The sequence below is a fragment of the uncultured Allobosea sp. genome (genome assembly GCF_945956895.1).
GTDB lineage: Bacteria > Pseudomonadota > Alphaproteobacteria > Rhizobiales > Beijerinckiaceae > Allobosea.
The window spans coordinates 1-53028 of record NZ_CAMFJF010000022.1 but is presented as its reverse complement, the minus strand read 5'-3'; the positions used below and the strand labels follow the sequence as shown (position 1 = coordinate 53028).

The 53028-nt window shown below is 66.0% G+C and carries 58 protein-coding genes and 1 pseudogene (1 of these 59 only partly in view); 24 read left to right on the top strand and 35 right to left on the bottom strand.

The features are described 5' to 3' along the window. Positions 1-415, top strand: partial view of an SOS response-associated peptidase gene (locus tag Q0Q02_RS13920; protein ID WP_293810337.1) — the 3' portion only. The gene continues 305 nt to the left of window position 1, outside the view; the window shows 415 of its 720 coding nt (coding positions 306-720); its start codon lies off the left edge, out of view; the stop codon is at positions 413-415. A 476-nt stretch (positions 416-891) separates the two neighbouring features. Here the strand turns inward: Q0Q02_RS13920 and Q0Q02_RS13915 are convergent, their stop codons facing one another. Next, positions 892-1197 (bottom strand): hypothetical protein, encoded by a 306-nt coding sequence (locus Q0Q02_RS13915; protein ID WP_293810336.1) that lies wholly within the window; start codon positions 1195-1197, stop codon positions 892-894. Between the two features lie 273 nt (positions 1198-1470). Between Q0Q02_RS13915 and Q0Q02_RS13910 the strand changes: the two genes are divergently transcribed. Continuing rightward, positions 1471-1677, top strand: coding sequence for a hypothetical protein (locus Q0Q02_RS13910; protein WP_293810335.1), 207 nt, complete (start codon positions 1471-1473; stop codon positions 1675-1677). A gap of 140 nt (positions 1678-1817) precedes the next feature. Here Q0Q02_RS13910 and Q0Q02_RS13905 read toward each other — a convergent pair whose 3' ends face one another. The 10 genes from Q0Q02_RS13905 to Q0Q02_RS13860 all read right to left on the bottom strand — a co-directional run bounded on the left by Q0Q02_RS13905 (position 1818) and on the right by Q0Q02_RS13860 (position 6598). After that, positions 1818-2654 carry a hypothetical protein gene (locus tag Q0Q02_RS13905; RefSeq protein ID WP_293810334.1) on the bottom strand — a complete coding sequence of 279 codons (837 nt, stop codon included), beginning with the start codon at positions 2652-2654 and terminating at the stop codon, positions 1818-1820. A gap of 8 nt (positions 2655-2662) precedes the next feature. Beyond that, positions 2663-2926, bottom strand: coding sequence for a hypothetical protein (locus Q0Q02_RS13900; protein WP_293810333.1), 264 nt, complete (start codon positions 2924-2926; stop codon positions 2663-2665). A gap of 54 nt (positions 2927-2980) precedes the next feature. Beyond that, on the bottom strand, positions 2981-3553 hold the full coding sequence (locus tag Q0Q02_RS13895) for a hypothetical protein (protein ID WP_293810332.1): 573 nt from the start codon (positions 3551-3553) through the stop codon (positions 2981-2983). Further along, complete coding sequence (locus Q0Q02_RS13890) at positions 3550-3744, bottom strand: hypothetical protein (RefSeq protein ID WP_293810331.1); 195 nt, start codon at positions 3742-3744, stop codon at positions 3550-3552. The genes Q0Q02_RS13895 and Q0Q02_RS13890 overlap by 4 nt, the downstream gene beginning before the upstream one ends. A gap of 4 nt (positions 3745-3748) precedes the next feature. Next, positions 3749-3967: a hypothetical protein gene (locus Q0Q02_RS13885; RefSeq protein ID WP_293810330.1), complete on the bottom strand. Its 219-nt coding sequence runs from the start codon at positions 3965-3967 to the stop codon at positions 3749-3751. A gap of 2 nt (positions 3968-3969) precedes the next feature. Then, positions 3970-4185, bottom strand: a complete 216-nt coding sequence (locus tag Q0Q02_RS13880) for an AlpA family phage regulatory protein (RefSeq protein ID WP_293810328.1) — start codon at positions 4183-4185, stop codon at positions 3970-3972. A gap of 63 nt (positions 4186-4248) precedes the next feature. Beyond that, positions 4249-4653, bottom strand: coding sequence for a hypothetical protein (locus Q0Q02_RS13875; protein WP_293810327.1), 405 nt, complete (start codon positions 4651-4653; stop codon positions 4249-4251). Then, positions 4637-5878, bottom strand: a complete 1242-nt coding sequence (locus Q0Q02_RS13870) for a site-specific integrase (RefSeq protein ID WP_293810326.1) — start codon at positions 5876-5878, stop codon at positions 4637-4639. The genes Q0Q02_RS13875 and Q0Q02_RS13870 overlap by 17 nt, the downstream gene beginning before the upstream one ends. Before the next feature lie 198 nt (positions 5879-6076). Then, positions 6077-6400, bottom strand: coding sequence for a hypothetical protein (locus tag Q0Q02_RS13865; RefSeq protein ID WP_293810324.1), 324 nt, complete (start codon positions 6398-6400; stop codon positions 6077-6079). Positions 6401-6412: 12 nt separating this feature from the next. Continuing rightward, positions 6413-6598 carry a hypothetical protein gene (locus Q0Q02_RS13860; RefSeq protein WP_293810322.1) on the bottom strand — a complete coding sequence of 62 codons (186 nt, stop codon included), beginning with the start codon at positions 6596-6598 and terminating at the stop codon, positions 6413-6415. 750 nt (positions 6599-7348) lie between these two features. On the opposite strand from Q0Q02_RS13860, the gene Q0Q02_RS13855 reads away from it, so the two are divergent. From Q0Q02_RS13855 to Q0Q02_RS13840, 4 genes are all read left to right on the top strand, one after another. Further along, positions 7349-7606 (top strand): hypothetical protein, encoded by a 258-nt coding sequence (locus Q0Q02_RS13855; RefSeq protein ID WP_293810320.1) that lies wholly within the window; start codon positions 7349-7351, stop codon positions 7604-7606. Positions 7607-7824: 218 nt separating this feature from the next. Continuing rightward, complete coding sequence (locus tag Q0Q02_RS13850) at positions 7825-9519, top strand: glycosyltransferase family 39 protein (protein WP_293810318.1); 1695 nt, start codon at positions 7825-7827, stop codon at positions 9517-9519. Positions 9520-9611: 92 nt separating this feature from the next. Further along, entirely contained in the window at positions 9612-10355 is a 744-nt protein-coding gene (locus tag Q0Q02_RS13845) for a glycosyltransferase family 2 protein (RefSeq protein ID WP_293810316.1), read from the top strand. Next, positions 10355-10699, top strand: coding sequence for a lipid-A-disaccharide synthase N-terminal domain-containing protein (locus tag Q0Q02_RS13840; protein WP_293810315.1), 345 nt, complete (start codon positions 10355-10357; stop codon positions 10697-10699). The genes Q0Q02_RS13845 and Q0Q02_RS13840 overlap by 1 nt, the downstream gene beginning before the upstream one ends. 108 nt (positions 10700-10807) lie before the next feature. Here Q0Q02_RS13840 and Q0Q02_RS13835 read toward each other — a convergent pair whose 3' ends face one another. The 5 genes from Q0Q02_RS13835 to fliL form a co-directional block, all read right to left on the bottom strand. Continuing rightward, entirely contained in the window at positions 10808-14248 is a 3441-nt protein-coding gene (locus Q0Q02_RS13835; RefSeq protein ID WP_293810313.1) for a hypothetical protein, read from the bottom strand. Between the two features lie 96 nt (positions 14249-14344). After that, positions 14345-15145 (bottom strand): hypothetical protein, encoded by an 801-nt coding sequence (locus Q0Q02_RS13830; RefSeq protein WP_293810311.1) that lies wholly within the window; start codon positions 15143-15145, stop codon positions 14345-14347. Beyond that, entirely contained in the window at positions 15142-15597 is a 456-nt protein-coding gene (locus tag Q0Q02_RS13825) for a DUF6468 domain-containing protein (protein ID WP_293810309.1), read from the bottom strand. Before Q0Q02_RS13825 ends, Q0Q02_RS13830 begins: the two co-directional genes overlap by 4 nt. 9 nt (positions 15598-15606) lie before the next feature. Further along, positions 15607-16677 carry a flagellar motor switch protein FliM gene (gene fliM, locus Q0Q02_RS13820; RefSeq protein WP_293810352.1) on the bottom strand — a complete coding sequence of 357 codons (1071 nt, stop codon included), beginning with the start codon at positions 16675-16677 and terminating at the stop codon, positions 15607-15609. A gap of 99 nt (positions 16678-16776) precedes the next feature. Next, positions 16777-17283 carry a flagellar basal body-associated protein FliL gene (gene fliL / locus Q0Q02_RS13815; RefSeq protein ID WP_293810307.1) on the bottom strand — a complete coding sequence of 169 codons (507 nt, stop codon included), beginning with the start codon at positions 17281-17283 and terminating at the stop codon, positions 16777-16779. Between the two features lie 285 nt (positions 17284-17568). On the opposite strand from fliL, the gene flgF reads away from it, so the two are divergent. The 6 genes from flgF (at position 17569) to Q0Q02_RS13785 (ending at position 23044) form a co-directional block, all read left to right on the top strand. Further along, positions 17569-18312 carry a flagellar basal-body rod protein FlgF gene (gene flgF, locus Q0Q02_RS13810; protein WP_293810305.1) on the top strand — a complete coding sequence of 248 codons (744 nt, stop codon included), beginning with the start codon at positions 17569-17571 and terminating at the stop codon, positions 18310-18312. A gap of 21 nt (positions 18313-18333) precedes the next feature. Next, entirely contained in the window at positions 18334-19125 is a 792-nt protein-coding gene (gene flgG, locus Q0Q02_RS13805; RefSeq protein WP_293810304.1) for a flagellar basal-body rod protein FlgG, read from the top strand. 15 nt (positions 19126-19140) lie between these two features. Next, positions 19141-20187, top strand: a complete 1047-nt coding sequence (gene flgA / locus Q0Q02_RS13800) for a flagellar basal body P-ring formation chaperone FlgA (protein WP_293810302.1) — start codon at positions 19141-19143, stop codon at positions 20185-20187. An 18-nt stretch (positions 20188-20205) separates the two neighbouring features. Beyond that, entirely contained in the window at positions 20206-20958 is a 753-nt protein-coding gene (gene flgH, locus Q0Q02_RS13795) for a flagellar basal body L-ring protein FlgH (RefSeq protein ID WP_293810300.1), read from the top strand. A gap of 384 nt (positions 20959-21342) precedes the next feature. After that, positions 21343-21819 carry a hypothetical protein gene (locus tag Q0Q02_RS13790; protein ID WP_293810298.1) on the top strand — a complete coding sequence of 159 codons (477 nt, stop codon included), beginning with the start codon at positions 21343-21345 and terminating at the stop codon, positions 21817-21819. Beyond that, complete coding sequence (locus tag Q0Q02_RS13785; protein WP_293810297.1) at positions 21812-23044, top strand: biotin/lipoyl-binding protein; 1233 nt, start codon at positions 21812-21814, stop codon at positions 23042-23044. Before Q0Q02_RS13790 ends, Q0Q02_RS13785 begins: the two co-directional genes overlap by 8 nt. Positions 23045-23088: 44 nt before the next feature. Here Q0Q02_RS13785 and Q0Q02_RS13780 read toward each other — a convergent pair whose 3' ends face one another. The 4 genes from Q0Q02_RS13780 to Q0Q02_RS13765 form a co-directional block, all read right to left on the bottom strand. Next, positions 23089-23481, bottom strand: coding sequence for a GFA family protein (locus tag Q0Q02_RS13780; RefSeq protein WP_293810296.1), 393 nt, complete (start codon positions 23479-23481; stop codon positions 23089-23091). A gap of 311 nt (positions 23482-23792) precedes the next feature. After that, positions 23793-24215, bottom strand: coding sequence for an RNA polymerase-binding protein DksA (gene dksA, locus Q0Q02_RS13775; protein WP_293810295.1), 423 nt, complete (start codon positions 24213-24215; stop codon positions 23793-23795). 181 nt (positions 24216-24396) lie between these two features. Next, the gene (locus Q0Q02_RS13770) at positions 24397-25419 is read right to left on the bottom strand and encodes a hypothetical protein (protein WP_293810293.1); all 1023 of its coding nucleotides are present in this window, start codon (positions 25417-25419) and stop codon (positions 24397-24399) included. Further along, complete coding sequence (locus tag Q0Q02_RS13765; protein ID WP_293810292.1) at positions 25394-26767, bottom strand: MBOAT family O-acyltransferase; 1374 nt, start codon at positions 26765-26767, stop codon at positions 25394-25396. Before Q0Q02_RS13765 ends, Q0Q02_RS13770 begins: the two co-directional genes overlap by 26 nt. 363 nt (positions 26768-27130) lie before the next feature. Here Q0Q02_RS13765 and Q0Q02_RS13760 point away from each other — a divergent pair, with 363 nt between their 5' ends. The 6 genes from Q0Q02_RS13760 (at position 27131) to fabF (ending at position 32668) form a co-directional block, all read left to right on the top strand. Next, the gene (locus tag Q0Q02_RS13760; RefSeq protein WP_293810291.1) at positions 27131-27793 is read left to right on the top strand and encodes a CerR family C-terminal domain-containing protein; all 663 of its coding nucleotides are present in this window, start codon (positions 27131-27133) and stop codon (positions 27791-27793) included. Further along, positions 27790-28749, top strand: coding sequence for an HlyD family efflux transporter periplasmic adaptor subunit (locus tag Q0Q02_RS13755; RefSeq protein ID WP_293810289.1), 960 nt, complete (start codon positions 27790-27792; stop codon positions 28747-28749). The genes Q0Q02_RS13760 and Q0Q02_RS13755 overlap by 4 nt, the downstream gene beginning before the upstream one ends. 2 nt (positions 28750-28751) lie before the next feature. Then, positions 28752-29672, top strand: coding sequence for an ABC transporter ATP-binding protein (locus tag Q0Q02_RS13750; RefSeq protein ID WP_293810351.1), 921 nt, complete (start codon positions 28752-28754; stop codon positions 29670-29672). Next, the gene (locus Q0Q02_RS13745) at positions 29669-30811 is read left to right on the top strand and encodes an ABC transporter permease (RefSeq protein ID WP_293810287.1); all 1143 of its coding nucleotides are present in this window, start codon (positions 29669-29671) and stop codon (positions 30809-30811) included. The genes Q0Q02_RS13750 and Q0Q02_RS13745 overlap by 4 nt, the downstream gene beginning before the upstream one ends. A 66-nt stretch (positions 30812-30877) precedes the next feature. Continuing rightward, positions 30878-31393, top strand: a complete 516-nt coding sequence (locus tag Q0Q02_RS13740) for a helix-turn-helix domain-containing protein (RefSeq protein WP_293810285.1) — start codon at positions 30878-30880, stop codon at positions 31391-31393. Positions 31394-31402: 9 nt separating this feature from the next. Further along, positions 31403-32668 (top strand): beta-ketoacyl-ACP synthase II, encoded by a 1266-nt coding sequence (gene fabF, locus Q0Q02_RS13735; RefSeq protein WP_293810283.1) that lies wholly within the window; start codon positions 31403-31405, stop codon positions 32666-32668. 9 nt (positions 32669-32677) lie between these two features. Here fabF and Q0Q02_RS13730 read toward each other — a convergent pair whose 3' ends face one another. The 6 genes and pseudogenes from Q0Q02_RS13730 to Q0Q02_RS13705 all read right to left on the bottom strand — a co-directional run bounded on the left by Q0Q02_RS13730 (position 32678) and on the right by Q0Q02_RS13705 (position 38413). Further along, positions 32678-34207, bottom strand: a complete 1530-nt coding sequence (locus tag Q0Q02_RS13730; protein ID WP_293810281.1) for an acyl-CoA carboxylase subunit beta — start codon at positions 34205-34207, stop codon at positions 32678-32680. 98 nt (positions 34208-34305) lie between these two features. Continuing rightward, positions 34306-34617 (bottom strand): annotated as a pseudogene (locus Q0Q02_RS13725) (DUF1801 domain-containing protein); the annotation flags it as partial. A gap of 80 nt (positions 34618-34697) precedes the next feature. Further along, a complete protein-coding gene (locus tag Q0Q02_RS13720; protein ID WP_293810279.1) occupies positions 34698-35483 on the bottom strand; it encodes an ATP12 family protein in 786 nt (261 codons plus the stop codon). Positions 35484-35526: 43 nt separating this feature from the next. After that, positions 35527-36987 (bottom strand): methyl-accepting chemotaxis protein, encoded by a 1461-nt coding sequence (locus tag Q0Q02_RS13715; protein ID WP_293810277.1) that lies wholly within the window; start codon positions 36985-36987, stop codon positions 35527-35529. Then, positions 36984-37298, bottom strand: coding sequence for a hypothetical protein (locus tag Q0Q02_RS13710; RefSeq protein ID WP_293810276.1), 315 nt, complete (start codon positions 37296-37298; stop codon positions 36984-36986). The genes Q0Q02_RS13715 and Q0Q02_RS13710 overlap by 4 nt, the downstream gene beginning before the upstream one ends. Positions 37299-37414: 116 nt before the next feature. Further along, positions 37415-38413: a P1 family peptidase gene (locus tag Q0Q02_RS13705; protein WP_293810274.1), complete on the bottom strand. Its 999-nt coding sequence runs from the start codon at positions 38411-38413 to the stop codon at positions 37415-37417. Positions 38414-38588: 175 nt separating this feature from the next. Here Q0Q02_RS13705 and Q0Q02_RS13700 point away from each other — a divergent pair, with 175 nt between their 5' ends. Further along, positions 38589-39218: a Spy/CpxP family protein refolding chaperone gene (locus Q0Q02_RS13700; RefSeq protein WP_293810273.1), complete on the top strand. Its 630-nt coding sequence runs from the start codon at positions 38589-38591 to the stop codon at positions 39216-39218. A gap of 105 nt (positions 39219-39323) precedes the next feature. On the opposite strand, the gene Q0Q02_RS13695 is transcribed toward Q0Q02_RS13700, so the two are convergent. Then, on the bottom strand, positions 39324-39566 hold the full coding sequence (locus Q0Q02_RS13695) for a hypothetical protein (protein ID WP_265060088.1): 243 nt from the start codon (positions 39564-39566) through the stop codon (positions 39324-39326). A gap of 199 nt (positions 39567-39765) precedes the next feature. On the opposite strand from Q0Q02_RS13695, the gene Q0Q02_RS13690 reads away from it, so the two are divergent. Further along, positions 39766-39918: a hypothetical protein gene (locus tag Q0Q02_RS13690; protein ID WP_199085883.1), complete on the top strand. Its 153-nt coding sequence runs from the start codon at positions 39766-39768 to the stop codon at positions 39916-39918. Positions 39919-40000: 82 nt separating this feature from the next. On the opposite strand, the gene Q0Q02_RS13685 is transcribed toward Q0Q02_RS13690, so the two are convergent. The 4 genes from Q0Q02_RS13685 to murI all read right to left on the bottom strand — a co-directional run bounded on the left by Q0Q02_RS13685 (position 40001) and on the right by murI (position 42647). Continuing rightward, positions 40001-40459, bottom strand: coding sequence for a hypothetical protein (locus tag Q0Q02_RS13685; RefSeq protein WP_293810270.1), 459 nt, complete (start codon positions 40457-40459; stop codon positions 40001-40003). A gap of 133 nt (positions 40460-40592) precedes the next feature. Next, positions 40593-41210, bottom strand: coding sequence for a 30S ribosomal protein S4 (gene rpsD, locus Q0Q02_RS13680; RefSeq protein ID WP_293810268.1), 618 nt, complete (start codon positions 41208-41210; stop codon positions 40593-40595). Positions 41211-41481: 271 nt separating this feature from the next. Next, complete coding sequence (locus Q0Q02_RS13675; protein WP_293810266.1) at positions 41482-41718, bottom strand: hypothetical protein; 237 nt, start codon at positions 41716-41718, stop codon at positions 41482-41484. Between the two features lie 62 nt (positions 41719-41780). Further along, positions 41781-42647: a glutamate racemase gene (murI, locus tag Q0Q02_RS13670; RefSeq protein WP_293810264.1), complete on the bottom strand. Its 867-nt coding sequence runs from the start codon at positions 42645-42647 to the stop codon at positions 41781-41783. Between the two features lie 136 nt (positions 42648-42783). Between murI and Q0Q02_RS13665 the strand changes: the two genes are divergently transcribed. Further along, the gene (locus tag Q0Q02_RS13665) at positions 42784-42945 is read left to right on the top strand and encodes a hypothetical protein (protein WP_293810262.1); all 162 of its coding nucleotides are present in this window, start codon (positions 42784-42786) and stop codon (positions 42943-42945) included. 3 nt (positions 42946-42948) lie between these two features. Here Q0Q02_RS13665 and Q0Q02_RS13660 read toward each other — a convergent pair whose 3' ends face one another. Further along, positions 42949-44226: an NAD(P)/FAD-dependent oxidoreductase gene (locus Q0Q02_RS13660; protein WP_293810260.1), complete on the bottom strand. Its 1278-nt coding sequence runs from the start codon at positions 44224-44226 to the stop codon at positions 42949-42951. Positions 44227-44587: 361 nt separating this feature from the next. On the opposite strand from Q0Q02_RS13660, the gene Q0Q02_RS13655 reads away from it, so the two are divergent. Continuing rightward, entirely contained in the window at positions 44588-46882 is a 2295-nt protein-coding gene (locus Q0Q02_RS13655) for a TonB-dependent hemoglobin/transferrin/lactoferrin family receptor (protein WP_293810258.1), read from the top strand. A 292-nt stretch (positions 46883-47174) separates the two neighbouring features. Here Q0Q02_RS13655 and Q0Q02_RS13650 read toward each other — a convergent pair whose 3' ends face one another. From Q0Q02_RS13650 to Q0Q02_RS13640, 3 genes are all read right to left on the bottom strand, one after another. Continuing rightward, complete coding sequence (locus Q0Q02_RS13650) at positions 47175-47993, bottom strand: RNA methyltransferase (RefSeq protein WP_293810256.1); 819 nt, start codon at positions 47991-47993, stop codon at positions 47175-47177. A gap of 180 nt (positions 47994-48173) precedes the next feature. Then, on the bottom strand, positions 48174-49313 hold the full coding sequence (locus Q0Q02_RS13645; protein ID WP_293810255.1) for a dipeptidase: 1140 nt from the start codon (positions 49311-49313) through the stop codon (positions 48174-48176). Positions 49314-49578: 265 nt separating this feature from the next. Beyond that, on the bottom strand, positions 49579-50829 hold the full coding sequence (locus Q0Q02_RS13640; RefSeq protein ID WP_293810253.1) for an FAD-binding oxidoreductase: 1251 nt from the start codon (positions 50827-50829) through the stop codon (positions 49579-49581). Between the two features lie 263 nt (positions 50830-51092). Between Q0Q02_RS13640 and Q0Q02_RS13635 the strand changes: the two genes are divergently transcribed. Both Q0Q02_RS13635 and Q0Q02_RS13630 read left to right on the top strand, forming a co-directional pair. Next, the gene (locus Q0Q02_RS13635; RefSeq protein WP_293810251.1) at positions 51093-52064 is read left to right on the top strand and encodes a hypothetical protein; all 972 of its coding nucleotides are present in this window, start codon (positions 51093-51095) and stop codon (positions 52062-52064) included. A 44-nt stretch (positions 52065-52108) separates the two neighbouring features. Beyond that, positions 52109-52801: a glutathione S-transferase family protein gene (locus Q0Q02_RS13630; RefSeq protein WP_293810249.1), complete on the top strand. Its 693-nt coding sequence runs from the start codon at positions 52109-52111 to the stop codon at positions 52799-52801. Positions 52802-53028 lie beyond the last annotated feature (227 nt).

The window sequence follows — 53028 nt, the reverse complement described above, 5'->3', positions numbered from 1 at the left end:
CCCCGCGAGCGGCTTCTACGAATGGACCGGCGACGACAAGAACAAGACGCCGCATTTCATCAGTGCGAAGGACGGCGCGATCCTCGCTTTCGCGGGCATCTGGGAGCGCTGGCGCGACGAGAACGGCGAGGAGATCATCAGCGCCAGCATCATCACTCGCGATGCCGATCCGTGGATGTCCAAGATCCACCACCGCATGCCGGCGATGCTGCATCCCGCCGATTTCGAAGCCTGGCTGGACGGCTCAGCCGGCAAGGAGGTGCTGATGCGCCCGCCGCCGGAGCTGCAGGAATGGGTCGTCGATCGCCGCATGAACAAGACCGGCGTGGGGGACGACGATCCGGCAACGGCCGAGCCAGTCGAAGCGGAAATGCGGCCAGAACCGCCTGTCGCTCCTCAGGGCAGCCTGTTCTAACTTTGCTGGTCGCAGCTCCAGGATGTGCTGACAAGAGGGCGCGCAGGGTATGACGAGCACGCATATAGAAGTCAGCCAGATCGAAATCGGAGTTCAATGCCTCACTGAATTCCCTGGCGGAAGCGATGCATTGGCAGAGGTCATAGCGGCAGGAATCGATGTCGAACTTGGACTAGCTATCGTCTTGGCGACTTTGGGCGGCTCAGATCCCCATGTATCGGCTATCGTCTTGGGCCACCTGAGATCGATCTCTGAGCAAGAGAAAGCAGTTCTGGCAGCGGCAAAAATTAAGCTGAGCGCCTCCGCCTATGAAAACCTCGTTATAGCCACCAAGGCGGTTGCAGCTCACAGGAAGCGGCGGAATGCCTTCGCTCACCACATGTGGGCGCGCTTCGGCCCGAGGATCAGCGCGCCGAGCTCCTTATCGTCCGGATAGAGGCAGCTCGGTTCCAACCGGCTGAAGATCCGTCGTTCGCTCATCGGTCGCGGCGCCATCGCTTCTTCCAGTGCTGGTCATAGTTCGGGTTCTCCGGCGCGTCGGCGGCGCCCGACGGCGGCTCAGCCATACCGTAGCGGCTATCCAGGAATCGCTCGACCGCTGGCCAGTATCGCCCGCCCGTCAGCGGATCGATCCGAGGCAAGCCAGCCTTCTCCCAAACGCCAGCGACGCCAGGCCAAGCTGACGCCCGATCGCCGAGCACCAGCCGCCCGATCTCCTTCTCATCTGGGAACAACGACGACGGCATGACACCACGCGGCCGACGAACTGGGCGATCGCTCATTCCGACCTCCGAATGTCCCAGCCCCCAAAAAAATCTGCACCCGGCATCTCTCGCGGGTCAATCGTGTGGGCGTGGGAGGACGTTACTCACGGCGCGCCAATTTTCCTCCCCCGGCCCCGGCAAGCTCGCGCCTGAGAAATCGAGGGGGTGCCTCGGTGCTGGAATCGAGCCGCGGTCGGGTTTCAGCGGCCAGGCGGATAGCCGATCGGCGACCATCGAGTTACCCATCGGCTACCCGGCATCACCATTCTTCGCGCAAGCCATTGATATTACTTGATTGAGCCGCTGATGGCGCATCAGAGGGTCTATCACGAACGCCTCAAAATCGCGATCGAGGCGCCACCGGCCGATCCTCTCGCGCATCACGTCGAGCAACACGCGAAAATGTTTCAGGCTCGCTCGCGCGTCCAGAGCACCTCATTTCACGCCATTCTGCGCCTGTCTCTCGCGCGCGAAAAGGAAACCGTTGGGGCTCAATGAGATGCGTCAGGAGGCCCGTTTTCCTCGCGGGCGCGTGAGAGGCTGGAACGCGTTGTTTCCCCGCGACATAGGCATTCAGGAGCAGGTCCTCGCGCGTGCGCAAGCGCGCGCAGACACGCAGGCCGAATTGCCCAACAATTTCAGCGACGTGGCGATGCCGATTTTCGGGCCTCGACGATTGCCTGATGGGCGCCGACCATACCCTCCTCGTCGACCAGGGAGACGATCCAGTCGAGCCTCGCCGGAGGCAGCCCGTCGGCGATGCGCTGACCCTCCGCGATGTCGCCGCGCCCGAGCGCCGAAATCACGTCGTCGAGCAGCGCTTTTTTTTGCTCGGAGCCTGAAGCCATATCCTGCTCCCCCTCGCCAAGCCTCTCCGAGGATGGCCTATCAGGATCAGCCTCTGAGGATATTTCAGAGGATAGACGGTCAAACCTGTCCGAACCATTCGGACACTCCTGTCCGTTCCGTTCGGACAAATCTGTCTGAATGGTTCCGTCAAACCTGTCCGAACCGTTGGCCTCCCGAGCGATGCGCCTGCGGGCGGCGTCGATCTCAAAATCCTTGATGCGGCCGGTGTATTCGAGGTCGATCGTCTCGCGGCGGGAGCGGCTGTACGACATCTTGTAGATGCTGGTGTTGTTCGCCCGGCGCTGTGACCGCAGCCAGCCGTTCGCGACAGCATCCTGGATCGCGCGCCAGACGGTCTTCGTCGCCCAGCCCAGATCGGCAGCTAGCCGCGCCTGGTCGGTCCAGGCCGTGCCGCCGTTGCGGAAAGACATGTAGCTGCTGAGGGCGAAGCAGACGGCGAAACTGCGGGCATCGCCTTGCCGCATGATGTCACGGAGCCATTCCTGGCGGGCGCGGCGAAAGATGGCATCGCTCGAAAACTGCACGATTTCGATGTCATCGAGGACGCGCGCCGGCTTTCGGTTCTTGACCGGGAAATTCGTCAGGCGTGGAGCTCGGGCGTCCATCGGCAGCGTCAGTCGTCGAGCTCGCCGGCCAGATACTGCCGCCGGGTTTCGACGAGACCGTCCAAGCCGTCCTCATAGACGCGGATCATCGCCTTGATGCGATCGGCCACGACGCGCAGAACCTTCAGCCGCCTGCGCTTGCGGGGCTTGTCGTCGCGAATGATAAGATCGGAGAGGACGGCGGAGGCCTGAAGGTCTGCATGGTATTCCAGCAGCTCGGCCTCGACGCGCTGAATCTCCTCATCGATGTGTTCGAGCGTCACGTCGGCCATGGTCGATATCCAGATGGAGGAAGAAACCCCGGCGCTGGGCCGGGGCTGGGAGGCTCAAGGCCAAACGTGCTGCCGGGCAGCGTCTTCGAGCGACTGCGCTACGGTGCCTGCCCATTCGGAGCGGACCGAGCCGAAACCAGCGGCTACCAGCATGGGCTGAAAAACGTACTGCAGCAGCATCTGATGCTGGACGTGCGGATCTACGCCAGCGGCAACCGCGGGCTCCAACGAGCGTTGGAAGTCGGACAGCGCACTCATGAGCGATCGAGCTATTTCGTCGCATTCGTGGGCGCTGGCGTAGATGAAGCGGCAAGCTTCCTCACGCTGCGTCTTGCGGGCTGCTTCACGCTCAGCATCGCGGAACGGCTCGTCGTCTTCCCAACGGCGCTGAGCGGTTGATGCCGCACGCTGGCAGGCTTCGATCTCCAGGTGAGCCGCACGAGCCTTCTCGTCGAGCCGGATCGCTTCCGCCTTGGCGCCGGCCTTGCCGTTGGCGACATCCTCGTCAAGCTGCTCGATCTTCTCGCGGAGCATGCGCTCGTCCCGCTCCAGATCGACGATGCGCTGGTTCAGCCCGTCGATCTTAGCAAGCAGTTCCTCGCGCTCGATTTTCGTCATTGCCTTCATCGGTCCGATCCTTTCGGCTTGCGGCGCCTCGGCCGCGGTTGCGTTGGTGGTGAGAGGTGGGTTTCAGTATCCGGCGTGGGCCGGCCGTCGATCGCGGCAAGCTGGCGCTTGAGCTCGTAGAGGTAGCCGTGCAGTCGAGCCTCGGTGATCAGCCGCTCGACGATGACGTGGTGGGGTTCGCGCTCGTCCACGGCGTCACCGGCGCAGCGACTTGCGGCGGTATCCGCGATGACGAGGACCGGGAGAGCGAGGCGGCGACCGCAACGGAAAGCCCTGCTCGTTCGGAGCCAGGAACATCTCGACCCAGCCGGGATCGCGCATGGGCGGGCCGGACGGCGCGGGCGCATCATCGGTCGCAGGGCCGTCCTGATACTCGCGCTCGCCCGTATCGGGGTTGTGGCGGAAGCCGGCCATGGTCAGGCGCCCGCCTTGGAGTCGATCCAGTCGGCGAGATCGCCTGCGCGCCAGCCCAGCTTTCGAGCGGAAAGGCGGATGGGCTGCGGTGCAATGCCCCGGCGGACCAGATCCCGGAAATGCTGGACGGAATAGCCTGCGATCGAGGCGGATTGCTTAGTGTCCAGGAGCCTGCGGCTTTCGAGAGCCGGCGGGAGCGCTGTGACGGCAGGATGCATGCTGATACCTCACGGAGACGGCGGATGCGTTCGGTGAGGTGAGGATGAGTTGGGATAAGCGCTTCAGGGAGAACGCAACTTCGTCAACTTGGTCAACTCCGTCAATTTGCTGCTAGCTCGCTTTCTGTAGCCCAGCTCGCGCTCAATCGTAGATGTCGAAACGGGTGGTAGTTCTAGCGTCTTGATGTGCTCTTTGATCAGGTCGATACGAGCCTTTTTCCCCAGCCTTTCTGGTATTTGGTCAGGCCAGATGGCGGAAATAGCCTTTCGTATCCGCCGCTTTTCGTCGGTTTCCTTTTCCTGAATTCGCTCTTCTTGCCGTGCCGATGACAGTTCGTTGGATACGAAAGTTACATACTTGCTGGTCGGACGGGGTTTTACTGTCAGCTTCGCCTCGACGAGTCGCAGAATATCTTCGTCGAGGCCTCGCGCTTGGAGTTGCGCCAAGAGGTCAGCGAGAGGCAGCATCGCTATTCTTCTCTCGCGTAATTGCGCCGATATGCTCTGCCCAGGCGGCGAACGCTTCCTGAACCTCGCGCTGAAAATCGTGACGCTGATAGACCGCCACGATGCCCTTGAATTCCCCAGAGACGTGGTTCAACGCGCGCTCGATAACGGCGATGCTGATGCCGAGGCGAGCCATGCCGGTAGCGGCGGAACGGCGAAGGTCGTGAATGCGCCACGGCGGCATGCTGAGCGGCTCAATGCCGGTCTCCGTGGCGATCTTCTGCCGACGGGATGCGATAGTCTCGTCGAGCCGGGCCTTGCTCTTGCTCCAGCCTGCGAAGCTGCCTTCGCCCTCGCCAAACAGCAGTTCCCGCTTCTCGCGACGATCTACCGATCGCAGGATCGAAACCGCAGTCTGGGGGAGGGGGATGAGGTGCGATCTGCCGTTTTTCACGCGCTCGGCCGGGAGCTGCCAGGTACCTCGAGAGAGGTCGATCTCGGGCCACCGTGCGCCGGCGACCTCCTCGCGACGTGCCGCTGTAAGGATGAGCAACCGCACGATGCGGCCGAAATCGTCTTGCCCGCAGCAGGCCCAGACATCGGCCAATTCCTCGTCCGTCAGCACGCGCTCACGCTTGGGCTCGCGCTTCAGCGCCTTGGCGACGTTGATAACGGGGTTGCTGTCGACTCGGCCTTTTTCGATTCCCCAACCCATCATCGCTGACAGTGACGAACGAGCGCGATTTGCGGTAATCAGGCCGCGCGCCTTCGCGATCTTGTCGAGCTCTAGGGCTATGCGCCGACTGTCGAGTGCACCCACTGCGATGCTATGGATGGGGGCCCAGATGATCTGCAAGTGGCGCTCGACCTCGTCGTAGCTGGAAGCGCGCAGGCGATCTTTCGCAGCCGGAAGGTAGAGCTTAAGGAGGTCAGAAAGCTTGAATTTCTCGACCTCGCGTGCCTTTCGGAGAGCGACCTTCTCGGCTTGGGGGTCGCGATCATCGGCAATATTTCGAATGACGCGTTCGGCCGCGGCGCGCGCTTGATCGACGCTGTTCATGGGGATTTGCGAAAGCGTCAGCTTCCGCTGCTGGCCCTGCGCATTGCGGAACTGGACGATCCACCGACCAGCCCCACCTTGCCTAAGTCGTAGCCCGAACCCCTTTATCTCATCGTCCCAATAGGTGATTTCCGCCTTGCCCGGCGGCACCCTAAGTTGGCTGATGTTCGCGCGCGTGAGCAGCATTCTGTTGCCTGGGTAGCAGATGGGTAGCAATCTTGTCGTTACCCATCCTCACTTGCAAGCACAGTGACAGCGGGTTTAGGGCGATAAATGCTGATGAATTTGAGTTATCCGCAGCCATCCGCACTTAGCGTCAATTGCAAAATCTGACTTCTAAGCTGCTGGTCGCAGGTTCGAATCCTGCCGGGCTCGCCATTGTTTTCATCGCGGAAGCTCCGTCTGTTCCGTGATGCGTTCTGACAAAGATACTGCTGGTCGTTTTGACTTTTGGCCGCCGTCCGTTCGCACGGCTCGGCGTTTCCGGGCGCCGTTGGCGACCTGTTTCATGGTCTTCTTGACGTAGCCGGGCAGCGCCTTCGTGGAGGTCTGCGCCGACTGGGCCAGTATCTCGCGATCGGTCATGTCGGCGTCGCCAGTCTCTGTCAGATCGCCGTTTCGGAACGACGTGAAGGTGATGTTCCCGGACGGGCCGGCCACCTTGGCGCTTCGCTTCACCTCATGGCGCATGTCGGTGAGATCGCCCATATTACCGGTCGGCTAGGGGAGCGGGCGACCCTCCTTGTCATCCTTCCAGTCGCGGACCAGCATCAAGCCGCCGATGCGCTCGCGCTCGATGGCGTCGAGCCGAGCCATGAGCTCGGGGAAGAGCGGGACGTCGGGGTTCTCCGGATCGAAGAGCGGCCGCCAGACCTCCTTGCCGGTCTTCGGGAGGGCGATCCGCACATCGTCGGAGCGGTTCTCCTTGCCGGGCTTGAAGGTTCGGTCGGCTTGTTGCGATCTCTGCAAATCCGCTGAGATCGTGCTGTGACCGTTGCAAGATGGACGAGCCTGGCTACACCCCTGCGAGGATCGTAAGTTCGAAAAGCTCGCTCCATGATGTCAGGGTGATCATTACTGAGGTCAGTAATTTACGCGTTTCATTGAGCAGTTTTCGAAGGCTGCCGATATCATTTGCAGCGGGAGAGGCGGAGGCATTTGTGTGGGGTACGGTTTTGCTGTCAGCGATCGCGACGTACCCGGATGCGTCGCAGCATGGGCAGGCTTCAATGTGCCCAGGGTAGGCAAAGTTCGCGACCGAACGCTGTCCCCGGCAAGTCCGGCATACCCTCCGTGTCTTCATGCTCTCCACCTTCGGATCGCAGCTACCGGACAGCCGATGCTTTCGCAGCGCTCAGCATATCACAAGTCAAGGACCTCGGCAGGTTCGGCTGAAAGCCGTTGAACCGGATGCGGCAGAGGCGGCCCTTGTCGCCATCGGGCGGGTTGACGAACCAGGTTGCGTCGACATGAGGCGCCGCATGACAGGGCGCGTGGTGACGCGCCAGTCGTGTACGGCGTCGAGCTGAGCTGCGATCCGTTCCTGGGCCTTATCGCCCCAGTTGATCAGGTCACGATAAGGCTCGGGCCGAATACCTGATGGAACAGGCTGCTTCGAACCCTGTTGTACCAACGGGGGGCATGCGGAGCACAGCCATGTTGCGGTTCGTTGCCATGACCGCCCTTGCGGCGACCCTTTCTTCACCGACACTCGCCGAGCCCGCTTTCGTCAGGACGGTCAGCCTGCCGACACTCGGCGCCGGCTACGGAGGCGCTCCGAGGTCAGTATGCGAATTGCCCGCCTATGTATCGGTTCGCACCAACCCGGCCGCGCCCGTAGAAAGTCACGCCATGACCCTGTCGCCGCGGATGACCCAGGCGATCAGGATCGGCGAAGAGCCTTCCGACGACTGATCGTTGGAGGGAATGTCCTGGCGCATCCTTCTCGCCCGGCGCTGCGATAGCCCGGCTTCGTCGTTGCCCTCGATCGGCATTGCCGCTCCACTATGCTTGCCGACCCTTCCCCGGCAGCGTAAACCCGCGCGGCCTCGCCTTGATCGTGCCTGAAAGGCCCGTCATCGGGCAGCACTCGACTTTCAGGACATGCGGCCGGGCTGCCGCGGGGATGAATGATGTTTTCGCTCACGCCAGCGATCGACCGGGTCAGGGATGCGGCTTCCGCCAGCCATCTGCGGGCCTGCATCTTCCTGCTGCTGTTGTCGCTCGCGGCCTTCCTGCCCGGTTTCAGCACGCTCCAGCCGCTCGACCGTGACGAGCCGCGCTTCGCGCAGGCGAGCAAGCAGATGCTGGAAACCGGCGATTTCGTCGATATCCGCTTCCAGGACGAGGCGCGCCACAAGAAGCCGGTCGGCATCTACTGGCTGCAGAGCGCAGCGGTGAAGGCCGGCGAGGCGCTCGGCATATCCGAGGCGCGGACGCAGATCTGGCTCTATCGTATTCCCTCGCTGGTCGGTGCGACCGCAACCGTGCTCCTGACCTATTGGGCGTTGCTGGCGTTCCTGTCGCCGCCGCTCGCCCTGCTCGGCGCGGCATTGATGGCCTCCGCCGTGCTGCTCGGCGTCGAGGCGCGTATCGCCAAGACCGACGCGTTGCTGGCGGCTTGTGCGGTTGCGACCATGGGCGCGCTGGCGCGCACCTGGCTCGACTGGACGCGCTCGCTCGCCTTCGTGCCGGACCGGCGCAACTGGCTGGTATTCTGGGGCGCGACCGCGCTCGGCCTGCTGATCAAGGGGCCGATCGTGCCGATGGTCTGGGGTCTCGCTATTCTCGTGCTGAGTGCGAGCCTGCGCTCCTTCCGCTGGCTGAAGCCGCTGCGCTTCGGGGCCGGCTTGCTGCTCTGCCTCGTCGTTGCCTTGCCCTGGTTCGCAGCGATCATGGTCAAGACCGGCGGCAGCTTCTTCGCCGAGAGCGTCGGCCAGGACATGCTCGGCAAGGTCGCCGAGGGGCAGGAGAAGCATTGGGGACCGCCCGGGCTCTACCTGCTGTTCTTCTTCGCGACCTATTGGCCGGCGGCCGCCTTCGCGGCGATGGCGGTGCCCTTCGCCTGGGTGCGCCGCAAGGAGCCGCAGATCCTGTTCCTGATCGCCTGGATCGTGCCGTCCTGGCTGGTCTTCGAGGCGGTGCCGACCAAGCTACCGCATTACGTGCTGCCGCTCTATCCGGCGATCACCGCGCTGCTGCTGCTGGCGGTGCTGAACAGCGGCATCGACCGCAACCGGCGCGGTGCGGTGCTCACCGCCTGCCTCGTCGTGGTGGTGCCGCTGGCGCTGATGGGCACGATCCTGTTCGGCAACTGGACGCTCGACCGCTCGGTGCCCTGGCTGGCATTGCCGTTCTTCGCGCTCGTCCTGCTCGCCGGTATCAGCGTCGTCGCGGCGTTCCGGCGGCGCGATTTCGAAGGCGCGCTCTGGCGCTGCGTGCCGGCGAGCCTGCTATTGACGATCGCCGTCTATCCCTTCGCCATCGAGAGCCTGCGCTCGCTGAAGCTGTCGCCGCGCCTGGCGCAGGCGGCGAGGTCCGTCGGCTGCGCCGATCCCGCCGTGATCACGCTGGGCTATCGCGAACCCAGCCTCGTCTTCCTGACCGGGACGAAGCTCGCGATGGCTGCGAGCGGGGCCGATGCGGCGGCTTTCCTGAACCAGCCCGGCTGCCGTGTCGCCTTCGTCGAGAGCCGCTTCGCCGGGGATTTCAACGCGGCACTTGCCGGGCAGGAGCCGAAGCCGCGCCTTGTGACCACGATCAACGGTTTCAACCTGAATGGCGGGCGCAGACTGGAGATCGCCGTCTTCGCCCGTTCGCCGGGTTGACACTCTTGCGCTCGAAACCGTTCTGCTCGAAGCCCTTGCCCTATCCGCCGCGCTGACGCAGTTTGCGGACCGTTTTTCCGGATGATGTCCCTTTGACCGAAACCTCTTCCCATCCGCTGCTCAGCGTCGTCGTGCCGGTGCGCAACGAAGTCGGCAATATCGCGCCGCTCGTCGCCGATATCGAGAAGGCCTGCGCGGCGATCGGCCCCTTCGAGGTCGTCTATGTCAATGACGGCTCGACCGATGGCACGGCCGCTGCGTTGGCCGAGTTGGCTGTGACGCGACCCTGGCTGCGCGTCGTGACGCATGCCCAGTCCTGCGGCCAGAGCGCGGCGGTGCGCAGCGGCGTGCGCCATGCCCGCTCGGCCATCGTCGCGACGCTCGACGGCGACGGCCAGAACGATCCCGCCTTCCTGCCGGAGATGGTCGAGGCCTTGCAGACGGCCGGTCTTCAGGCCGGCATGGTCCAGGGCCAGCGCGTCGGGCGCAAGGATACCGGCTTCAAGCGCTGGCAGTCCAAGATCGCCAACGGTGTGCGCGTGCGCGTGCTGAAGGACGATACGCGCGACACTGGCTGCGGGCTGAAATGCTTCCGCCGCGAGGCCTATCTCGCCTTGCCCTATTTCGATGCATTGCATCGCTTCATGCCGGCGCTGATGGCGCGTGAGGGCCACAAGGTCCTGCATGTCGATGTGCACGATCGGCCGCGACTCACCGGCGTCTCGAATTACGGCTTCTTCGACCGGCTCTGGGTCGGCGTCCTCGACCTGGCCGGGGTATGGTGGTTGATCCGGCGGCGTAAGCGCGTGCCCCAGATCGTCTCGGAGACGCTGTGATGCTGATCGACCTGCAGCAGACCATCGGCAACTATTTCCACGACGTCTTCGTCAACAATGTCGACTGGTGGGTCCTGCTCGGCGTCGTCGCGCAAGGGCTCTTCACCATGCGCTTCGTCGTGCAGTGGTGGGCGAGCGAGAAGGCCAAGCGCTCGGTCGTGCCGATGACCTTCTGGTGGTTCTCGATCGGGGGCGGCGCGCTGCTCTTGATGTACGCGCTCTATCGGCGCGACCCGGTCTTCATCTTGGGCCAAGGCTTCGGCGTCTTCGTCTATATCCGCAACCTGCAATTCGTCCTGCGCGCCAAGGCCCGTGGCGAGGACACGAATTCCGGGCCGGGTTAGAGCTGAACGTCATTCTCGGGCGCAGCGCAGCGTCGACCCGAGAATATCATGACGAGAAGGCGCTGGTTTCCGAGATGCTCGGGTCAAGCCCGAGCATGACGCCCTGTGTCAGCTCCGCGACGGCGGCGCCGCAGGTTCGGCCGCCGCGCCATCGGCGGGCGAGGGCAGCTTGTCGGCGGCAGGCGCCTGCGGCTTGCGCATCGCGGCCGAATAGGCCGGATAGCGCTCGCGATAGGCCTTCAGGAACTCCGAGAGCGTGTCGGCATTGGCGGTGGCGCGCGCCATCTCGCGGATATCGGAGGCGCGGGTCCGGTCCGCCCCGGTGATGAAGGCGAAGGTGCGGGCATCGGCGCCGCGCGCCATCTTCGGCGCGAACTTGCTGCGCAGCCGGTCGAGCGACAGGTTCTCGCTCCCCATCACATAGGAGACGCCGGCGCGCATCACATCGGCGCGCGCGCTGTCGCCGAGTGTGCCGTCGCCGCGCCAGCTTTCGCCAAGCAGGCGCTCATAGGCCTCGCCAGCCTCGCGCCAGCGGCGCCCGGTCCAGTAGATGTCGGCGCGCAGCCGGTCGATCTCGGGGCCGCGCTCGGTTTCCAGCATCTCCAGCGCCTGATCGGTGCGCGAGAGATCCGATAGCGCCTTGGCCTCGAGCAGCAGGCGGGCGCGCTTGACATCGGCCGGCAGTTCGACGAGCCGCGTCGCGTTGAGCGCACGAACCGCGTCGGCGGACTTGCCGTTCATCAGGTTGATCATGGCGAGCCGCGCCGCGACGGTGGAGCGCGCCGCGCCGCTGAGGCGCCGGTCCATCTGGTATTTCAGGATCTCGGCCGCCTGGTCGAGCAGGTCGAGCTCGACGAGCCTGTCGGCGAGCAGGCGGGTTATCTCGTCGCCGCGCCGGCCGATCGGCAGGAACTCCTTGAAATCGTAGAACAGTGCCAGCGCCTCGATGCGCGGCAGCTTGCCGAGCCCGCTGCCGCTGAACAACTCGGCAAAGCGCTGGGCCGTCTCGTCATGCATGCGACGGGTCAGCGGATCGTCGGGGAAGTTCTCATTGGCACGGCGCGCGACCATGAAGGCGTCGCGCCAGCGCTGCTGGTCGGCGTAGAGCCGGCCGAGCTCGGCCAGCGCCTCTATCTCCAACCGCCCGCCACGCCAGATGACCGAGACCGTTTCCAGCCGGGCAATGGCCTCGTCGACCTTGATGTCGGTGCGCTTCTCGGCATCCGCGAGCTTGACGGCGTGCAATTGCGCCTCAGCCGCGATCGGGCGGCTCTTCGCATCGAAGAGCGGCTTGTAGCCGTTCATCGCAGCTTCCGGGCGGCCGCCGATATCGTCGAGCCGCGCCTGAAGCAGGGAAAGATGCTCCTGATCGAAGCTGCCGCGCGGCATGTCCGCCAGCGCCTGGATCTGGCGTTCGGCCACAGCGATATCCTGCTGGGCGAGCGCGGCGCGTGCCGTTGCCTCGCGGAACAGGCCCTGGAGGTCGGCCGGGTAGCGGTCGATCACGGCCTCGGCCCGGCGAAAGCCGACGAGCGCCTGGGCGTTGCGGTTCAGGCGCTGCTCGACCAAAGCGCGCCAAAGCCCGGCCTCGACATCGTCCTTGATTGCACCGGCATCGAAGGCGGCCAATGCCTGCTGGTCGCGATGCATACCTGCGGCAACGACGCCCTTGAGGAACAGCGCCTCGCGGTTGCCGCGCATCGCCATGTCGTCGGCCAGCAGGGCGTTCAGCGGGCCGGCCGCCTCGGGCATCAGGCCGTTGGCCGCATAGAAGCGGGCAAGCGCCAGACGGGCTTCCGACTTGCGGCCGCGCGAGGCGTCGGTGACGTCGAGCAGGAGGGCACGGGCGCGCTCGCGTGGGTTGCCGTCGCGCAGCTTTGCCCAGGCTTCGCCATCGAGCAGCGGTGCCGCTTCCCGCTTCTCCACCCTCTCCTCGGTCTTATGGGCGGGTTCGCCGATGTCGAGCGAGATGTTGAGCCCGCCGCTGCGGCCGATGCGGACCTGTTCCGTGCCGGCGCGGACGGCGACGTCGTCGGCATGCGCCTGGACGGCCAGGCCCTGTGCGGTCGGGAGCAGGCCGAATTCGACGAACTGGTAGGGCTTGGGCGTCAGCCGGGTCGGGCCGGTCGCGGTCGCGACGGCAACGGGCAGGCCGGCGGGGCCGGCTTCCAGCCAGTGGATGCCGGTGAGGCCGGCAAGCGGTACCGCGACGATGGTCTGGCCGCGTTCGTCCATGCTGCGCTGTGGTTCGACCGGAGCGGCGGGACGCCCTGCATCCTCGCCGAGATCGAGCGACCAGGCCGGGCCGTTGTCGAAGAGGCGAGCCAGCGGCTGGCCGGCCAGCTTGAGCTTCACGAGGGTGACCTTGCCCTCGCGTGTCACCGAGTTGTCCTCGATCAGCTTGGGCATCACCCCGGCGAGCTTCGCCGGGTCGATGGTGTCGCGGGTGTCGAAGACCAGCGTCATCACGCCGGCATCGAGGAAGGCCGCTGCACCCGTGGGGCGGGTGAAGCGGAAATCCAGGCGCTTCCCGTCGACCGTGATGGCGACAGGGCCGGGCGGCACTTCAGGCGCGGCCGGTGCCGTGGCGATAACCGGGGCGGACGGTGCCGCAGCCCGCTGGGCCGCTGGCGGCGCTGCCTCGGGCTTGGCTGCAGCCTCGGCGGCTGCCGGTTTCGCGGCCGGCTGGGGTAGCGGCTTGCTCAGATCGGCGAGAGCGGGCGCTTCCTGCTTCACCGGGCGCAGCAGGTCGACGACCAGCCCGGTCTCGTCGCTGAAGCTGCGGGCTTGCCAGTCCTTGGGCAGGGACAGGGTCAGGCTCAGCGCCTCCTTGCCAGCCTCCAGTCCGGCGAGGCCGATGCCGGCAGGCAGGGCGTTGCGGATGGCGGCTACCTCGACATTCATCGACCGGTCGAAGACCAGCTTCAACGTTTCATCCGACAGGTCGCTGGTCAGCTTCGTCTCGGCCGGCGCCTTGAAGATAAGACGCTCCAGCGTCGGCAGGCTGGCCGAGTTCATCGTCAGGACGGCGGGCGGAGCCGCCGGTTGGCGAGCAGCCTCCTTCGCCCGAGCTTCGGCGAGGCGCAGGCGCTCGGTGAGCGCGGCGATGGCTTCCGGCGGCGGGCCGGGCATGACGCCGGACCAATTCTGCGGCAGGAGATCGATGAAGGCCTTTTCGCCGGCTTCGATCAGATTGGCCTTGTAGGGTTGCGTCAGCGCGAAGCGCATGCCGCGCCCGTCAGGGTCGACGCGGGCGACGGAGACGTAGTTGGGCAATTCGCGGGCGATGCGCTCGACATCGACCTGGACCTGGCTGCCGAAGGCGACGATCAGCACGCCGTTGGCGACGCGGATACGGGTCTGGATCGGCTCGTCGAAAGTCAGGGACAGCCGGCCGAAGCCTGCCGGCATGGCTTCGCCGCGCAGGTTCGCCCCGGCCGCGAGGGCAGGCGTCTCCAGGCCGGCGGCGAGCGCGAGAGCGGCCAGCCCGATACCGAAGGCGAGGGAGCGCGACAGACGCAAACCGTGATACTCGACCCAACGCGACACTGGGCCTCGCCACGTCCCGAGAACGCAGCGGCCCTCCGGCACGCTAGCGCGTCAACCATAATGGCGTCTTAACAGAACGGCCGTGGGTGGCCGCTTTCAGCGTTGCGGCGCGGGCATGATCGCCGGCAGCTCATTGCCGGGCAGGGGCCCTTCGTTGGTCACACGCTCGACGCTGGCGCTGCGGCCGCTGGTCGCGAGCGCGACGGTCAGCTTCTCTGCCCGGTCAGGCGCCATCGCCGCCAGGACTTCCGACATCTTGCGCGGGTTCATCTGCTGGACGACCGGCACGAGCACGTCGAGGCCGAGACGGTCGAAGACGCGCGCGGCGTCCTTCGGCTTCATCGCCTCGTACATGATGACGAGATTCTTGATGGCCTTGGCTTCCTCGATCGCGTGTTTGCCGGCCGGGCCGCCATTCTTCTCTTCCAGGGCCTTGAGGTCGCCGACGCGCCCGTCGAGCTTCTTTTCGGCGGAGTTCAGCAGGCGCTCGCGCATTTCAAGCTCGCGCATCCGGCCTTCCAGCTCCTCGCGGCGCTCGCCGAGACGCTCCAGGATCGACTTCTCGGCCGGGGAGCTCGGTTGGGCCGTGCCGTTGATGATACCGGCCTTGTTGTTGGGATTGGCCGCGCGGGCGGCTTCGGCCTTGGCCTCGGCTTCCTTCTTCTCCTCCTCCTTCTTCGGGGCGGGAGCAGGCACGGAGCCGGTCGTTTCCGGGTCGAAGACGCCGGGGGCATGAGCCCGTGCGACGGTCTTGGCGACGGGCGCCTGCGCCATGAGCGGCAGGGGGACGGGTATGTGGCCGGGGCCGGGCTCCGCCGTCCAGGCGAGCAGCTTCAGCGCCAGGAGACCCATGGCGCCGAGAATCACTGCCGGCAGGAGGCGGGGCCGTTCGATCACGCAGCCTGTTCCTCAAGGCGGCGGGCGGCGCGGGCGCGGATGGCGGCGGCGGACTGCGCTGCGCTCTCAAGGCGGGAGACCGGCGGCGGCGCGGCAGGCGTCTCGATCGGGGCTTCCTTGGCGCCGACCAGGGTTGCGGCACTGACGATCTGGCCGATGCGCTCCATCACAACCTGGCCGGCCTCGACCTGCGCGGCGAGGTCGGCGGCATAGCGTTCGGCGGTGCGCAGGCGCTCTTCAAGCGTGCGGTCGCAATCGCCGAGCGTCGACTTGAGGCCGGCGATGGCGCGCTCGGCATTGTCGGTCGCGGTGATCAGCGCGCCGACGGTCTGGCGCATGCCGGCTTCGTCCGTCTTCAGGCGCTCGATGCGCTTGGTCAGGATGAAGCAGGTGATGATGGTGGCGACGAGAAGACTGGCGACAAGCACGTCGGCGATGAGGTTGATCGTCATGGATCCTCTTCAGGTCGTGGCGCCGAGGTGGCTGGCGAGGCTGTCGAACGCGGCGATGGTGGTCTTGGAGCGGCGCAGCGGATTGACGACCTGGACGGCGATCTTGCCGTCGACCCGGCCGATCCGGCCTTCGGTGACGACGAAGTCGCCGCAGCGCAGCGAGACGGTGGAGTCCGGCCGCGCGTCGAACATCAGGGTGTCGCCGATCTCCAGCTTCATGACGCGCTTCAGCGGCATGCGGGTTTCGTGCAGCACGCAGGTGACGTCGACATCGGCCTGCCAGACCTCGGTCGCGAGATGGTTCTCCCAGATCGGATCGCGGCCCAGCTTCTCGCCCATGAAGCTTTCGAGCAGCAATTCGCGAATGGGCTCGATCGTGGCGTAGGGCAGCAGCAGGTGAAGCGCGCCGCCGCGACCCTCCATGTCGAACTTGAGTTCGACGCGGATCGCGGCATTGGCGGGACGGGAGATCGAGACGAAGCGCGGATTGGATTCGACGCGGTCGACCGTGAAGCGAACCGGCGAGAGCGGCTTGAAGGCGGCCTCCGCATCGCTCAGCACGAGCTCGATGACCCGGCGGACCATGCGGATCTCGATCGAGGTGAAGGGGCGGCCGTCGATGCGCGGCGCCGGCTGGCCGCGCTTGCCACCGAACATCGCGTCGAGGACGGAGTAGATCAGCGCCGACTCGATGGTGACCAGGCCGAAATTGTCCCATTCCTCGGCCTTGAACACCGAGAGCAATGCCGGCTGCGAGATCGAGTTCACATAGTCGCCGAAGCGCACGGAGCGGATGCTCTCCAGCGTGACCTCGACATTGTCCGTGAAGAAGTTGCGCAGGCTGGTCGAGAGCAGGCGCACCAGACGCTCGAAGATGATCTCGAGCATCGGCAGGCGCTCGTAGGCGACCGAGCCGGAATCGACGATCGCCTGGATGCCGTTGCGGGACGCGCCGTCGTCGCCGCTGGAGAAACCGAGCATCGTGTCGATTTCGTCCTGCGACATCAGGCGGTCGGTACCGCCCTCCTGCTCGCCATCCTCCTCGAGGATGTCGGGCATCGCCGCCCAGCCGGCCGCCATCCCTTCCGGGGTCAGCGGCTCGTCGCTCGGCGTGTTCTTGTCGCGCTCGGTGCTCATCGCTTCGCCGTCATCTCGGTGCGGTCAGGGCCGGAATCCGGCTCACTGCACCAGCAGTTCCTTGAACAGCACAGCGTCGACCTTGGCCGGATAGACGGTCAGGTTGACGCGGCGCAGCAGCTCTTCCTTCAGGCGGTACATGCCGGCCGAGCCCTCGAGATCGGAGGGGCGCAATTCGCGCATGAAGACCTGGAAGGCGTCCTCGACGCGGGGCAGCAGCGGCTTGACCTGGTCGGCGGCCTTGGAATCGGCGATTTCCAGCACGACCTTGATCTTCATGATCGGCTGGCGGTCCTGCTGGCCGCCATTGGACATGCTGATCATCATGTCCTTCATGTCCAGGAAGGCGATTGGATTCTTGGCCTTGGCCGCAGCTTCGGCGGCAGCGGTCTGCTCGGGCGAGGGCTTCTTCAGGAAGAACCAGCCGCCACCGCCGGCAGCCGCCAGCAGCACAACGCCGCCGACGATCATGAAGAGCTTCTTCTTGCTCTTCGGCGCCTCTTCGCCGGAGGCGCCTTCTTCCTTTTCCTTCTTGGGCTTCTTTGCCATCTCGTCACGCGCCCCGGGCCGTCGGGCCGCGTTCTGCCGCCCCTTCAGCCACCTTCCCCAATTACGGTTAACGTGTCGTTAAGGGCGGCAGAATTTGCCGGGCGTTTCTTGCCGTTCCAGCAGCATGTGCCGGGTCCGGGTGGGCGTCATGTTTCATTCGATATTGAGCGATATCAATGTGTTGCAGGATTTAACCATCCTGGCACGCCGCTTGCCGGTACCGGGCCGTGGCGACTGCGCTGGGGAGCGTCGAGGTCGCTGCGGGACATGATCGGGAGTTAAGCCGTGGAGAACGCGCTTCTCATCGGCCTGTCGCGTCAGGTGGCTCTGGCGCGCGAGCTGGACGTCATCGCCAACAACGTGGCGAATGTCGGCACCAATGGATTCAAGGCGCGCAGCGCGCGCTTCACCGAATTCCTCATGCCCGGCGCGAAGGCCGACGCCTTCAAGCCGGCCGACCGGCCGTTGTCCTATGTCATCGACCAGGGCACGCCGCTCGACCTGTCGCAGGGCGCGATGGAGCTGACCGGCAACCCGCTCGACGTCGCGCTGAAAGGTGACAACTACCTCGTCGTGCAGACGCCGAACGGCGAGCGCTACACCCGCGCCGGCTCCCTGACCATCGACCGCCAGGGCCGTCTCGTCACCCAGACCGGCCTGCCGGTGATGGGCGAGTCGGGGCCGATCGCCTTCGGCTCCAGCGAACATTCCATGCGGATCGCCGCAGACGGCACGGTCAGCAGCGACCAGGGCACGCGCGGCAAGCTGCGCCAGGTGCGCTTCGCCAATCCCGCGGCGCTGTCGAGCGAAGGCAACAACCTGTTCTCCTCTGCCACGCCCGCCCGGGCGGCCGGGCCGGAAGCGCGGCTGGAGCCCGGCGCGATCGAGCGCTCCAACGTCAAGGCGGTGGTCGAGCTGACCCGCCTGATGGAGGTGCAGCGCAACTACCAGAGCATCGCCAACATGATCACCAAATCCGACGAACTGCGCAGCCGGGCGATCTCGCGCCTGGCCGACCAGCAAGCCTGATAGCGGAAAGGAGCACGCATCATGCGCGCCATGCAGACAGCCGCGACCGGCATGATGGCCCAGGAGATGAACGTCCAGGTCATCTCCAACAACATCGCCAACGTCCGGACCACCGGCTACAAGCGCCAGCAGGTCCATTTCCAGGATCTGCTCTACGAGAACTTCCGCCGCGCCGGCTCGGCGACTTCGGACCAGAACACCCAGGCCCCGGCCGGCACCTTCATCGGTTCCGGCGTCAAGACGGTCTCGACCGGCCGCGTCATGACGCAGGGCAATATCAGCCCGACGGAAAAGCCCTACGACCTCGCCATCCGCGGCGAGGGCTTCTTCCGCATCCGCATGCCGGACGGCCGCACCACCTATAGCCGCGACGGCTCCTTCGACCTCGATGCGCAGGGCCAGCTCGTCACCCGCGACGGCTACCAGGTCGAGCCCGGCATCACCGTGCCGAACAACGCCTCCAGCGTCAGCATCAACGCGCAGGGCATCGTCGAGGCGATGCTGCCGGGGCAGACGGCGCCGCAGCAGCTCGGCCAGATCCAGCTCGTGCGCTTCGTCAACAAGGTCGGCCTCGAGTCGATCGGCGACAACCTCTACATCGAGACGGCCGCCTCGGGGCAGCCGATCGACGGCTTCGGCGGCGGCGAGGGCTTCGGCACGCTGCAGCAGAACTACCTCGAAGAAGGCAATGTGCAGGCCGTCACCGAGCTCTCCTCGCTGATCGCGGCGCAGCGCGCCTACGAAATGAACTCCAAGGTCATCACCGCCGCCGACCAGATGATGTCGGCGACGACCCAGATGTTCCGCGGCTAAGGGGGGATCCGCATCATGATCCGCCTGTCCCTGATCGCCCTGGCTCTCTCCGGCACCGCCGCCCTGGCCGCGCCGCAGCATGTCCAACCCACGCCGGTCGCGGTCGCCTCCGCCGTCGCGGCTCCCGCAGCGGCTGCGCTGCCGTCCAGGCTGCAACTGCGCCCCGAGATCAATCTCGCGCGCGATCTCGTGACCTTCGGCGACCTCATTCCCGGCCTTTCCGGCGAGGCTGCCGCGATCGCCGCCTTCCGGGCGCCGGCGCTGGGCGAGACCGGCACCATCCAGGTCGCCCGGATCATCGAGGCGGCCCGCACGGCCGGCATCGTCCGCGACGCCGGCGAGATTCTGAGCCAGGGCTTCGCCCAGGTTGTCGTGACCCGCGCGGCCCGTCGCGTCACGGCCATGGACCTCGAAGCCGCCGTGAAGACCGGTTTGCAGGAGCGCTTCGGTGTCGATGCCCGCATCTTCGCGCTGTCGATCGATGGTGGGGCGCCGAGCGTCGCGGTCGAGCCCGAGCTGACTGGCGATGTCTCCGTGGTCGACCTTTCCTTCGACGCCCGCTCGCGGCGCCTGCAGGCCCGGCTCACCGTTCCCGGCAGCACCGCGATGCGCCTGAAGCCGCTGCGCATTTCCGGCCAGCTCGTCGAGACCATGGAGGTCGTGGTGCCCAAGCGCCTGATCGCCCGCGGCGAGACCCTCGGCAAGGACGATGTCGTCATCGAGCGTCGCCCGCGCGACGGGCAGGGTAGCGAAGTCATCGGCGATGTGCGCGCTGCCATCGACAAGGTTGCGCGCCGTGCCTTGCTCGCGGGCGTGCCGCTGCGCGGCGGCGATGTCCAGCGCGAGGAGATCGTCGGCAAGGGCGATCTCGTCACCATCGTCTACGAGGCGCCGGGCCTGCTGATCACGCTGCGCGGCAAGGCCAACGAGGCCGGTGCGATGGGCGATGTCGTCTCCGTCACCAATCCCCAGTCGAAGCGCGTGCTGCAAGGCAAGGTCAGCGGGCCGGGGCGGGTCTCCGTCCAGCCTTCCGCCGCCGGCCGCGTCGCCAGCGCTCAGTAAAGTTTCGTGGAAACCGCCATGTACGCCAATCGTCTCGCCAAGCTTTCCGGGCTCCTGCTGCTGACCGCCTCGCTCGGCGCCTGCGGCATCGGCGACCGCCTCGCCAATGTCGGCCAGGCGCCGACGCTGTCGCCGGTCGAGGACCCGACAGCCGCCAAGGGCTACAAGCCCGTGCAGATGCCGATGCCGGAGGTGGCCCACGCTTCCTACGCGCCGAACTCGCTCTGGCGCACCGGCTCGCGCGCCTTCTTCAAGGATCAGCGCGCCCGCAATGTCGGCGACCTCGTCACCGTCAAGGTCAAGGTCACCGACAAGGCCCAGCTCAACAACACGACCAAGCGCAGCCGCAAGAATGGCGAGGATTTCGGCGCCGACAACACGTTCGGCTACGAGAACAAGCTCGACAAATTCCTGCCCGACGGCGCCAAGGCCTCGTCGCTGCTGAAGCTCGACTCCGATTCCTCCAGTGAGGGAGCGGGCTCGGTCAACCGCTCCGAGACGCTCGCGACCAATGTCGCAGCGGTCGTCACGCAGAACCTGCCCAACGGCAACCTCGTGATCGAAGGCAAGCAGGAGATCCGCGTCAATTTCGAGATCCGCGAGCTGATCGTGGCCGGCGTGATCCGGCCCGAGGATATCGAGTCCGACAATACCATCGACTCGACCAAGATCGCCCAGGCCCGCATCGCCTATGGCGGCCGCGGCCAGATCACCGATGTCCAGCAGCCGCGCTACGGTCAGCAGGTGATGGATATCCTGCTGCCCTTCTGACTTGCACGAACGGTTTCCACGAAATCCCGGACGGCGCGGAACGCTCCCCCTTGTCTCCGCGCCGGACGGGCGGCGGTCTCTCCCGAGCCGCCACCATCCCGGCCGCCCGCCACGCTCCCCAAGCTTATGAGGTCGGCGGCCAGAAGCCCCGCGTTCTCCCGACGCGGGGCTTTCCATGGCTCCTTAGAGAGGCTGTTTCTGTCGGGATATGCGCTCCAGATCGTGGACAGGCCTCGGCATTGCCTGTTCCATGCAACGGCAATGCGAAGCATGTTGACCCAAGGGCATCCTTCCGCTGTCATAGCGGCGTACCGAGGCGGCGACGAGATGCGATCGTAGCGGTGCAGCAGCTTTGACTATGCCTCCGGCGAGAGGAGTACCGTCATGACGGCAGCCGTTCACCCCGCCGCTCCGCATATGCTCCCGTCGTTCATCACCGCGCCCGGCGAAACCGACTATCTGTTGATCATCGCCGGCATCACCCTCGTCGGGGCGGTGCTGGGCGTCGGCCTGCTCTTCCTGCGCCTGCACACCTTGCCCGAGCGCATGGCGCACAGGGCGCACAAGCTCCAGTTCGAGATCGTGGCGGTGCTCGGGCTGCTTGCCCTGTTTACACATATCCATTTGTTCTGGGTGGCCGGGCTCCTGCTCGCGCTGATCGACCTTCCCGATTTTTCCGGAACGTTCGGCCGGATGGCGAGCGCTTTGGAGACGATTGCGGGCAAGGCGCCGGATGAGAGCCAGGACACGGGTACTCCAGCAGCGGAGGCGGCGGTCGTGACGCCGGTCAAGGCGTCGCCGGAGAGCCCGCCGGCCGCCCTCGGCAACGTCGCCAGCACCGAGGAGAAGGGCAATGCTTGAGCTCCTCATCTGCTCCCTGCTGACGATTCTTCCAGACTATCTCTATCGCCGTTTCGTGCAGGGCAAACGTTTCGGCCGCGAGATCACGCTCTTCTCGGTCTGGTTCGAGCTGCGCTGGGGCATCGTGACCTGCGCCATGCTGACGATCGCCCTGATCACGGTGATCTTCTACAATCACCCTTCGACGACGAATGCGACCGTCTTCTTCCGGACGGTGCCGATCATTCCGGAGGTCAATGGCCGCGTCGCCGAGGTGCATGTCGGTCTCAGCCAGGCGGTCGCCAAGGGCGACGTGCTCTTCACCCTGGACAACAAGACCCAGGCCGCGGCCGTCGAAACGGCGCGCCGCAAGATCGCCGAGGCGGATGCCGCGCTCGTGGTCGCGAAGACGGATATCCTCGCCAACGAGGGCAAGATTCAGGAAGCCAGGAGCTCCCTGCAACAGGCCCAAGATGAATTGCGGACCAAGACCGAGTTGCAGCGGCGTAACGATGCAGTCGTGGCTGCTCGCGAGATCGAGCGGCTCGAGAATCTCGTCGCGGGGCGTGAAGCCGCCGTCCTTTCGGCCACGGCTGCGAGAGACACGGACCAAGCCCAGATCGCTACGCTGCTTCCTGCCCAGCGCGCCAGCGCCGAGGCCGCGCTCGCTCAGGCCGAGGCTGAATTGCAGAAGACGGTGGTGCGGGCTGGCTTCACCGGGCGGGTGGAGCAGTTCACGCTGCGGGTCGGCGACATCGTCAATCCGTTCATGCGCCCCGCCGGAACCCTCATTCCGGAAGAAGCGGGGCGGGGCAGGCTTCAGGCCGGTTTCAACCAGATCGAAGCGCAGGTCATGAAGGTCGGCATGGTCGCCGAAGTCACCTGCATCTCGAAGCCCTGGGTGATCATTCCGATGGTGGTGACAGGCGTGCAGGATTTCATTGCCGCGGGGCAGGTCAGGAGCGGAGAGCAATTGGTCGATGCGCAGCAGGTGGTCCGGCCCGGCACCATCCTGACTTTCCTGGAACCGCTCTACCAGGGCGGACTCGATGGCGTGACGCCCGGCAGCAGCTGCATCGCCAATGCCTATAGCAGCAACCACGACGTCATCGTCGCGAAGGAAACCGGCACGCTGCGACGTATCGCGCTTCACGCCGTCGATGCGACCGGGTTGGTGCATGCCATGCTGCTGCGCATCCAGGCGCTGGTTCTGCCGGTGCAGTCCCTGGTCTTCAGCGGGCACTGAAAGGAGCGCGGCTTTCGTCGCGCGCCTCGGTTCGTCCCTTTCCGCTATTCTTCGAAGCGGCCGGTGGCGGTGCGGTCGCGCTCGTATCGCCTCTCCAGCGGAAAGGGCGGCAGCCAGGCTTCGCGCCTGACGGTCCAGAGCTCATAGGTCGGCACCAACTGATCCGGCGCATCCAGGGAGCCGAGGTTGACCTCGATCTCGTCGCCGGAGCGCCCGAAGACCGGAGAGCCGCAGCGCGGACAGAAGAAGCGTCCGTCGTAGCCGCGGGCCTCGCCGGCGATCGTCACCGCATCCTGCGGGAAGATTGCCGAGGCGTGGAAGAGGGCGCCGTGATGCTTGCGGCAGTCGAGGCAATGGCAAATGCCGACCCGGTAAGGGCGCCCCGATGCCACGACCCGGAGGTCGCCGCAGCGGCATCCGCCGGCGAAACGGTCCATGCGGCATTTCCCCTTGCTTGGCAGCAGTGGCCACAGGCTAGAGCAATTTTCGACCTGACTGAACCGTCAGGCCGTCATTGCGAGCGCAGCGAAGCAATCCAGGGGGGACTGGGTTGAACCCTCCAGCCCAGTCCCCCCTGGATTGCTTCGTCACTTCGCTCCTCGCAATGACGGTTCAGTCGGGACGAAAACCGATCTAGGGCAAGCAGCGCCCCGACGAAAATTTCCATCGAGGCAGGGCCCTTCACGCAAAAAGGCCCCGCGCCTTTCGACGCGGGGCCTTTCGAGAAAGCTGGTTGGTTTGCGGCCGCTCAATCGTCGCGGAAGACGCGCTCGTTGCGCTCGTGGCGCTCCTGCGCCTCCAGCGAGAGCGTCGCGATCGGGCGGGCTTCGAGGCGCTTCAGCGAGATCGGCTCACCGGTTTCCTCGCAATAGCCGTAGGAGGCGTCGTCGATCCGGGCGATGGCGGCGTCGATCTTGGCGATCAGCTTGCGTTGCCGGTCGCGGGCGCGCAATTCGATGGCGCGATCGGTTTCGGAGGAGGCCCGGTCGGCGATGTCCGGGTGATTCTCGCTCTCCTTCTGCAAGGTAACCAGGGTCTCCTTGGCCTCCCGCAGGATCTCGTCCTTCCAGGCGAGGAGTTTGCCGCGGAAATATTCGCGTTGACGGTCGTTCATGAACGGCTCGTCATCGCTCGGTTTGTAATCCGCCTCGAGGATGATCTGCTTCGACATGGGCGCGCTCTCTCAGTTGTCGACTCACGCACCCATCGGCTGTGCCGCGGAAGGTGGGCCGATTTGGCGCCCTTATAGCGATCCGTTTCAAGCGGAACAATCGCTTCCGACAGGGCTTCAACGGCTTCGTGAAAAGAGGTGTTTCAGCCCCTGTTTCTGACGGATTCGAGCGGTTTTGGGGTCAGTCGAGCTTGCTGATGGCGTCAGCGATGTCGGCTTCGACCAATCGGGCGATCGGCTGGCGATAGTGACTATGGTCGAAGAAGAGGCTGGAGTCGCGCAGTTCGGGCCGGTCGACTCGCCAATCGACGAGTGCCGTGCGCGGGCGCCGGGCCGCCAGATCGGCGAAAGCCTTGCGACAGGCGGCGTCGGCGGCTGCATCGCGCGTGCCGGGCTTCGACAGGGCGGTGACATAGACCGGCGGGCGCAGGAGAATCAGCGCGGTCTCGGCCGGAGCCGTTTTCATCAGCGCCTCCAGTCCTGTTGCGGCCGGGAAGGGGCCATCGATATTGCCGCCGCCAGCCTCGAGCGGCTTTTCCAGCCTGGCGATGATCTCGGGATTGGTGCCGTAGCCCTGCACGCCATAGTTCGATTCGTAGTCCCAATAGCCGTCCGGGCGGGCCCGCTCGGCCTTGCGCGAGGTCAGGTAGGAGATGCGGCGCGGCAGTTCCTCCAGCAGGTCGAAACGCATCAGCCCGCCGACATAGTCGGACAGGCTGCGGCTCAAGAGCCAGAAGGGGAAGGGCTTCTCGTTCGGCAGTGCGGGATTGGCGGTGCACCAGTAATTGTCGATGCCGACGATGATCGCCTTCGGCGGCGCCTTCCGATGGTGGCGCAGGAACCAGTCGATCGTCGCGAACACCTCCTTCGGCATGGTGGCCGGCGCGATCAGCGAGACGAAGGGAATGCTGGTCCTGACGCGCAACTGCTCCGGCGAGATCAGCTGGATATGCGAATTACCGAAGATGGCGCCGGTGAAGCTGGGATCGCGGCCGCGGCTCGCGAGCGCCGTCCGCGGCCCCTGCGGGCGCACGCCCTCCTTCAGCTTCAGCGGCGAGCGGCCGGAATCATAGGGGTCGATCAGGAAGGCGGCTGCAAGGAAGGCGGCCGCGATCAGCACCGCCGCGCTCAGGAAGGTGCCGGTGAAACCCGTCCACTTCGCCGCCCGAGCGGCCAGCTCAGAACTGGAAGTAGATGAATTCATAATTGGCGTCTTCGCCGATCTTCAGCAGGATGATGACGAACAGGAGTCCCGCCAGGATCGCGAGCCAGCGGGCGGGCGGCAATTTGTGGACGAGGTTCCAGGCGGTGGGGCCGATGATGGCGAAGGCTGCGGCCGGCAGCAGGGCGCGCCATTTGAAGCCGGTGCCGATCGGGCCGAAGCCGAACAGGCCCTTGTAGATCGCGAGCGCAGCCTGGAAATTCGTGGCCCGGAACAGCACCCAGCACAGGACCACGAACAGGAAGGTGAGGCACCAGCCGAGAACCGCCGGCATCGGCAGGCCGGCGCGGCGCCAGAACAGGGCGACGATCAGCGCCAGCCCGTGGGCGATGCCCCAGGCGACGAAGGTGAGGCCGGCGCCGTGCCAGAGCCCGCCCAGCGCCATCGTGCCGAACAGGGCCCAGACCTGGGTCGGCAGGCCGCTGCGGGAGCCGCCGAGCGGAATGTAGAGGTAGTCGCGCAGGAAGCGCGACAGCGTCATGTGCCAGCGCCGCCAGAAATCCTGGATCGAGAGCGAGCGATAGGGCGCTTCGAAGTTCTGCGGCAGCACGATGCCGAAGAGCAGGGCGAGGCCCAGCGCCATATCGGTATAGCCGGAGAAGTCGAAATAGATCTGGAAGGTGAAGGCCAGCGTCGCCTGCCAGGCTTCCATGAGGCCGATGACCTTGCCCGCCGCGGCCGCCGCGAAGACCGGGTTGGCGTATTCGGCCAGGGGATCGCCGATCAGCACCTTCTTGGCGAGGCCGAATGTCAGCAGCAGCAGGCCGCGCGCGATCCGCTCGGCCGCGTCCGGGCGCTGATAGGGCCGCTCGTCGAGCTGGTGCATGATCTCGCGCCAGCGCACCAGCGGGCCGGCGAGCACCTGCGGGAAGAAGGCGATGTAGAGCGCGTAGCGGACGAGATCATAGCGCGGCGCCTGCCCGCGCCGGAGATCCGTCAGGTACATGATGTGGTGGAAGGTGAAGAAGGAGATGCCGAGCGGTAGCGCGATGTCGAATTTCGGTGCCGGCAATCCGGGAATCATTCCGGCGAGATCGATGAAGAAGTTGAAGTATTTGAACACCGCGAGCACGGCGAGATTCAGGGCGATCGCGAGCGTGATCAGCACGCCCGACTTCGTCTTCTGGAAGGCCTCGGCAATCAGCCAGTTCAGCCCGATCGAGAGCGCCAATAGCGGCAGGAAGCGCCAGTCCCAGTAGCCGTAGAAGGCGAAGGACAGCGCCACCAGCACCGGCAGCCTCAGGCGCGGCGCGAAGCGCTCCGCCGCCCAGTGAAGGGCGAGCGCAAGCGGCAGGAAGGCGAGCAGGAAGGCGAAGGAATTGAAGAGCATCGGGCGGGAAGCGGATCAAAGGATGGCTGCCGCCTTAGACCATTATGGTTCGCGAGTCATGTCGGGCGGGCACTGGAGCGGAATGAGGCGCCCGGTTGTGTAGAAGCCTTCGTCTTTCCGGGGCAGGCCGCAGGCCTCAGCCCGGAATCCAGAGCCGATGTCTTTTGTGAGTTTGAGCAACGGCTCGATCGGGTTCTTCCCGGAGCCGGCATCGGTTCTGGATTCCGGGCTCTTCGCTTCGCGAAGCCCCGGAATGACGGCGTGATCTCGTGAGAGACATGCCACGCGATCGTGCCGGCTTTTCCTGCTTATGTTTTCAATCAATCGATTGATTGAAAACAGCGCTCATGCTACATGGAGGACATGATAACCGTTTCAGACAGCGATGCGGGAACGCGCGAGGCGTTGATCCGGGCCGGGCTCGACCTGTTCGGGCGGCATGGCTTCGAGGCGAGCTCGACCCGCGAGATCGCGCAGGCGGCCGGCGTCAACAGCGCCGGTATCGCCTATCATTTCGGTGGCAAGGACGGCCTGCGCCAGGCCTGTGCCGAGGCCATCGTCGCGACGATGAGGCAGCGGGTCTTCGGCGCCGCTGCGACGATGCCGCCGCTCGACGGGCTCGCGCCGGAAGCAGCGGTGGAGCTGCTGCTCGCGATCATCGGGCGGGTCACCGCTTTCGCGGCGCAGGCACCGGAGAGCGAGACCATCGCGCGATTCGTCGTCCGCGAGATGATGGAGCCGAGCGCGGCCTTCGAGACGCTCTACGAGGGGCTTGTCGGTCCGGTTCATGGCCAGGTCTGCCGGCTCTGGGCAGTCGCGACCGGGATGGAGCCCGAGGCGCAGGAAACCAAGCTCGCGGTCTTCGCGACGATCGGGCAGGTCATCTATTTCCGGCTCGCCCGGCCGGCGGTGATGCGTCGCATGGGCTGGAAAGCCATCGATACGGCTGAGAGCGAGGCGATCGCCGGGGTCATCGGCAACAATGTCCGCGCGAGCATCGCCAGCCTGCGGGAGGGACGGTCATGATCCTCGGCTTCCTCTGCTCCTTCGGGCTGATCGCGGCGAGTTTCACGGCCTGCGGCGGCGACACGGTCCGGATCGCCGGTTATGTCGAGGGCGAATATGTCCGGCTCGGGCCGATCGACACGGCCCGGATCGAGCGCATCGATGTCCGCCGGGGCGATCGCGTCGAGGCTGGCAAGGTCGTTGCCGCGCTGGAAAGGACGGATGCGGAGAACACGGTCCGGGAGAGCGAGGCGCGGCTGGTGCAGGCGCAGGCGCAACTGGACAACCTGAAGATCGGCAGGCGCCCCGAAGAGATCGCGGTGATCGAGGCCAATCTGGCTTCGGCCAAGGCGCAGCAGCGCGAGGCCGAGCGGGCCCTGGAGCGTCGGCAGGATCTGCTGCGGCGCGGCGTCTCGACCCAGGCCGATTTCGACCAGGCGGAAACAGTGCGCGATGTCGCCGCCGCGAGCGTCCGCCAGAATGCCGCCAACCTGGATGTCGCGCGCCTGCCGGCGCGTCCGGACGAGATCAAGGCGAGCGAGAACGCGGTGGAGCAGGCCAAGGCTGCCCTGGCGCAGGCGCGTTGGCGCCTGTCGCAACGCCAGCTCGTCGCGCCTTCGTCCGGACGGATCAGCGACGTGCTGCGCCGGGTCGGCGAACTGGCGGGTCCGAGTGCACCGGTGCTGCTGATGCTGCCGGACGGTGCCGCCAAGCTGATGCTCTATGTGCCGGAGCTCAGGATCTCCGGCGTCACGCCCGGCATGAGGCTCGATGTCCGCTGCGACGGCTGCGCGCCCGGGCTGACGGCGACCGTGACCTATGTCTCGCCCGAGCCCGAATTCACGCCGCCGGTGATCTACTCGGCGCAGACGCGCCAGAAGCTGGTCTACCTGGTCGAGGCGCGGCCGGATGGCGGGCCGCAATCGGCCTTGCAGCCCGGCCAGATCGTCGACGTGACCTTGCGGGGGGGCCGGTGAGCGTGCCGCTCGCCATCGATGTGCGCGGCATGACCAAGCGCTTCGGCAAGCGCACGGTGGTCGACAATGTCGATCTTGCGGTGGCGACGGGCGAGATCGTCGGCTTCCTCGGGCCCAACGGTTCCGGCAAGACGACGACGATCCGCATGATCTGCGGGCTGCTCAAGCCCGATGCCGGGGAGGGCACCGTGCTCGGGCTCGATGTCCGCACCCAGAGCGCCGCGATCAAGCGCCAGGTCGGCTACATGACGCAGCGCTTCTCCTTCTACGAAGACCTGACCATCGCAGAGAACCTGACCTTCGTGGCCCGGCTCTACGAGCTCGACCCGGTCGATGAGGCTGTGGCGAAGACGCTGGACGGGCTGGGGCTGACCTCGCGCAAGGACCAGCTTGCCGGCACGCTCTCGGGCGGCTGGAAGCAGAGGCTGGCGCTCGCGGCCTGCATCATGCACCAGCCCAAGCTCCTGCTGCTCGATGAACCGACCGCCGGCGTCGATCCCAAGGCACGTCGCGAGTTCTGGGACGAGATCCATCGCCTGGCCGGGGACGGCATGACGGTCCTCGTCTCGACCCATTACATGGATGAGGCCGAGCGCTGCCATCGCATCGGCTACATCGCCTATGGCCGCATGCTGGCGACCGGGACGGTTGAGGAAGTCGTGAAGGGCTCCGGGCTCGTCACCTATGTCGTCCATGGTGTGCTGAAACCCCCGCAGATCCGGGCGCTGTCGGCTGCCGAGGGCGTCGAGCAGGTCGCGCCCTTCGGCGCGGCGCTGCATGTCGTGGGCACCGACCGGCGGAAGCTGGAAGCGGCTCTGGAGCCCTTGAAGAGCGATGCCGGCATCAAGGTCGAGCCCGGCGAGACCAGCCTCGAAGACGTCTTCATCAAGTTCATGACCGGGGCGCAGGAGCGGGCTGCATGACCGGCTTGTTCTCGCCTCGCCGGCTCGGCGCGATGCTGGCCAAGGAATTCGTGCAGATGCGGCGCGACCGCATCACCTTTGCGATGATGCTGGCGGTGCCGATCGTCCAGCTCCTGCTCTTCGGCTATGCGATCAACAACGATCCGCGCGGCCTGCCGGCGGCGATTCTGGCGCTTGGGCAGGATCGCTATACCCGCGCCGTGGTCTCGGCACTGGAGGTTTCGAACTACTACCGCTTCGGCGAGCGGCCGCAGAGCGCGGCCGAGGCGGAAAGCCTGATGGCGAAGGGCGAAATCTCCTTCCTCGTCACCATTCCCAGCGATTTCGGCGCCCGCGTCGAGCGGGCGGACAAGCCGCGCATCCTGGTTGAGGCCGATGCGACCGATCCGGCGGCTGCGAGCGGCGCGGTCTCGGCGCTCGGCACTATCGCGAGCCGGGCGCTGATCAGGGCGCAGGGGCGCGAGCCGGTCACCGATCCGGCCGGCGCCGGCGGCGACAGCCTCTCCTTCGTCGTGCACCGGCGCTACAATCCCGAGAACATCACCCAGTACAACATCGTGCCCGGCCTGCTCGGCGTCATCCTGCAGATGACCATGGTCATGATGACGGCGATGGCGCTGACCCGCGAGATCGAGCGCGGCACGATGGAGAACCTGCTCGCCATGCCGGCGACGGCCGGCGAGATCATGCTCGGCAAGATTTTGCCCTATCTCGCCGTCGGCTCCGTGCAGGTGGTGATCGTGTTGGGAGCGGCGAAGCTGCTCTTTGCCGTGCCCTTCCTCGGCGGGCTCGGGCTTCTCCTGAGTTGCGTTCTGGTCTTCGTGCTGGCGTTGGTCCTGCTCGGCTACACGATCTCGACGGTGGCGCGCACGCAGCTCCAGGCGATGCAGCTGACCTTCTTCTTCTTCCTGCCCTCGCTGATGCTGTCCGGCTTCATGTTCCCCTTCGCCGGCATGCCGGGCTGGGCGCAAGCGTTGGGCGAACTCTTCCCGCTGACGCATTTCCTGCGGATCATCCGGGCGATCATGCTGAAAGGGGCGGGCTTGAGCGATATCGGCGACGAGGTGTTCTATCTCAGCCTGTTCGTGCCGGTTTATGCGGGGCTCGCGCTGATGCGGTTCAGGAGCACGCTGGACTGAGAAGCGCTACTGCGCGACCTGTGATAGTGACTTGCAAAATGATAGTTTCTGCATTAGCTGGAGCGCATGCAGCCCCGGCTCTCCCCGCTTGCCGAATGTCCCTGCGCCCGCGCCGTCGAGGCCGTGGGCGAGTGGTGGAGCATCCTGATCCTGCGCGATGCGTTGCAGGGCTTCACCCGCTTCGACGAGTTCCAGCGCAGCCTCGGCATCGCGCCGAATATGCTGGCGCGGCGCCTGAAGCACCTCACCGAAGCCGGGCTGTTCGAGCGACGGCTCTATAGCGAGCGGCCGAAGCGCTACGAATACGTGCTGGCGGAGAGGGGTAGGGACTTCTTCCCGGTCGTTGCGGCGCTGGTCGCCTTCGGCAACCGACATCTCGCGCCGGAAGGGCAAGCCCTGCTGCTCGCCGATCGCGAGAGCGGGCGAGCGGTCGTGCCGGCCTATGCCGATGCTGAGACCTTGCAGCCCGTGAATTCCGACAATGTCACCGTCATCGCCGGCCCACAGGCCAGTCCCGGCATGTTGCAACGCCTCGCCATCGTGGTGGCGCGGGATGCGGCTGTGCCGGCTTCTCGCGAATAGGAGCTTTCCATGCGCCGTATCGTCGTCACCGGAATGGGCGTCGTCTCGCCGCTCGGCTGCGGAACCGAGATCGCCTGGCAGCGCCTGCTGGCCGGGCGTTCCGGTCTGCGCCGCCTGCCGGACGCGGTCGTCGAGACGCTACCGGCCAAGGTCGCAGGCATCGTGCCGTCGAAGGCCGAGGATGCCGAAGGTGGGTTCGATCCCGATGCGGTGATCGCGCCGAAGGACCAGCGCAAGATGGACCGCTTCATCCAGTTCGCGCTGGTCGCCGCCAAGGAGGCGCTGGCGCAGGCCGGCTGGCAGCCGCAAAACGAGGCCGAGCGCGAACGCACAGCGACGGTGATCGCATCCGGCATCGGCGGCTTCCCGGCGATCGCCGAGGCGGTGCGGACCGTCGACCAACGCGGGGCGCGGCGACTCTCGCCCTTCACGATTCCATCCTTCCTGGTCAATCTGGCCGCCGGCCATGTCTCTATCGAGCATGGCTTCAAGGGGCCGATCGGCGCACCGGTCACCGCCTGCGCCGCCGGCGTGCAGGCGATCGGCGATGCGGCGCGCCTGATCCGGGCGGGCGAGGTCGATATCGCGCTCTGCGGCGGCACCGAGGCCTGCGTCGATCTCGTCGCGCTTGGCGGTTTCGCGGCGGCCCGTGCGCTTTCGACCGGCTTCAACGACGAGCCGGAAAAGGCTTCGCGGCCCTTCGACCGGGACCGCGACGGATTCGTCATGGGCGAGGGCGCGGGCCTGCTGGTGATCGAGGCGCTGGAGCATGCGCAGGCGCGCGGCGCCACGATCCTGGCCGAATTGACCGGCTACGGCACCAGCGCCGATGCCTATCACATCACTTCCGGCCCCGAGGACGGCTCGGGCGCCCGGCGCGCCATGGAGACCGCGCTGAAGCAGGCCGGGCTTCAGCCGGCCGATGTCGCCCATCTCAACGCCCATTCGACCTCGACCCCGGTCGGCGACCGCGGCGAACTTGCCGCGATCAAGGCGGTGTTCGGCTCCGAGGGCGGCATCGCGATCAGTGCGACGAAATCGGCCACCGGCCATCTGCTCGGCGCGGCCGGCGGGCTGGAGGCGATCTTCACGATCCTGACGCTGCGCGACCAGATCGCCCCGCCGACGCTCAACCTCGAGAATCCGGACGAGGCGGCGGCCGGGCTCGACCTCGTGGCGAAGGTCGCGCGGCCGCTCGCGATGGAGCATGCCATCTCGAACGGCTTCGGTTTCGGCGGGGTGAATGCCAGCGCCGTGTTCAAGCGCTGGTCGTAGACCTTCCGCTCAGAGCGGAATGTTGTCGTGCTTGCGCCAGGGACGCTCGACGCTCTTGGTGCGGAGCATGGCGAGCGCGCGGGCGATGCGGCGCCGCGTCGAGTGCGGCATGATGACTTCGTCGATATAGCCGCGCTCGGCCGCGACGAAGGGGGACATGAAGCGGTCCTCGTATTCCTTGGTCTGGCCGGCGATCGTCTCGGCATCGCCGCCGCGGAAGATGATCTCGACCGCGCCCTTGGCGCCCATCACAGCGATCTGCGCTGTCGGCCAGGCATAGTTGACGTCGGCGCCGATATGCTTCGAGGCCATCACGTCATAGGCGCCGCCGAAGGCCTTGCGCGTGATGATCGTGACCAGCGGCACGGTGCATTCGCTATAGGCGAAGAGCAGCTTGGCGCCGTGCTTGATCAGCCCGCCATATTCCTGCGCCGTGCCGGGCAGAAAGCCGGGGACGTCGACCAGCGAGACGATCGGGATCTCGAAGGCGTCGCAATAGCGCACGAAGCGGGCGGCCTTGCGCGAGGCGTCTGAGTCGAGCACGCCGGCCAGCACCATCGGCTGGTTGGCGACGATGCCGACGGTGCGGCCCTCGATGCGGCCGAAGCCGGTGACGATATTGCCGGCGTAAGATCCCTGGATCTCGAAGAAGTCGCCCTCGTCGACCGTTTTCAGGATCAGCTCCTTGATGTCGTAGGGCTTGTTCGGATTGTCCGGGACGAGCGTGTCGAGGCTCATGTCGACGCGGTCGGGCACGTCGAAGGAGGGCCATTCCGGCACGCCGGCCGTGTTGTTGGCCGGCAGGAAGTCGAGCAGGCGGCGCACCTGCAGCAGCGCCTCGACATCGTTCTCGAAGGAGCCGTCGGCGACCGAGGACTTCGAGGTATGGACCTTGGCGCCGCCGAGTTCCTCCGAGGTCACGGTTTCGTTGGTGACGGTCTTCACCACCTCCGGGCCGGTCACGAACATGTAGGAGGTGTCGCGGACCATGAAGATGAAATCGGTCATGGCCGGGGAATAGACGTCGCCGCCGGCGCAGGGGCCCATGATCACCGAGATCTGCGGAATGACGCCGGAAGCCTGAACGTTCCGCTTGAAGACTTCGCCATAGCCGCCGAGCGCGGCGACGCCCTCCTGGATGCGGGCGCCGCCGGCGTCGAACAGGCCGACGATGGGCGCGCGCATCTTCAGCGCCATGTCCTGGATCTTGATGATCTTCTGCGCATGCGTCTCGGAGAGCGAGCCGCCGAAGACGGTGAAGTCCTTCGAGAAGACGAAGACGGTGCGGCCGTTGACCGTGCCCCAGCCGGTGACGACGCCGTCGCCGGGGATCTTCTCGGCCTTGTCCATGCCGAAATCGACGCAGCGATGCTGCACGAACATGTCGAACTCCTCGAAGGAGTCCTTGTCGAGCAGGAGTTCTATGCGCTCGCGCGCCGTCAGCTTGCCGCGCTTGTGCTGCGCCTCGATGCGGCGCTCGCCGCCACCCTTGCGGGCGCCCTCGCGGCGGGTTTCGAGCTGTTCGAGGATGTCCTTCATGGCGGCAGGCTCCCGGCCGGAAATCGCGTCTCGAAAGCCGGCTTAAGCGGCCATCGCGCATGAGTCCATTACGACGTTTGCTGAAGCCGGAACCGCAATCATGCGGAACGCGCGGCCGGATCGCCAAGCTCGTCATTCAGCCGGACGGCTTCCTGAACCAGCTTCGTCACCAGCACGGCGTCGACGCTGTCGCCCTCGCGTAATTCCCAGGTCGCCAGCTCGTATTTGCCGCCGGCCTTGAGGCGCGGCGCAATCTCGCGCAGGCGCTTGCCCCGCCAGAAGCCAAAGAGGACGCGCTTTTCCTCGGCGCGGATCAGCAGCAGCGGGCCATTGGAGAAGTAGACGAGATGGGTCCATTTGATCCGCTCGTCGGGCGGGGCGGCGGCGCGGACATCCCGCCGCAATTGTTCGACGAGACTGCGCTACCAGCCGGTAAGCGCCGCGACGTAAGCATCGGGAGATGTCGCCGCGGGTCCCATCGCCATCGGGCCTAGCCCTTCAGCAGCAGGACGGCTGCATCGAATTCGCGGCGTCTGATGACGCGGCGCTCGGCCGCCTCCTCGTCCTGGCCCCAGATCCCGATCTGGTAGTCCTCGTCGAGATGGGCGGCGTCCCACGCGGCATCCGGATCGATCTGACCGTTCGCCAGCGCGAGCGTGAGGATGGCCGAGCCGGTCAGCGTCATGACGTTATGGGCGCCGGCGAGAGCGAGCGGGGCGGGGATTTTCGCGACGTGGCGGGCGACGGCGGCGAGCGTCTCTTGCGGTTGTTCAGCGAAGACGATGCCTTCGGCCAGCAGGAAGCGGGCGCCGATCAAGGCCTCGATCTCGCCGAGGATCGGCTGCCAGACCTGGTTCTGCCGCTCGACAAGCGCTTCGGGTTCACCGGCCCGGTAGCAGAGCGCATCGGAGCCGGCGTAGCGGACGATCTCGGCGCGCACGGCCTCCTGCTGGTTCTCGACGCCGTCGAGCGCGGAATTGACGAGGCGGGTCAATGGCATCTGTGCGGGGTCGATTCGCTCGGCCTGCGCCTGCCATTCGGCGGCAAGGGCTTCGGCGACCGGACGAGACGCGACGGCGAGCGGCCTGCGGGCCGGGGTCCGCGCTGTCTTGCCGTCGAGGGCGACATGGAAGAGGCCGTCGCGCTCCAGAACGTCGGCCTGCTTGTAGAAGCGCGCGGGCAAGGCGTTGCGCATCGCCTGCTGGGCAGCGGCGACCGGATCCGGCTGGCTGGCGCCGGGCGAGCCGAAACGGGCGAGGAAATCGTCAGTGGACATGGCCACGCCATAGCGCATTCGCAGCCGACAGGGAAACCGGCGATCAGGCGGCGCGGATCCGGCCGAGGAACTGGGCGACCTCGTTGTCGAGATGCGCGGACTGGCGTGAGAGCGTGTCGGCGGATTCGGCGACATGGCTGGCCGCTTCGTCGGTTTCCGCTGCGATACGGCTGACGATGTCGATATGGCCGGCGGCGAAGATGGTCTCGTCCGCCGCGCGCCGGATGATCTGGGCGATGCCGGCGGCCGCGGCGTTCTGCTGCTCGACGACGGTCGCGACATTGCCCGAGATCTGGTTGAGCGAGCCGACGGTCGTGTTCATGGCGTCGATCGCGCCGATCGCCTCGGAACTGGAGTCGCGGATCGCACCGATCTGGCTCTGGATTTCCTCCGTCGCGCGCCAGGTCTGGTTGGCGAGCGACTTGATCTCCTGCGCGACGACGGTGAAGCCGCCGCCTGAGCGGCCGAGGCGGGCGGCCTCGATCGATGCGTTCAGCGCCAGCAGGTTGGTATGCTTGGCGATCGCCGAGATCGCATCGGTGATGTCGCCGATCTGGCCGGCCTTGCGCGACAATTCGCCGATGGTATCGAGCACGGCCTGGGCCTGTCGCGTCGTCTCGCCGACGACGCGCGTGGTCTCGGCGACCTGCCGGTCGACCTCGGCAAAGGAACTCGCCAGTTCCGCCGTGCCTTGCGTGACGGCGACGACGTTCGAGGAGGTCTGGCGCGAGGATGCCGACGCCGCACTGGAGCGCTCGGATACCTCGAGCGCGCCCGTTTTCATCTGCTGCGAGGCGATGCGGAGGGATTGTACGGAAGCGATCACGTCCCGTGCGATGACGGCGATCTCGCGCTCGAAATCGTCGGCGACGGTGTGCAGGACCTGGCGGCGAACCTGCGCGCCCCGCTCCATGGTTTCGGCGAGATTGCGGCGTGCTTCGTCGGCGGCTGCACGCGCGGCATCGGCCTTGTGGCGTTCATGCTCCGAGACCTCCAGCGAATGCCGCAGCGACCAGACCAGCCAGCTCAGCGCCACCGACTGCACGGCGACGATCAGGCCGTGCAACAGCACCCGGTCGATCTGGTTGCCGTTAAGGAAGACGCCGCCGGGCATGAGCAGGCTGAAGGCGAGATGATGCAGCACGATGGCAAGCGTCGCGGGAATGAAGATGCGCCAGTCCAGCCAGCCGGCGAGCACCGCCAGCATGGCGAAGAAATACATGTGCATGTCGGCCTGGTAGGGATGCCCGGCATAGGCATAGACCAGCAGCATCACCTGGCCCATGGTTGCGATGCTCGAAATCTGACGTGTCACCCAACCGGTGCGGTCGATCCGCCAGACCATCGTCCCGAGCAGGGCGAGCGCGAAGCCTGCCAGCACGAGGCCGGGAGTGTTCAGCCGCGAGGCGGATGGCGTCCAGAACGCCAGAACGGCGGCATTCGCCCACAGGATCGCGATCAGGCAATGGGAAAAGCGTTCGCGAAAGCGTGCGACGTCTTTCATCGGTCGCTCTCCGCGGCGCTTCCGGTACAGAGTCTGGCGAAGGCGGCATCGATGACGAGCCAGGCTCCCGCGCCATAGAGTGCTGAAACAAAGCCGTCGCGGTCTCCCATGGTGAAGGCGACGGCGGAGCCGGAATCGATCTGAAGGAGGCTGCCGCTCGCACCGCTGATGGCCTGTGCGATGTCGATCGTGGCGGTCCCGACAGGGAAGAAGGCGGCCATCGGCCGTCCCGGCACGGGCCAAGCTGCGATCAGGAGCGCGCCGACCGCCATCGCGATGCCGCAGGTCAAACCGAAGCCGATCTCGCGCATGAGGCCCCCTGGTTGTCCGATCATAAGATCAAAACCTAGACGGGCAGGTTACGGTGCGCGGCTTTATGCTTGGTAAATTGCTTTTCTAACGTTGCGGTATATTTCGAATATTGGATTCAGGTGCTGAAGCGATCCTGCCAGGCGGGTTTGGTCTTGGGGAAGGGAAGGGCCGTCGCCGCGTGGACGCCGCGTGCGATGGCACGGGCGAGCACGTCGGCGGCCGTGGCGCAGAGCTCCGTCATCGCGAAGGCATCGGAAGGCGCGCCGCTGTAGCCGGTCGCCGCGGCGAAGACGATATCGCCGTCGAGCGGAGCATGGGCAGGGCGCAGGGCGCGCGCCAGCCCGTCATGGGCCGCGAGCGCGAGGCGGCGGGCCTGCGGCTTGGTCAAGACGGCATCGGTCGCGACGAGGGCGATCGTGGTGTTCTGGCCGGTGCCGCCCTTGAAGCGCAGGGCCGTGTCGTGAGGCGCGATCGTGGCGGGCCAGCCGAGGCCGCCGAACTCCCGGTCGCGTTCGTAGGGCGAGGCCCAGAAATGCGGGCCATCGCCGATCGTGGCGCTGCCGACGGCATTGACCGCGACGAGCGCGCCGACGATCTGCCCCGTCGCTGCGCGCGCGCTCGCCGAGCCGAGACCGCCTTTCAGATTGGCGGTGGTCGCGCCGAAGCCGGCACCGGCGGTTCCGAGAGCGAATTCGGCGGCAGCGGCCGCCGCAGCCTCGGCGCCCAGTTGGGCATAGGGCGTTTCGCCTTCGCCGCGCGCCCAGGGCTTCTCACCGCCGTTCATCAGATCGAACAGGATCGCCTGCGGGACGATCGGGACCCGAAACGGGCCGACTGGGAAGCCGCGCCCTTCCTGCGCCAGCCAGCGCATCACGCCGTCCGCGGCGCCGAGGCCCCAGGCCGAACCGCCGGAGAGCACGACGGCGTCGACATGCTCGACCGTCATTTCCGGAACAAGCAGTGCGGTGTCGCGGGTGCCGGGCGCGCCGCCGAGCACGGCAGCCGAGGCGATGGTCGGGCGCTCGAAGATGGCCGCGGTCACGCCTGTCGCAGCCGTGACGTCATGCGCCTGGCCGACCAGCAGGCCGCGGACATCGGTGATGAGATTGCGCATGAGGAAACCTGAAGGCGAACCGAATCGCACTGGCCGCGTTGTCGCTACATTACGATCTTTTCATGCGCTGGCCATTGCCGGGTCAGGCCGGCGAGGTCAGGCTGGTGTCATCGCCTATCGGCTTCGAGACCCGCTGCGCGACGCTTCTACCGCACTGCTTCAAGGGAGATTGCCCGTGAAACCCATCGCTCTCATCGCCGCATCATCGATCGCGATGCTTGCCGGCAGCTTCGCCCTGGCGCAGCCGCAGCCGGTTCCGCCAGCAGGTGGAGACCAGAAGCAGGAGCGGACGGAAAGCCGCGACCAGCGCCGCGACGAGTGGCGCGAGCGCCGGGCCGAGCGCGCCAAGGCCCGGCTCGACGAGCGCCTGGCGAAGGTGCGCGCCGATCTCAAGCTCAAGCCGGAACAGACCGCGCTCTTCGACAAGGTGGAAGGGCTGATCAGGCAGCGCACCGCCGAGCGTGGCGAACGCTGGAACGCGATGCGCGAGCGCCGCGAGGCGTTGCGCCATGCCGACCTGATGGAGCGGCTCGATGCCGCCGCCACCCGGCAGGGCGAGCGGGCGGCGCGTTCAAAGGAACTCGCCGATGCCGTGCGCCCGCTCTGGACCACGCTCAGCGACGAGCAGAAGACGGTGCTGCGCCGTTCGGTTCGCGAGGCGATGGCGGAAGGGCGCGAGCACTTCCGCGAGATGCACGCCGGGCGAGGCAGCTGGCATGACGAGGACCGTGGCGGTCGCGGTGGACGTGGCGACCGCGGCTGGCGCAGGTCCTGGCAGGATCGAGGCGACCAGAGCGACGATTGAGTTCCGGCTTCAGCCTGATCGACATATAAATCGAGCCACGCCCGGCTTCCGCAGGGCGTGGCTCTTTTCATGTTGCAAGGGCAGTTGCAAGGACAGTGCCGGCTTTCAGCCGCCGACCGCGTCCGAAACGCATTTCTTGGTGAAGCTGGTCTTGGCGGCGCCTGCCAGCTTCTTGTCGGCGGCCTGCTTGTCGCAGGCAGCGCCGGCGTCCTTCTCGCACTTGGTCAGGAAGCTGGTCTTGGCAGCACCGGCGAGCTTCTTGTCGGAAGCCTGAAGGTTGCAGCTCTGCGCCTGGGCGGCGCCGGCCATGCAGCACACGGCAAAAGCCGTCAGCAGAATCTTTTTCATGCGAATCTCCTCTCCCGGAAGGAGAAGGTTACGCTACGGCGCGGCCGATAGGAACGGGGAGGCGATCCCGCCCCGGTTTCGCCAAAAATCCTAACACTTGGAATTCAATGGGATTTCCGTGGTTTACCATATCGATTCAGGTTGGATTCACGGCTTGCCGTTTACGCTTTGTCAGTAATTGCGATGCGAGAGGTGAGCCATGAAGCAGACATGGTCATGCTGGGCGATGCGGGCCTTCATCGGCTCCGTCTTCATCGTCTGCCTGTTCGGGCCCTACGCGCTGTCGATCCTGATCGGCTGCCTGGGCGTGGGCTGCTACTTCTTCCGCCACGAGGTCGGCTCGCATCTCTGAGGTTGGAGCGAAGCTCGGCGGCCTTCAGGAAACACGGCTCATTATCGGTGGGGCTGATCTCCGTTTCGGGCGGCGCAAGATGTCATCTGATGGCCTGAACGGGGCCTCGCTGTTTTCCTTTGCCTTCCAGCCAAAGAGCTAGTGAGCGAAAGAGCCAGGCCGTCAGCATCGTCACGGGCGCATAAAGCGCGGTTAGCAAGACAGCGCCGTACAGGGCGGTCGATAGATCGGTGCTCTCGGATGGATCGAGAGGCCAACGTAAGATCGTCTGCGTGAAGACAACCGACGTGAACGAGATCGATGTCAAGGCGATTAGGGATACAAGAATGTATCCTGGAAGGCGGCGGTTAGCCCCACCGAGGTGCCAAGGAATGCCGCCGATCATCGTCACGGCGTAACTCATGCTGAAAGCAGCCGCCGCTGAAAGATAAAGATCTAACGTGCCCAGATGGCGCTGATAAAAGATACAAAACAGCAGCGCGCATGGGATAGCGGGAGCCAGCAGAGCTGCCCCTATTGCCGCTTTCGTCCTGCTCGTCACAGCCACCTCCGCAGCGAGAGACGTCTTTAATTCTGCCAGCTTAGGATAAGGGTCGAATAAAAAAGGGTGGCGGACAAGTCCGCCACCCTCTTGATTTCAGCTTCGCAGGTCGCCGCAGCGGCCGCGTATTTCGTCAGCGCGAGTAGAACTCGATGACCAGGTTCGGCTCCATCTGCACCGCGTAGGGCACGTCCGACAGGGTCGGGGTGCGGGTGTAGGTGGCCGAAGACTTGCTGTGGTCGGCGTCGATGTAGTCCGGCACATCGCGCTCGGCGAGCGTGGCCGACTCGATGACGATGGCGAGCTGGCGCGAGCTCTCCTTGACCGCGATCACATCGCCCGGCTTGACCTGATAGGAGGCGATGTTGACGCGCTTGCCGTTCACGGTGATGTGGCCGTGGTTGACGAACTGGCGGGCCGCGAAGACGGTCGGCACGAACTTGGCGCGGTAGATCACCGCATCCAGACGGCGCTCGAGCAGGCCGATGAGGTTCTCGCCCGAGTCGCCCTTGAGGCGGATCGCCTCGGCGTAGTAGCGGCGGAACTGCTTCTCGGAGATCGAGCCGTAATAGCCTTTCAGCTTCTGCTTGGCGCGCAGCTGCGTGCCGAAGTCGGACGGCTTGCCCTTGCGGCGCTGGCCGTGCTGGCCGGGGCCGTATTCACGACGGTTGACCGGGGACTTCGGGCGGCCCCAGATGTTCTGACCGAGGCGGCGGTCAATCTTGTACTTTGCCTCATGGCGCTTCGACATGTCGCGTGTCCTCTCAGGTTCGCGAGTTGAGGACCGCGCCCTCCTGCTCCCAGGCAGCTTTCGCAAGCTGCCCATTTCTCTGCATCGGATTCACCCGAAAAGTGGAAGCCACTTTTCGGTCCGATGCACCGGGGCGACAGATCCAGCTTCCGAAGAAGAGCGGATCACGGGTGCGGAAAAAGCCACGCGGCCCCGTGAGGAGCCGCGCGACGAAAGGGCGTATGACGGAAAGCCGGCTTCGAGTCAATTCCGTGCAGCCGAAAAGCCGATCTCAGCGCCAGTAGCCGTAGGGGCGATCATAATAGTAGTGGCGCGGACGGTGCTTGTACCAGCCATAGTGATGACCGCGATTCCAGCCGTAATGGCGGCGCGGGCCCTGGCGGTAATAGCCGTGATGTCCGTGGCCCTTGTTCCAGCCATGGGGCTTCGCCTGCGCTTCCGTGCTGGCTCCGGCACCGGCGAAGGCGAAGCCGGCGACAAGCGCGAACAGCAAGAGCAGCTTTCTCATGAATCTGGTTCCTCTGCGGTGGTCGCCAGCATTGGAACGCCCAGGGTGTGCCCCAGGTTCCGTCAATTGGCCAGCGGCATGGGCTCGATGACGACCTGCGCCAGGCCGTAGCCGGCCAGCGCGATGCGCAAGGGACCGGTCAGGCCGACGCCGTCGGTGAAGACCGCCGCGGCATCGCGGCAGGCGAGGCCGGGTTGCCGGGCGCTCGACAGGAGATCGGCGACGCGGCGCGCGATCGCAGGGGCCGGATCGATCCATTCGACCGGCCAGGGTGCGAGCCGCTTCATCCGCTCCAGCAGCAGGGGATAATGCGTGCAGGACAGCGTGACGACATCGGTGCGGCGGCCGTCAGCCTCGACGAAGCAGGGGGCGATCTCGGTGGCGAGGACCGCGTCGTCGACGGCCTCACCCTTCAGCGCCTGCTCGGCGAGGCCGGCGAGGCGCGTCGCGCCGACGAGCGTGACGCGGCGGCTGGCCGCATAGGTCTCGATCAGTTCGCGGGTGTAGTCGCGCGCTACCGTACCGGGCGTCGCCAGCACCGAGATCATGCCGCTGCGGGTCGCGGCCGCCGCCGGTTTGATCGCGGGGACGGTGCCGATGAAGGGGATGGCGAAGCGCGCCCTGAGCGCCGGCAGGACCAGGGTCGAGGCGGTGTTGCAGGCGATGACCACGAGATCGGGATGGAAGCGGGCGACGAGGCGTTCCATCACCGCGAGGACGCGGATGATGAGTGCGTTCTCGCTCAGCCGGCCATAGGGGAAGCCGGCATCGTCGGCGGCATAGACGATATGGGCGCCGGGGCAGGCCTGGGTCGTGCGCCCAAGCACGGTGAGGCCGCCGAGGCCCGAATCGAAGACGAGGATGGTCGGCTGGGGGCGGGGGATCGTGAAGGGGCGATAGCCCGTGCCGGCGAGGAGATCGACTTGCATGGTGGTGCCAAGGGAGTTCAAAGCTCGACTCCGCCAGAGACCGGTTAAGGGATGGTCAATGACGCGTTCAGCCGCTGTCTCGAAATTTAGTTGACCATGTCCATGAAATGGACCGGCCTCGGGATGGAGGCGGGCCATGGAAACCACCGAGACCGCCGTCGCCGCGATCTGCCGCTTCAACCGGTTTCACACCCGCTGGGTCGGTGCGCTCGGCGGCAGCCTGCATGGCTCGGGCCTCGCGCTCGCCGAGGCGTGCGTGCTCTATGAACTGGCGTTTCGGCCGAGCGCGGCCCGATAGCCGTCAAACCTTCAGGCGGGTGAGCGCGGCAGCCGCAGCCCGGCCGGCGAGCGTCGCGCCACCGACCGTCATCGCGCCACCGCCCGCCGTCGCCTCGCCGGCGATGAAGAGGCGGTTCCCGATCGGTTGGGCGAGAGCGTCGCGCGCCGTCTCGTGGCCGGGATCGCAGATCGAGTAGGAGCCGCGCGCGAAAGGGTCGATCCACCAGGCGGGGAAGGAGACGGCCTTCACCGCCTTGCGGAAATCCGAGCCGACCATCTTCATCAGGAGGTCGACGAGATGGGCGCGGGCCTCCTCGGTGCCGGCTTCCGAGAGCTTGCGGGCATAGTCGCCGCCGCAATAGCCGATGACGATGTCCTGGCCGCCTGGGAACATGTCGAGATTCATCAGGCGTTCGGGGGCGGCCGCTTCGAGGAAGCTCGCGCCCGGCGTGATGCCGAAGCGGTCGCCCTCGACCTTGAGCGCGATCTTGGTCAGCGCGCCCATGTGCAGGCCGGCGAGAGCGTCGCGCGTCGCGGCCGGCAATTCCGGGATGAAACGGATCGTGCCGGCTTTCAGCACGCCGACCGGAACGGTGACGATGCAGGCATTGGCCCGCAGCGTTCCCGAGCGCGTGGTGACCGTGACGCCCGGCCCGTCCCAGCGAATCGTTTCGACCGGCTCGTTCAGGCGGATATCGAGCCCAGTGGCCGAACGCGCGACGAGATTGCCGTAGCCGGAGGGGACGACGAGATCGTCTCCCGACCAGAGCCGCTGGTAGTCGCGTGCGGAGATGCGGCTCGATTCCTCGCCGATCGAGAGCAGCAGGCCGGACGCCGCGACCGGAGCCATTTCCGGGCCGAGATCGGCCAGCAATTCGGCGACCGACATGTCGCGCAGGCTGAGATCGATCGTCTCCAGCCGGCGGTCGATCTGGCCGAATGCGCTGCGGCGACGGCGGCGTTCCGGCTCCGCCATCGGCTGGCCGTCGGCAAAAACCTTGAAGCCGCTTCCCCAGGATTCGTTGGGTGTCGCGATGCCGAGGTCTTTGGCGATCTGAACCCAAGGGTTGCGCTCGGCCCAATGGATGAACATCGCGCCCGCGTCATAGATCGGGCCGAGCGAGGCATCGGTGAAGGCGCGCCCGCCGACGCGGCTACGGGCTTCGAGCACGACAGCCTGCCGCCCGGCGGCACGAAGAGCCTGCGCCGCGGCGATGCCGGCAGCACCGGCGCCGATCACGACGACGTCGGTGTCCGTCGCTGCGGCCGCCCGCCCGGCAATGGCAAAGCTCGCGCCCATGGCGCCGCCTCCGGTCAGCAGCTTGCGACGGTTCAACCCGGAATGACTGGGACTCATGACAGGAGCATGTGCACGGAAGGCGGCATTGCAATGGCGCGACGGCCGCTTGCCGGCCTTCGCCGATCACGAGGTCGGGAGCGGAGATTCCGAACGGTTTGCGGGTCCAATGTATTTCTAATTTAGAATATTTATTATTTAGAAGGAATCTATTGTTTTCGTTCTGTAATATTCGAAATTGACATGCATTATTGCGGTGAATATCCGTCTCTTTGCCTGACGTGAATGTATAGGCTCTTCTTTTTACTCATTTTAAATTGCCGTTCGGGTTTCAATGCCGGCGGCAAGGACGGGACTTGGGGCTATGGAGACTCTTTCCGGCCAGCTGCGCGGCGGCGTGGCGCTTGGAAGCCTGATGCTGGTGCTTCTGGCTTCTTCCGCGGAAGCGCAACAGCAGGGACGAAGGGCGACGACCACGCCGGCGCCGGTGGCCAATGAGGCGCCGGTCGTTCTCGACCAGATCAACGTGCAGGGCGAAGGCGTGCCCGGCGGGGCGCTGCTCAACGGGCCGACGACGACACGCACGACGCGCCAGGAGCTCGACCGTCAGCAGGTCCAGAGCCTGACCGACCTGTCCAACCGGGTCGAAGCCGGCATCACCTTCAACCGCCAGACCAATTCGCTCAACATCCGCGGCCTTGATGGCGCGCGCGTGCTGACGACGATCGACGGTATCCGCCAGCCCTTCACGACCGATACGCGCGTCAATGGTCGCGGCATCGGGGCCGCCTTCGACTTCGATTCCCTCTCGACGCTCGACCTGCTACGCGGCGGCAGCGGCGGGAGCACGCTGGGCAGTGGGGCACTGGGCGGCGCGCTGGCGGTGCGCACGCTCGACCCCGAGGACCTGATCCGCAATGGGCGCAATTACGGGGTGCTGACCAAGACCGGTTATGACAGCACTGACCGGGCCTGGTTCGGCAGCGCGGCCGTGGCGGCCAAGATGGGCAACACCTCCGTCCTGTTTCAGGGCGGCTTCCGCGACGGGCACGAGATCGACAACAAGGGCAACTACAAGGCGATTGGCGCGACGCGTACCGCGCCGAACCCGAGCGATTTCAACCAGTACAACGTCCTCGCCAAGATCTACCAGCAGGTCGGCGATCATCGTTTCGGCATCCAGGGCGAATTCTTCAAGCGCGCCGACCGGGTGCAGACCCGCACCAGCACGGTTTCGCTGACCGGCAATTTCCGCCCCGGCTCCTATCAGACCGGTGAGGATGTCGAGCGCAACCGCGTCTCGCTGAGCTATGACTATGTCGTGCCGGGCTCGTTCTTCGACGAGGCCCACGCAGTCGCGTACTGGCAGCGCCTGAAGCGTAACGACCTGGCTCGCGCCTATCGCTATACCAGCATCGTCGGCCCCTACATCCGCGACAACGAGAATGAGCAAAGTGCCTATGGCTTCAACGGCCACGTCATCAAGAACTTCCAGACCGGGGCGCTCACGCACCGCCTGACGGCCGGCACCGAACTGCGCATGTCGTCGCTGGAGCAATATTCGGCTGGTCTCGACAATTGCCCGGCGCGTCCGGCGTCCGGCTCGTTCACCGGCGCGTTCGCCACCTGCAACAATCTCTTCACCAACCAGTCCGACCAGCCGAAGGTCGATGGCAAGCTTGTCGGCCTCTATCTGCATGACGAGATCGGCATGCTCGACAATCGCCTGCGCGTGACGCCAGGCGTGCGTTTCGACTGGTACGAGGAAGCGCCGCAGAACACGCCGGCCTATACCAATAGCGGTTCCCGCCCGGTCGGCCTGCCGCCGTCATCGAGCGACAACGCCTGGTCGCCGCGCGTCCGGCTCGAATACGACATCCTGAAGAACGCCCCCATGGTGAAGGACGTCACCGTCTTCGCGCAATGGGCCAAGAGCTTCCGGGCGCCGACGGCCGACGAGCTCTACGGCCGCTTCGGCGGGCCTTCCACCTATCTGCGCGCGGGCAACCCGACGCTGCGGCCTGAAATCGGCAACGGCATCGATGTTGGCGTCCGCTTCGGCGACAAGCAGCTCGGTGGCTCGATCACCTATTTCCGCAGCAACTACCGGAACTTCATCGACACCTACCAGTCCCAGGCGCCGGGTGTCGGCGGGCTGTATCCGCAGGGCGGCATCACGACGTTCCGCAATATTCCCAAGGCGGAGATCCAGGGCGTCGAGATCAACGGCCAGTATGCCTTTGCGCCGAACTGGCTGGTGCGCGGCTCCTTTGCCTATACCCGTGGCATGAACAAGAGCGACAATACCTTCCTGAACTCGATCCCGCCGATGCAGGGCATCGTCGCCATCGCTTATGGGACGGAGACCTGGGGCGCGGAGGTTTCGACCAAGCTCGCCGGCAAGCGTGACGATGTCGCGGCGACGACGGGTTCGGCCCAGGGTTTCCGGGCGCCGGGCTATGCGATCTTCAATGCCTCGGCCTGGTGGCGCCCGATGCCGCAGATCGCGGACCTTGAATTCCAAGTCGGCGTCTACAATATCTTCGATCGCAAGTATTTCGACGCCGTCAACGTCCCGACCGGGGTTCTGGCCCAGGCCCGCGACTATTACAGCGAGCCCGGCCGCACGGTGAAGGCGACGATGAAGTACCAATTCTGACCGGGCGTTTCGAGACCCCCCGACCAGACCAGCCGGCCCTTCGGGGCCGGCTTTTTTTGTTGCGAAAGAGGTGCCGTCATTTTCAGGCGAAGCGGAGCGCAGATTTGGGAAGCCTGCCCGCGTCGAGCCCCCGAGTCTCCACCGTCATTGCGAGCGCAGCGAAGCAATCCAGGAAGACTGGATGGAACGGCTCGACCCAGTCCTCCTGGATTGCTTCGTCGCTTCGCTCCTCGCAATGACGTCTGGATCCTTCGGAAGGAAATGCTCGTTGCGAGCCCAAGGACGGCGGGATTCAGTCCTCGGCCTCGCCCGCCTGCCGCGCCAGGAGCTTGGCCTTCTTCGGCCCCTCGACCAGCGACTTGAAGACGCCGCGCAGCGTCCGGGCTTCCTGCTCGGTCATGTCGAGCCGGTGCAGGATGTCGCGCAGGTTCGCGGTCATCACAGGCTTCTTGCCGGCCGGGAAGAAGCCGCAGAGGTCGAGCTCGGCTTCGAGATAGTCGAACATCGACAGGATCATCTCGCGCTTGGCTGGCGGGGAGGGGTTGTTCTCGCGGAAGGGCGCTTCGCCACCCGTCGTCTTGAACCATTCATAGCCGTTGAGCAGGACGGCCTGGGCGAGGTTCAGCGAGGCGAAGGCGGGATTGACCGGGAAGGTCAGGATCGCATCGGCGAGACTGATCTCTTCGTTGGTCAGGCCGATGCGCTCGCGCCCGAACAGGATGCCGACGCGCTCGCCGGAGCCGATGCGGCCGGCGACCTCCGGCATCGCCTCGGCCGGGGTCAGCACGCGCTTCATCTGGCCACGCTCGCGGGCGGTCGTCGCCAGGACATGGTTCAGATCGGCGATGGCCTCGGCCGCGCTGTCGAAGAGCCGGGCGTTCTCCAGGATATGCGTCGCGCCGGAGGCCGCCGCGGTCGCGCCCTTCTTGAGGCCGCCGCCGCTCGGCCAGCCGTCGCGCGGGGCAACGAGGCGCATCTCGGAGAGGCCGAAATTCGCCATGGCGCGGGCGCACATGCCGATATTCTCGGCGAGCTGCGGCTCGACCAGGATGACGATCGGGGCAGGGGCCTGGACGGCCGGGCGGGTGCGGTCGGTACCGGAACCGGTCATGAGAAATCAGGTCTTGTCTTTGCGATGAGGCTTGCATCGCGCCCTGGATGGTCGGGCGCATTCGGCAAGCTCATACGTCATGCTCGCCCTCGTGGCGAGCATCCACGTCTTGAACCCACGCCCGACAAGCAAAGACGTGGATGGTCGGGACAAGCCCGACCATGACGAGTTGTGGAGCGCTCAGCTCGCGGCCTTCTCGACCGCACGCAGTACGCGCAGCATGTTGCCGCCGGCGAGCTTGGTCAGGTTCTCCTCTGACCAGCCGCGGCGGATGAGTTCGGCGATCACCGACGGGAAGGTCGTGGTGTCCTCCAGCCCGTCCGGATTGACCCAGCCGAAGAAGTCCGAGCCGATGCCGATATGGTCGTGGCCGATGCGCTTCGCGAGATATTCGACATGGTCGCAATACTGGGGAAGCGTCGCCTTCGGGCGCGGTCCGGACTTGGCGGTGATCTCGGCCTCAGCCTTGGCGCTGTCCATGCCCTCGGGCGTCTTGCCGTACTGGTCCTTGGCCGGGCGATGCCAGTCGCGCGAGGCCTGGCTGATGAAGTCGGGCACGAAGGTCGCCATCACCACGCCGCCATTGCCGGCAACGCGGTCGAGTACGTCGTCGGGGACGTTACGCGGGTGGTCGCAGAGCGTGAAGGCGTTGGAATGCGACCAGACCAGCGGGGCGCTGGAGACGTCGAGCGCGTCATGCATCACCTTGGGCGCGACATGGGCGAGATCGATCACCATGCCGAGCTTGTTCATCCGGCGCAGCACGTCCTTGCCGAAGCCAGTGAGGCCATTATGGCGCGGGGCGTCGGTGGCGGAATCGCACCAGTCGGTGGTGTCGTTGTGGCAGAGCGTCATCAGGCGCACGCCGAGGTCATAGTACGCGTCGAGCGAGTCGAGTTCGCCGTCGAGCGCCGAGCCGTTCTCGATGGTCATGAACAGGGCGATGCGCCCCTCGGCCTTGGCGGCCTCGACATCGGCAGCCGAGAGGCCGGGGCGGAAGACGTTGGCGTGGCGCTTGAGGATATCGCGCATCAGCGCGATCTGCGCGAGCGCGAAGCCGGCGGGCTTGGCCTGCTTCGGCGGGACATAGGCCGCGAAGAACTGTGCGGCCATCTTGCCGGCCTGCATGCGCGGGATGTCGGTGTCGCCCTCTTCATGGACCTTGTCGAGGCCGTAGGTCGCGACATCACCCTTCGCCTTGGCGTCCTTGCGGATGACATAGGGCAGGTCGTTATGGCCATCGATCAGCGGCACACGGTCGAGCAGCGCGAGCGCGGCGGCATAGGCATTGTCCTGGACGGGTGGTTTGGCGAGGGCCATGGCGGGGTCTCGGTCGGGAATCGGGAGCGGGATCGTGGCAGGGTGCGGGGCAGGAGGCGAGGGGGCGGGACGCAGGTCGGTCATCCCGCGGGCGCTGTCACTGTGTCATCCCGCACGTAAAGGTGTCATCCCGCAAGCGCTGCGGCACGATAGTGCTGCTGCGCAGATGCGGGATCGCGCGATGAGAAGGCGCCTCTTTCGGGAGACGGTCCCGTGTCTGCGCAGCAGCGTTTCACGCTGCAGCGCGCACGGGATGACAAGTGCTTTATGAAAAACGCGCCGCCGCAAACGGCTTCGGGTCGACGAAGACCTTCTGGCCCGTCACCATTTCCGCGATCATCCGGCCGGTGACGGCGGCGAGCGTCAGGCCGTGATGGGCATGGCCGAAGGAGAACCACAGGCCCTTGTGCTTCGGCGCCGGGCCAATGATCGGCATCATGTCCGGCGTGCAGGGGCGGCGACCGAGCCAGGGTTCGGCATCGACGCGCTCGCCGAGCGGGAAGAGCTGCTTGGCGATCGGCTCGGCGCGGGCGAGCTGCACCGGGGTCTTGGGCGCATCGCGATCGGCGAACTCGGCGCCGGTGGTCAGGCGGATGCCCTGCAGCATCGGGGCGAGGAAATAGCCGCGCTCGGTGTCGAGCACCGGGTGGTTGAGAACGGCATTGCCCTGCGGCTTGTAATGCATGTGGTAGCCGCGCTTGACCGCGAGCGGCAGGTGATAGCCGAGCTTCTTGCTGAGTACGTCCGCCCAGGGGCCGAGCGCGACGACGACGTCCTTCGCCTCGGCGGTGGTGCCGTCGGCGAGGGTGACGGTCCAGCCGGCGCCGTTCTGCGTGAGCGTGCCCGCATCGCCGATGGCGAGCTTGCCGCCGAGCTTCTCGAACAGCGTGACATAGGCCATGGACAGGCCGAGCGGGTCGACGACCGTCGTCGGGTCGGTCCAGTGCAGGCCGCCGATCAGGCTGCCATGGTCGAGATGCGGCTCCTCGGCCTTGAGGGCCGCCATGTCGAGCGCGCGGTAATTCAGGCCGAACTCGCTGTTCCAGCGGGCGGCCTCGGCGAGGCGTGTGTCGCGCTCCTTCTCGGTGCGGAAAACCTTCATCCAGCCGTCGCGGCGCAGCAGATTGGTGGCGCCGGCCTCCTGCGCGAGCGCGTCGTGCTCGGTGACGCAATGCTCGATCAGCTTGGCGTATTTATGGGCGATCGCCTCGTGCTGCGAGGCGCGCGAATGCATCCAGTAGGAGAACAGGAAGGGGGCGAGCTTCGGGATAGCGCTCCAATGATAGGACGCGTCGATGGTGTTGTTCATCGCGTAGCGGAAGAGCGCGCCGAAATCATGCGGAAAGCCGTAGGGGTAGACACCCTCGCGCTGGATCAGGCCGGCATTGCCGTAGCTCGTTTCCTCACCCGGAGCGCGCCGGTCGACCAGCAAGGTGGCACGCCCGGCCTTCTGGAGATGAAGCGCGACCGAGATGCCGACGATACCGGCGCCGAGAACGATCGTATCCACCTTCATAACCTGCTCCTGGCAACCCGTTTCGCCTGAAAATACCGGTTTAGGTGGGCTTGTCAGCGCTGCGACCGAATTTTGCGCCCATTCGCGTAATCTTTCGCAATTTCTGCGCCAACTTATCGAAAGTGCCAGCTGTGAGCTATGATTGGGAGATAAGTGCGCAATTTTATGCCGGCGCAGGACCGCCCTGCTCCCTCGGCAGGTGACGCTGTGCGCACCGTCAGTCAGTCTGCGTCTGTTTCGACAGCGATTCCAGAGCCCAGCCGATGCATCCCGCCGCCTTTCTCGCTGCTGCGCTCGCGTGGCTCGGTCGCCATGGCACGCAAGGCTTCGCGCTCTCGATCTTCCTGGGTCTCGCGCTCCCGCAATTCTCGGCGATGGCGCGGCCGGCGTTGCCGATCACGATCTTCTGCTTCACCACGGTCGTGTTCATGCGGCTCGATAGGGGCGTCACACTCGGGCTGCTGCGGCGTCCGGCCAAGCTCGCTGCGAGCTGCCTCTGGCTCGTCGCCGGGCCGGTGCTGCTCATCGGCGCAGCGCTCCTGCTGATCGGGCGCGAGAACCTCGATCCGGGCATCGTGCTCGGCCTCGCCATCATGGGGGCGGCGCCGCCGATCATGTCCTCGCCAGCGGTGGCGATCCTCTACGGCTTCGAGCCCTCGCTGATCATCGCCAGCGTGATCCTGACCACGATCGTCAGCCCGATCGTCGCGCCGATCCTCGTCGAGCTGCTGGCGGGGGCGGCGGTGCCGCTCGACCGCTGGGCGCTGACGCTGCGCCTCCTGATCTTCATCGGCGGCGGCATGGCGGTGGCGACCGCAATCCGGCTCTGGCTCGGCCTTGCCCGGATCAAGGCGATGAAGGCCAATCTCGATGGCTTCGGCGTGCTGATGTATTTCATCTTCGCCATCGCAGCGATGGACGGCGTGACCAAGGCCGCGCTCGACAATCCCAGGCTCGTTCTGTTCGTGCTGGGATGCGTCTTTGCCGTCTCTGCCGCTGGTCTGGTGTCGAGCTGGCTGGTCCTGCGGCTGTTGCCGGCCTCCGAGCGCTTCATGATCGGCTACGGCACCGGGCAGCGGAACATGGGCCTGCTGGTGGCAGCGCTGGGGGCGGGCGTCTCACCGACGACCTTCCTCTATTTCGCGCTGGCGCAGTTCCCGATCTACCTGCTGCCTTGGCTGCTCGGCGGCATCGCGGCCCGGATTCGACGCCGGGAGGCTGCTGACGGGCGTTGACGCAGGGGCTTGCGAGGCTTTCCCCGTCGCAGGAGAGCCGCGCCATGATCACCCTCTATTCCGGGCCGTTGAGCCTGTTCTCGCGCAAGGTCGAGATCGCACTGACCGAGAAGGGCCTCGCCTTCCAGCGCATCGTGGTGCCGTTCAACCAGACGACGGGCTACGACCCGCGGCATCCGGAAGTGCTGGCGCTCAATCCGAAGCGACAGGTGCCGGTGCTGACGGATTGCGGGCTCGTCCTCTACGATTCCACCGTGATCAACGAATATCTCGACGAGGCCTATCCCGAGCCGAAACTGATGCCGGATACGCCGGTCGAGCGGGCGCGCTGCCGGCTCGACGAACTCTATGGCGACGAGATCCTGTTCCAGGCCCTGAAGCCCCTGATGCATCGCACCGAGCCGCCTTCGCCGGATCGCGACCGGCGCATCGCCCAGGAGGCGGATGCGCTGATCGCCGAGGAGGGGTTGCTGCGTCATTACGACGTGCTGGAGCAGAAGCTGGCAGGGCGTCCGTTCTTCGGCGGTCGGTTGTCGCTGGCCGATATCTCACTGTTCATGGGTGTGCTCTTCATTCGCCGCCTTGGCGGGCCGTCGCTCGACGGCTATCCCGGACTGGCGGAGTGGTATGCACGGCTGAAGCTGCGCCCGGCCTTCGCGCAGGTGGTGGCGGAGATGGCGGAAGCGGACCGCAGGCTGTCCTTTCCGGTGGCGATGCGGCAGGGACGGAGCGCCTGAATATTCAGGGCGTCCTTCTCGGGCTTGACCCGAGAATCTCTTGCAGGCGCCGGCGCGGGAGCCTCCGTGTCGTGAGATGCTCGGGTCAAGCCCGAGCATGACGAGGTTGTATTAGCCCGGTTTCGCGATTGCGGCAGGCGGCTCAGGGCGTTAAACCCCCGGCCATGACCCACCCCATCCGCATCGCCCCCTCGATCCTCTCGGCCGATTTCGCCAAGCTCGGCGAG

Bases quoted from the DNA above. Each gene is read 5' to 3' on its own strand.
- Q0Q02_RS13915 (WP_293810336.1), bottom strand. From the start codon at position 1,197: ATGAGCGATCGCCCAGTTCGTCGGCCGCGTGGTGTCATGCCGTCGTCG.
- Q0Q02_RS13905 (WP_293810334.1), bottom strand. From the start codon at position 2,654: ATGGACGCCCGAGCTCCACGCCTGACGAATTTCCCGGTCAAGAACCGA.
- Q0Q02_RS13900 (WP_293810333.1), bottom strand. From the start codon at position 2,926: ATGGCCGACGTGACGCTCGAACACATCGATGAGGAGATTCAGCGCGTC.
- Q0Q02_RS13895 (WP_293810332.1), bottom strand. From the start codon at position 3,553: ATGAAGGCAATGACGAAAATCGAGCGCGAGGAACTGCTTGCTAAGATC.
- Q0Q02_RS13885 (WP_293810330.1), bottom strand. From the start codon at position 3,967: ATGGCCGGCTTCCGCCACAACCCCGATACGGGCGAGCGCGAGTATCAG.
- Q0Q02_RS13880 (WP_293810328.1), bottom strand. From the start codon at position 4,185: ATGCATCCTGCCGTCACAGCGCTCCCGCCGGCTCTCGAAAGCCGCAGG.
- Q0Q02_RS13875 (WP_293810327.1), bottom strand. From the start codon at position 4,653: ATGCTGCCTCTCGCTGACCTCTTGGCGCAACTCCAAGCGCGAGGCCTC.
- Q0Q02_RS13870 (WP_293810326.1), bottom strand. From the start codon at position 5,878: ATGCTGCTCACGCGCGCGAACATCAGCCAACTTAGGGTGCCGCCGGGC.
- Q0Q02_RS13865 (WP_293810324.1), bottom strand. From the start codon at position 6,400: ATGGGCGATCTCACCGACATGCGCCATGAGGTGAAGCGAAGCGCCAAG.
- Q0Q02_RS13855 (WP_293810320.1), top strand. From the start codon at position 7,349: ATGTTGCGGTTCGTTGCCATGACCGCCCTTGCGGCGACCCTTTCTTCA.
- Q0Q02_RS13850 (WP_293810318.1), top strand. From the start codon at position 7,825: ATGTTTTCGCTCACGCCAGCGATCGACCGGGTCAGGGATGCGGCTTCC.
- Q0Q02_RS13840 (WP_293810315.1), top strand. From the start codon at position 10,355: ATGCTGATCGACCTGCAGCAGACCATCGGCAACTATTTCCACGACGTC.
- Q0Q02_RS13825 (WP_293810309.1), bottom strand. From the start codon at position 15,597: ATGACGATCAACCTCATCGCCGACGTGCTTGTCGCCAGTCTTCTCGTC.
- fliM (WP_293810352.1), bottom strand. From the start codon at position 16,677: ATGGCGGCCGGCTGGGCGGCGATGCCCGACATCCTCGAGGAGGATGGC.
- fliL (WP_293810307.1), bottom strand. From the start codon at position 17,283: ATGGCAAAGAAGCCCAAGAAGGAAAAGGAAGAAGGCGCCTCCGGCGAA.
- flgG (WP_293810304.1), top strand. From the start codon at position 18,334: ATGCGCGCCATGCAGACAGCCGCGACCGGCATGATGGCCCAGGAGATG.
- flgA (WP_293810302.1), top strand. From the start codon at position 19,141: ATGATCCGCCTGTCCCTGATCGCCCTGGCTCTCTCCGGCACCGCCGCC.
- flgH (WP_293810300.1), top strand. From the start codon at position 20,206: ATGTACGCCAATCGTCTCGCCAAGCTTTCCGGGCTCCTGCTGCTGACC.
- Q0Q02_RS13790 (WP_293810298.1), top strand. From the start codon at position 21,343: ATGACGGCAGCCGTTCACCCCGCCGCTCCGCATATGCTCCCGTCGTTC.
- Q0Q02_RS13785 (WP_293810297.1), top strand. From the start codon at position 21,812: ATGCTTGAGCTCCTCATCTGCTCCCTGCTGACGATTCTTCCAGACTAT.
- Q0Q02_RS13780 (WP_293810296.1), bottom strand. From the start codon at position 23,481: ATGGACCGTTTCGCCGGCGGATGCCGCTGCGGCGACCTCCGGGTCGTG.
- dksA (WP_293810295.1), bottom strand. From the start codon at position 24,215: ATGTCGAAGCAGATCATCCTCGAGGCGGATTACAAACCGAGCGATGAC.
- Q0Q02_RS13770 (WP_293810293.1), bottom strand. From the start codon at position 25,419: ATGAATTCATCTACTTCCAGTTCTGAGCTGGCCGCTCGGGCGGCGAAG.
- Q0Q02_RS13765 (WP_293810292.1), bottom strand. From the start codon at position 26,767: ATGCTCTTCAATTCCTTCGCCTTCCTGCTCGCCTTCCTGCCGCTTGCG.
- Q0Q02_RS13760 (WP_293810291.1), top strand. From the start codon at position 27,131: ATGATAACCGTTTCAGACAGCGATGCGGGAACGCGCGAGGCGTTGATC.
- Q0Q02_RS13755 (WP_293810289.1), top strand. From the start codon at position 27,790: ATGATCCTCGGCTTCCTCTGCTCCTTCGGGCTGATCGCGGCGAGTTTC.
- Q0Q02_RS13745 (WP_293810287.1), top strand. From the start codon at position 29,669: ATGACCGGCTTGTTCTCGCCTCGCCGGCTCGGCGCGATGCTGGCCAAG.
- Q0Q02_RS13740 (WP_293810285.1), top strand. From the start codon at position 30,878: ATGCAGCCCCGGCTCTCCCCGCTTGCCGAATGTCCCTGCGCCCGCGCC.
- fabF (WP_293810283.1), top strand. From the start codon at position 31,403: ATGCGCCGTATCGTCGTCACCGGAATGGGCGTCGTCTCGCCGCTCGGC.
- Q0Q02_RS13730 (WP_293810281.1), bottom strand. From the start codon at position 34,207: ATGAAGGACATCCTCGAACAGCTCGAAACCCGCCGCGAGGGCGCCCGC.
- Q0Q02_RS13720 (WP_293810279.1), bottom strand. From the start codon at position 35,483: ATGTCCACTGACGATTTCCTCGCCCGTTTCGGCTCGCCCGGCGCCAGC.
- Q0Q02_RS13715 (WP_293810277.1), bottom strand. From the start codon at position 36,987: ATGAAAGACGTCGCACGCTTTCGCGAACGCTTTTCCCATTGCCTGATC.
- Q0Q02_RS13710 (WP_293810276.1), bottom strand. From the start codon at position 37,298: ATGCGCGAGATCGGCTTCGGTTTGACCTGCGGCATCGCGATGGCGGTC.
- Q0Q02_RS13705 (WP_293810274.1), bottom strand. From the start codon at position 38,413: ATGCGCAATCTCATCACCGATGTCCGCGGCCTGCTGGTCGGCCAGGCG.
- Q0Q02_RS13695 (WP_265060088.1), bottom strand. From the start codon at position 39,566: ATGAAAAAGATTCTGCTGACGGCTTTTGCCGTGTGCTGCATGGCCGGC.
- Q0Q02_RS13690 (WP_199085883.1), top strand. From the start codon at position 39,766: ATGAAGCAGACATGGTCATGCTGGGCGATGCGGGCCTTCATCGGCTCC.
- rpsD (WP_293810268.1), bottom strand. From the start codon at position 41,210: ATGTCGAAGCGCCATGAGGCAAAGTACAAGATTGACCGCCGCCTCGGT.
- Q0Q02_RS13675 (WP_293810266.1), bottom strand. From the start codon at position 41,718: ATGAGAAAGCTGCTCTTGCTGTTCGCGCTTGTCGCCGGCTTCGCCTTC.
- murI (WP_293810264.1), bottom strand. From the start codon at position 42,647: ATGCAAGTCGATCTCCTCGCCGGCACGGGCTATCGCCCCTTCACGATC.
- Q0Q02_RS13665 (WP_293810262.1), top strand. From the start codon at position 42,784: ATGGAAACCACCGAGACCGCCGTCGCCGCGATCTGCCGCTTCAACCGG.
- Q0Q02_RS13660 (WP_293810260.1), bottom strand. From the start codon at position 44,226: ATGGGCGCGAGCTTTGCCATTGCCGGGCGGGCGGCCGCAGCGACGGAC.
- Q0Q02_RS13655 (WP_293810258.1), top strand. From the start codon at position 44,588: ATGGAGACTCTTTCCGGCCAGCTGCGCGGCGGCGTGGCGCTTGGAAGC.
- Q0Q02_RS13650 (WP_293810256.1), bottom strand. From the start codon at position 47,993: ATGACCGGTTCCGGTACCGACCGCACCCGCCCGGCCGTCCAGGCCCCT.
- Q0Q02_RS13645 (WP_293810255.1), bottom strand. From the start codon at position 49,313: ATGGCCCTCGCCAAACCACCCGTCCAGGACAATGCCTATGCCGCCGCG.
- Q0Q02_RS13640 (WP_293810253.1), bottom strand. From the start codon at position 50,829: ATGAAGGTGGATACGATCGTTCTCGGCGCCGGTATCGTCGGCATCTCG.
- Q0Q02_RS13635 (WP_293810251.1), top strand. From the start codon at position 51,093: ATGCATCCCGCCGCCTTTCTCGCTGCTGCGCTCGCGTGGCTCGGTCGC.
- Q0Q02_RS13630 (WP_293810249.1), top strand. From the start codon at position 52,109: ATGATCACCCTCTATTCCGGGCCGTTGAGCCTGTTCTCGCGCAAGGTC.